This window comes from Sedimenticola hydrogenitrophicus, from assembly GCF_025175675.1.
Classification (GTDB): domain Bacteria; phylum Pseudomonadota; class Gammaproteobacteria; order Chromatiales; family Chromatiaceae; genus Sedimenticola; species Sedimenticola hydrogenitrophicus.
Map to the genome: position 1 here is coordinate 1 of NZ_JANIOA010000032.1, position 48,660 is coordinate 48,660.

39 protein-coding genes are annotated in these 48,660 nt (G+C 60.8%); 26 read left to right on the forward strand and 13 right to left on the reverse strand.

The window, feature by feature from the left end:
* The 3 genes from NPX02_RS21515 to NPX02_RS15695 all read left to right on the forward strand — a co-directional run.
* The coding region (locus NPX02_RS21515) for a DNA methyltransferase (RefSeq protein ID WP_335342591.1) at positions 1-534 on the forward strand (534 nt) is incomplete at its 5' end.
* Between the two features lie 24 nt (positions 535-558).
* A complete protein-coding gene (locus tag NPX02_RS21520; RefSeq protein ID WP_335342592.1) occupies positions 559-1,515 on the forward strand; it encodes a hypothetical protein in 957 nt (318 codons plus the stop codon).
* Positions 1,512-3,587 (forward strand): 3'-5' exonuclease, encoded by a 2,076-nt coding sequence (locus NPX02_RS15695; protein ID WP_260294724.1) that lies wholly within the window; start codon positions 1,512-1,514, stop codon positions 3,585-3,587. Before NPX02_RS21520 ends, NPX02_RS15695 begins: the two co-directional genes overlap by 4 nt.
* A gap of 92 nt (positions 3,588-3,679) precedes the next feature.
* Here NPX02_RS15695 and NPX02_RS15700 read toward each other — a convergent pair whose 3' ends face one another.
* Both NPX02_RS15700 and NPX02_RS15705 read right to left on the reverse strand, forming a co-directional pair.
* Positions 3,680-4,603, reverse strand: coding sequence for a bifunctional helix-turn-helix transcriptional regulator/GNAT family N-acetyltransferase (locus NPX02_RS15700; protein ID WP_260294725.1), 924 nt, complete (start codon positions 4,601-4,603; stop codon positions 3,680-3,682).
* 198 nt (positions 4,604-4,801) lie between these two features.
* On the reverse strand, positions 4,802-5,191 hold the full coding sequence (locus tag NPX02_RS15705) for a hypothetical protein (protein ID WP_260294726.1): 390 nt from the start codon (positions 5,189-5,191) through the stop codon (positions 4,802-4,804).
* A gap of 238 nt (positions 5,192-5,429) precedes the next feature.
* Here NPX02_RS15705 and NPX02_RS15710 point away from each other — a divergent pair, with 238 nt between their 5' ends.
* The 4 genes from NPX02_RS15710 to NPX02_RS15725 all read left to right on the forward strand — a co-directional run bounded on the left by NPX02_RS15710 (position 5,430) and on the right by NPX02_RS15725 (position 9,999).
* Complete coding sequence (locus tag NPX02_RS15710) at positions 5,430-6,902, forward strand: 2Fe-2S iron-sulfur cluster-binding protein (RefSeq protein WP_260294727.1); 1,473 nt, start codon at positions 5,430-5,432, stop codon at positions 6,900-6,902.
* Between the two features lie 167 nt (positions 6,903-7,069).
* Complete coding sequence (locus NPX02_RS15715; RefSeq protein WP_260294728.1) at positions 7,070-8,032, forward strand: GGDEF domain-containing protein; 963 nt, start codon at positions 7,070-7,072, stop codon at positions 8,030-8,032.
* 197 nt (positions 8,033-8,229) lie between these two features.
* A complete protein-coding gene (locus NPX02_RS15720) occupies positions 8,230-8,892 on the forward strand; it encodes a TetR/AcrR family transcriptional regulator (RefSeq protein ID WP_260294729.1) in 663 nt (220 codons plus the stop codon).
* 39 nt (positions 8,893-8,931) lie between these two features.
* Positions 8,932-9,999 carry a metal-dependent hydrolase gene (locus NPX02_RS15725; RefSeq protein ID WP_260294730.1) on the forward strand — a complete coding sequence of 356 codons (1,068 nt, stop codon included), beginning with the start codon at positions 8,932-8,934 and terminating at the stop codon, positions 9,997-9,999.
* 124 nt (positions 10,000-10,123) lie between these two features.
* Here the strand turns inward: NPX02_RS15725 and fabF are convergent, their stop codons facing one another.
* Positions 10,124-11,389 carry a beta-ketoacyl-ACP synthase II gene (fabF, locus tag NPX02_RS15730; protein WP_260294731.1) on the reverse strand — a complete coding sequence of 422 codons (1,266 nt, stop codon included), beginning with the start codon at positions 11,387-11,389 and terminating at the stop codon, positions 10,124-10,126.
* A 258-nt stretch (positions 11,390-11,647) separates the two neighbouring features.
* Here fabF and NPX02_RS15735 point away from each other — a divergent pair, with 258 nt between their 5' ends.
* The 3 genes from NPX02_RS15735 to yddG all read left to right on the forward strand — a co-directional run bounded on the left by NPX02_RS15735 (position 11,648) and on the right by yddG (position 14,116).
* A complete protein-coding gene (locus tag NPX02_RS15735) occupies positions 11,648-12,310 on the forward strand; it encodes a TetR/AcrR family transcriptional regulator (RefSeq protein ID WP_260294732.1) in 663 nt (220 codons plus the stop codon).
* 111 nt (positions 12,311-12,421) lie between these two features.
* The gene (locus NPX02_RS15740; RefSeq protein ID WP_260294733.1) at positions 12,422-13,153 is read left to right on the forward strand and encodes an AraC family transcriptional regulator; all 732 of its coding nucleotides are present in this window, start codon (positions 12,422-12,424) and stop codon (positions 13,151-13,153) included.
* A gap of 81 nt (positions 13,154-13,234) precedes the next feature.
* A complete protein-coding gene (yddG, locus tag NPX02_RS15745; protein WP_260294734.1) occupies positions 13,235-14,116 on the forward strand; it encodes an aromatic amino acid exporter YddG in 882 nt (293 codons plus the stop codon).
* Here the strand turns inward: yddG and NPX02_RS15750 are convergent.
* Complete coding sequence (locus NPX02_RS15750) at positions 14,113-14,799, reverse strand: hypothetical protein (protein ID WP_260294735.1); 687 nt, start codon at positions 14,797-14,799, stop codon at positions 14,113-14,115. The two genes, yddG and NPX02_RS15750, sit on opposite strands and share 4 nt — an antisense overlap.
* A gap of 242 nt (positions 14,800-15,041) precedes the next feature.
* On the opposite strand from NPX02_RS15750, the gene NPX02_RS15755 reads away from it, so the two are divergent.
* Positions 15,042-15,329: a DUF1330 domain-containing protein gene (locus NPX02_RS15755; protein ID WP_260294736.1), complete on the forward strand. Its 288-nt coding sequence runs from the start codon at positions 15,042-15,044 to the stop codon at positions 15,327-15,329.
* A 59-nt stretch (positions 15,330-15,388) separates the two neighbouring features.
* Here the strand turns inward: NPX02_RS15755 and NPX02_RS15760 are convergent, their stop codons facing one another.
* The 8 genes from NPX02_RS15760 to NPX02_RS15795 form a co-directional block, all read right to left on the reverse strand.
* The gene (locus tag NPX02_RS15760; RefSeq protein ID WP_260294737.1) at positions 15,389-15,808 is read right to left on the reverse strand and encodes a gamma-glutamylcyclotransferase family protein; all 420 of its coding nucleotides are present in this window, start codon (positions 15,806-15,808) and stop codon (positions 15,389-15,391) included.
* Entirely contained in the window at positions 15,798-16,712 is a 915-nt protein-coding gene (locus NPX02_RS15765; protein WP_260294738.1) for a phosphoribulokinase, read from the reverse strand. The genes NPX02_RS15760 and NPX02_RS15765 overlap by 11 nt, the downstream gene beginning before the upstream one ends.
* Before the next feature lie 562 nt (positions 16,713-17,274).
* A complete protein-coding gene (gene narI, locus NPX02_RS15770; RefSeq protein ID WP_260294739.1) occupies positions 17,275-17,970 on the reverse strand; it encodes a respiratory nitrate reductase subunit gamma in 696 nt (231 codons plus the stop codon).
* A 12-nt stretch (positions 17,971-17,982) separates the two neighbouring features.
* Positions 17,983-18,498 carry a nitrate reductase molybdenum cofactor assembly chaperone gene (gene narJ, locus NPX02_RS15775; RefSeq protein WP_260294740.1) on the reverse strand — a complete coding sequence of 172 codons (516 nt, stop codon included), beginning with the start codon at positions 18,496-18,498 and terminating at the stop codon, positions 17,983-17,985.
* Positions 18,499-18,513: 15 nt separating this feature from the next.
* A complete protein-coding gene (gene narH, locus NPX02_RS15780; protein WP_260294741.1) occupies positions 18,514-20,076 on the reverse strand; it encodes a nitrate reductase subunit beta in 1,563 nt (520 codons plus the stop codon).
* A 69-nt stretch (positions 20,077-20,145) separates the two neighbouring features.
* Positions 20,146-23,907: a nitrate reductase subunit alpha gene (locus NPX02_RS15785; protein WP_260294742.1), complete on the reverse strand. Its 3,762-nt coding sequence runs from the start codon at positions 23,905-23,907 to the stop codon at positions 20,146-20,148.
* A 162-nt stretch (positions 23,908-24,069) separates the two neighbouring features.
* Positions 24,070-25,674, reverse strand: coding sequence for an MFS transporter (locus NPX02_RS15790; protein ID WP_260294743.1), 1,605 nt, complete (start codon positions 25,672-25,674; stop codon positions 24,070-24,072).
* Between the two features lie 60 nt (positions 25,675-25,734).
* Positions 25,735-27,174 (reverse strand): MFS transporter, encoded by a 1,440-nt coding sequence (locus tag NPX02_RS15795; protein ID WP_260294744.1) that lies wholly within the window; start codon positions 27,172-27,174, stop codon positions 25,735-25,737.
* A 289-nt stretch (positions 27,175-27,463) separates the two neighbouring features.
* On the opposite strand from NPX02_RS15795, the gene NPX02_RS15800 reads away from it, so the two are divergent.
* Positions 27,464-29,446 (forward strand): type IV pili methyl-accepting chemotaxis transducer N-terminal domain-containing protein, encoded by a 1,983-nt coding sequence (locus tag NPX02_RS15800; protein WP_260294745.1) that lies wholly within the window; start codon positions 27,464-27,466, stop codon positions 29,444-29,446.
* Positions 29,447-29,770: 324 nt separating this feature from the next.
* On the forward strand, positions 29,771-30,412 hold the full coding sequence (gene narL / locus NPX02_RS15805) for a two-component system response regulator NarL (protein WP_335342593.1): 642 nt from the start codon (positions 29,771-29,773) through the stop codon (positions 30,410-30,412).
* Positions 30,413-30,695: 283 nt separating this feature from the next.
* Here the strand turns inward: narL and NPX02_RS15810 are convergent, their stop codons facing one another.
* The gene (locus tag NPX02_RS15810) at positions 30,696-31,580 is read right to left on the reverse strand and encodes a LysR family transcriptional regulator (RefSeq protein WP_260294747.1); all 885 of its coding nucleotides are present in this window, start codon (positions 31,578-31,580) and stop codon (positions 30,696-30,698) included.
* 412 nt (positions 31,581-31,992) lie between these two features.
* Between NPX02_RS15810 and leuC the strand changes: the two genes are divergently transcribed.
* From leuC to NPX02_RS15875, 13 genes are all read left to right on the forward strand, one after another.
* The gene (gene leuC / locus NPX02_RS15815; protein ID WP_260294748.1) at positions 31,993-33,396 is read left to right on the forward strand and encodes a 3-isopropylmalate dehydratase large subunit; all 1,404 of its coding nucleotides are present in this window, start codon (positions 31,993-31,995) and stop codon (positions 33,394-33,396) included.
* Positions 33,396-34,040, forward strand: coding sequence for a 3-isopropylmalate dehydratase small subunit (gene leuD / locus NPX02_RS15820; protein WP_260294749.1), 645 nt, complete (start codon positions 33,396-33,398; stop codon positions 34,038-34,040). Before leuC ends, leuD begins: the two co-directional genes overlap by 1 nt.
* A gap of 240 nt (positions 34,041-34,280) precedes the next feature.
* The gene (leuB, locus tag NPX02_RS15825; protein ID WP_260294750.1) at positions 34,281-35,363 is read left to right on the forward strand and encodes a 3-isopropylmalate dehydrogenase; all 1,083 of its coding nucleotides are present in this window, start codon (positions 34,281-34,283) and stop codon (positions 35,361-35,363) included.
* A 156-nt stretch (positions 35,364-35,519) separates the two neighbouring features.
* Complete coding sequence (asd, locus tag NPX02_RS15830; protein WP_260294752.1) at positions 35,520-36,635, forward strand: aspartate-semialdehyde dehydrogenase; 1,116 nt, start codon at positions 35,520-35,522, stop codon at positions 36,633-36,635.
* A 436-nt stretch (positions 36,636-37,071) separates the two neighbouring features.
* Positions 37,072-38,097: an aspartate-semialdehyde dehydrogenase gene (locus NPX02_RS15835; RefSeq protein WP_260294753.1), complete on the forward strand. Its 1,026-nt coding sequence runs from the start codon at positions 37,072-37,074 to the stop codon at positions 38,095-38,097.
* Between the two features lie 101 nt (positions 38,098-38,198).
* On the forward strand, positions 38,199-41,129 hold the full coding sequence (locus tag NPX02_RS15840) for a FimV/HubP family polar landmark protein (protein WP_260294754.1): 2,931 nt from the start codon (positions 38,199-38,201) through the stop codon (positions 41,127-41,129).
* Between the two features lie 261 nt (positions 41,130-41,390).
* A complete protein-coding gene (truA, locus tag NPX02_RS15845) occupies positions 41,391-42,167 on the forward strand; it encodes a tRNA pseudouridine(38-40) synthase TruA (RefSeq protein ID WP_260294755.1) in 777 nt (258 codons plus the stop codon).
* 99 nt (positions 42,168-42,266) lie between these two features.
* Positions 42,267-42,899 carry a phosphoribosylanthranilate isomerase gene (locus tag NPX02_RS15850; RefSeq protein ID WP_260294756.1) on the forward strand — a complete coding sequence of 211 codons (633 nt, stop codon included), beginning with the start codon at positions 42,267-42,269 and terminating at the stop codon, positions 42,897-42,899.
* 10 nt (positions 42,900-42,909) lie between these two features.
* Positions 42,910-44,094, forward strand: coding sequence for a tryptophan synthase subunit beta (gene trpB, locus NPX02_RS15855; RefSeq protein WP_260294761.1), 1,185 nt, complete (start codon positions 42,910-42,912; stop codon positions 44,092-44,094).
* Positions 44,091-44,897: a tryptophan synthase subunit alpha gene (gene trpA, locus NPX02_RS15860; RefSeq protein ID WP_260294757.1), complete on the forward strand. Its 807-nt coding sequence runs from the start codon at positions 44,091-44,093 to the stop codon at positions 44,895-44,897. The genes trpB and trpA overlap by 4 nt, the downstream gene beginning before the upstream one ends.
* 64 nt (positions 44,898-44,961) lie before the next feature.
* Positions 44,962-45,864, forward strand: coding sequence for an acetyl-CoA carboxylase, carboxyltransferase subunit beta (gene accD, locus NPX02_RS15865; RefSeq protein ID WP_260294758.1), 903 nt, complete (start codon positions 44,962-44,964; stop codon positions 45,862-45,864).
* Positions 45,865-46,391: 527 nt separating this feature from the next.
* Positions 46,392-47,666, forward strand: coding sequence for a bifunctional tetrahydrofolate synthase/dihydrofolate synthase (gene folC, locus NPX02_RS15870; protein WP_260294759.1), 1,275 nt, complete (start codon positions 46,392-46,394; stop codon positions 47,664-47,666).
* A gap of 341 nt (positions 47,667-48,007) precedes the next feature.
* A complete protein-coding gene (locus NPX02_RS15875) occupies positions 48,008-48,622 on the forward strand; it encodes an SPOR domain-containing protein (protein ID WP_260294760.1) in 615 nt (204 codons plus the stop codon).
* Positions 48,623-48,660 lie beyond the last annotated feature (38 nt).

Here is a 48,660-nt window from a genome sequence, read left to right on the forward strand (position 1 = left end):
GTTCAAACTAATACAAAAGTAATCGAACGCTGCATTCTCATGACCACCGACCCTGGCGACCTTGTCCTCGATCCCACCTGCGGCTCCGGCACCACCGCCGCCGTTGCCGAACAATGGGGCCGCCGCTGGATTACGGTTGATACCTCCCGCGTTGCCCTGGCATTGGCACGCGCCCGTATTATGGGCGCACGCTATCCCTTCTACCTGCTGGCCGATTCCCGCGATGGCCAGCTCAAGGAAGCCGAGCTGACCCGCGGTGCACCCTCCAGCGCGCCAACCCGGGGCAATATCGCCCACGGTTTTGTCTATGAACGGGTGCCCCATATCACCCTCAAGTCGATTGCCAACAATGCCGAGATTGATGTGATCTGGGAAAAATACCAGGACCTCCTTGAATCTCTGCGTCAAAAACTGAATGACGAAGAGAATAAAAATTGGCAGGAGTGGGAAATTCCCCGCAGCGATGAAAAGCTCTCCATGGGTGGCAAGGTATTTCATGAAAAATGGTGGCAACAGCGTATCGCCCGCCAGTAGGAAATCGACGCCTCCATCGCCGCCATGGCCGATAGCGAATACCTCTACGACAAACCCTACCAGGATAAAAAGAAAGTCCGTGTCGCTGGACCCTTTACCGTGGAAAGCCTGTCACCCCACCGGGTATTGGGCGTGGATGAAAACGATGAGTTGATCGACGGTATTGGCGACGGCAAGGGTGATTACAGCGAGGAACGCGACTTCGTGCAGATGATCCTCGAAAACCTCAAAACCGCCGGGGTCCAGCAGGCCCACAAAACGGACAAGATCAACTTCATCGCGCTCACCCCCTGGCCCGGCGACTTGATCTGCGCCGAGGGCCGCTATTTCGAAGGAGGAGAGGAAACCGGCATCGAGAAACGCGCAGGCATCTTTATCGGCCCCGAATTCGGCACTGTCGCCCGTCCCGACCTGGTTTCCGCCGCCCGCGAAGCCGGTGATGCCGACTTCGACGTACTGGTCACCTGCGCCTTCAACTACGACGCACGCTCCTCCGACTTCGACAAGCTCGGACGCATCCCGGTACTCAAGGCCCGCATGAACGCCGACCTCCACATGGCCGACGACCTCAAAAACACCGGCAAGGGTAACCTGTTCGTCATCTTCGGCGAACCGGATATCGACATTCTGGAAGCCGAAGGCGGCCAGGTGCAGGTCAAGGTCAACGGTGTCGATGTATTTCACCCCAATACCGGTGAAGTCCGCTCCGATGGCGCCGAAGGCATTGCCTGCTGGTTTATCGACACAGACTACAACGAAGAATCCTTCTTCGTGCGCCACGCCTACTTCCTCGGTGCCAACGACCCCTACAAATCACTCAAGACCACGCTAAAAGCCGAAATCAACGCCGAAGCATGGGAAACCCTCAACAGCGACACTTCCCGTCCCTTCGATAAGCCCACATCGGGACGGATCGCAGTGAAGGTGATCAATCATTTGGGGGATGAAGTGATGAAGGTGTTTAGGATGGAGCAAAAATGAATTTCCGCATCGCTGATACCTTCACCGACAGCCTCGACAAACTCACCGGAGATGAACAGAAGGCTGTCAAGACCACGGCCTTCGACTTGCAGATCAATCCCGCTAATCCGGGTATGAGCTTCCACAAGCTGGACCAGGCACGGGACAAGAATTTCTGGTCGGTGCGGGTAAACAGCGATATCCGCCTGATTGTTCACAAGACGGCAGACAGCCTGCTGCTGTGTTATGTTGATCATCACGATAAGGCCTATCACTGGGCTGAAAGACGCAAGCTGGAAACCCATCCGAAAACTGGTGCCGCGCAGTTGGTGGTGATTCGCGAGACGGTTCAGGAAATCACAGTTCCCCTCTATGTGGGGGCCGAACAGGCCGCCATAACCAAACCGCGCCTGTTCGATAAAGTGGCTGAGGAAACCCTGCTCGGTTATGGAGTGCCCCAGGAATGGCTGGCTGATGTTCGGCTGGCTGACGAAGACAGCCTGCTGCAGTTGGCGGACCATCTGCCCAGCGAGGCGGCCGAAGCGCTGCTGGAACTGGCTACTGGTGGCACTCCGCTGATGCAGGAACCGCTGGCAGCGGGTGCCGACCCCTTCGCGCACCCCGATGCACAACGCCGTTTCCGGGTGATGACCAATATAGAGGAACTGGAGCGCGCTCTTGAGTTCCCGTGGGAGAAATGGACGATATTCCTGCACCCGGCGCAGCGCCAGTGGGTGGAACAGGATTATGGCGGTCCCGCTCGGGTGTCCGGTTCCGCTGGTACCGGCAAAACCATCGTTGCCTTGCATCGGGCGGTATTCCTTGCCCGCAACAATCCTGATGCAAGGATATTGCTTGCCACTTTCTCTGATACCTTGGCCAATGCGTTGCGCACTAAACTACGCCGCCTGATCAGTAATGAGCCGAGATTGGGAGAGCGTCTGGAGGTGCACGCCATGAATGCCCTGGGCGAGCGCCTTTATGATTTGCAGTTTGGCTCGCCGAAACTTGCCCCGCCGGCGTTGATCAAGCAGTTGCTTGCCGAGGCGGCGGACACCCATGAAAGTCGCAAGTTCAGTCAGCACTTTCTGTACACGGAATGGGACGAGGTGGTTGATGCCTGGCAGCTGGCAAGCTGGGAGGCCTACCGAGATGTACGCCGCCTGGGTCGAAAGACCCGTCTGCCGGAAGCTCAGCGTACCTCGCTCTGGTCTGTCTTTGAGTCTGTTCGTACCGAACTGAGTGCCCGTGGTCTGGTCACCCGGGCAACGATGTTCAATCAGCTGGCCGCGCAGATTGCGCAGCGCAAACACCCGGTTTTCGAGTTCGCAGTGATTGACGAGGCCCAGGATGTCAGTGTCGCCCAGTTGCGCTTTCTCGCCGCCCTGGGGGGCGACAGGCCCAACAGTCTGTTCTTTGCCGGTGATCTGGGACAGCGCATCTTTCAGCAGCCATTTTCCTGGAAGGCATTGGGGGTGGATATTCGCGGCCGGTCCCGCACATTACATATCAATTACCGTACCTCCCACCAGATCCGGCAGCAGGCTGACCGTCTGCTTGGGCCGGAGGTGTCCGATATTGATGGCAACACGGAGCAGCGGAGGGGGACTGTGTCGGTCTTTAACGGTCCGGCGCCGATGATTCAGGTGCTGGATGGGGAGCAGGCAGAGATCAACGCAGTGGCGGACTGGCTGGCGGAACGCCAGGGCGAAGGCATCATGCCTCACGAAATGGCTATCTTTGTTCGCTCAGGGGCAGAGATGGACCGGGCCCGCGATGCAGCCGATGGCGCCGGTATCTCCTTCAGGATTCTGGATGAGGGGTTGGAGACCGCCAATGGCCAGCTTTCTATCAGCACCATGCACCTGGCGAAGGGTCTGGAGTTCCGCGCCGTGGCGGTAATGGGCTGCGATGATGAAGTGATCCCCCTGCAAAGCCGCATCGAGACCGTTGCCGACGACAACGATTTGGAGGAAGTCTACAATACGGAGCGTCATCTGTTGTACGTTGCCTGTACCCGCGCACGGGATTATTTGCTGGTAACCAGTGCTGGACCGTCTTCGGAATTTCTGGACGATTTGCGGATCCAGTGAGGAACACCGCCTGTTGCAGCAGTGTTTCGCAGTTCGCGGCGGAGCCGCTGCTCTTGCCCAGACAGGCAGCCATGGCGGTCTGTACCAACGAATTACAACTCCATATCCCAGCTCTCGCTGATGATCTCGGTGCCGAACGGTTTCTCCTGCCAGGCGCGGCTGCAGCTGAACCCCGCCTTGGTGTAGAGCTTGCGCGCCTGGGTCAGGTCGGCGCAGGTCCACAGGGTGATCCTCCGGTAACCCGCCTGGCGGCAGAAATCGACGCACTGCTCGATCAGGCGTCGGCCAAGTTGCAGGCCGCGGAAGCGCGGCTCCACCAGTAGGGCGCGCAACCGCGCCGTGGTCTCATCCTCCTTGACGGCGAAGATACTGCCGGCGAACTGCCCGTCCACCTCCGCCACCCAGCCGCGTTCGCGTTGCGGGTCATAGTTGCTGGCGAAGGCCGAGAGTACCTCCAGCACGGTGCGTTCGAAACTCTGGTCCCAACCGTATTCCATGGCGTAGAGCACGGCGTGGCGGTTGATGACGGTGCCCAGATCGCCCAGTTTCAGCGGGCGGATCAGGCTCGCGTGCCGGACATCGGACTCCAGCAAATGACGGATGCGCTCCATGGCGGTGATCAGTTCATCCTGCTGATCTGGTGACAGCGACTTGAGCAAATGCTGCATGCTTTCCCGCGCCAACCCATCCAGCGACTTCAGTTGGGCCTGACCACGTGGTGTCAGGGTGAGCTGTTTGCGCCGCCGGTCGCCGGGGTCGGCGTCGCGCTGCAACAGCCCCCGCTCCAGCAGCTTGGCAAGTATCCGGCTCACATAACCCGGATCCATGCGCAGATACTCCGCCAGGGTGGTGGCGGTGGTGCGGCTGTCCCGGGCCACCTCGAACAGCACGCGGATCTCCGGCAGGCTGTACGGTTCACCGAGAAAACATTCGTCGAGTATGCCGATTTGGCGGGTATAGAACCGGTTGAAGACCCGGATCCGGTCGATTCTGTCTGCTGCCTGGTCGCTGCTCATCGCCTGATCTCTCTGCATGTGTACAGGTAATATGCAACCAATTAGTTGACATAGTCAAATAAAAATTCCCTGAATTCCCGGACACGTGAAAATGGGTCGGAGTCGATCTGTGCACCGGAGTACGGGGCATGGCGTCGTACCCGGATCGACTCAGACCCCGGTTGGCGTTGCCGATTCAGTTGAAACCGAGCCGATCGATCAGCGGGAAGCGAGCCGGCCGATCAGCGGGAAGCGGTATTCGTTTCCGGCCATCGCCTTGGCCAGACCCACGATACCCAGCAGCACCAGGGTCGAATGCACCGTGGTGAAATAGAGGATCAGCACCACCCAGGTGTTGGCGCTGCGGTAGCCCCCCAGCCAAAGGATCGCCAGGTTGGCGATCACCAGCAGAATGCCGCCGATGAGACTGGCGATAAAGGTCTGCTCCAGGTGACAGCGGGCCAGGGGCGGGGCGCTGTGGCGGTGTTTGAAATAGAGATAGGCGAGCCAGAGAAAACAGACGCCGGGCAGCAGCAACAGGTTGGCCAGGAACAGCGCCTGCGCCATGATCGCCAATTGCATCCCGGGTTGTTCGTCTGTTTCGTTCATGGCCTGAAACCCTGTTTCGTTATTCTGCTTGTCTAGAGTGTAGCTATCGACATGATACGGGCAACGGCTTCGGCCGTCCCCTATCCCGCGCCTGTTCAACCAGGGGGCCAACCGGGTGTCGGAGTCAGGTCGCCCATCCGACTCGGTATAAAGCCCCGACCTTGCACGAGCCCTTAGGCTTACTATTTATGTGGGAGCTGCTATATTGCCTTGCACAGTGACTCAGGAGGGAAGCCGTATGCCACAACTGTTATCACTTTCCCGGGCCGCGCGTCTCGCGGATGTCACGCGCGGCGAACTGCAGAAAAGAATCAGAAAAGAGCGGGTCAAGACCTTTGAAGGCGAGATCGCCGTCGAGGACCTGCTGGGCCTCTATCCCCATATCAACCTGGATGACGACCCGGTCCTGGAGCGGGTCCAACGCATCAAGAGCGAGGCGCGCCCCAAGACCCACTACAGCGACGGCTGGATGCCCGATCCGCAGGTCCTGATGCAGCGCCTGCACGAGTTTCAACACACCCTGGTACGGACCAAATCGGCCCTCAACACCTCCGAGGCCTTATTGGAAGAAGCCGTCAGCGATCTGCGAAACGCGCTGGAGAAACCGGAGGCGGTGTTGCGTGCGGCGATCAAGCAATGCATCGGCAAACTGGACGGCGCCAGGAGCCGACTGGACCGGGCAAGTGACGCCAAGGCGCGCCTGTTCGCCAAGGACGCCCTGTTGAAGATCGTTACCGCCAGCGTGCGACTGCAGCCGAGCGGCCATGAGTATTTTATCGAAGGCAACGACTCGATCCTGGAGGCGGGGCTCAAGGCCGGCCTCTATCTCGACTACGGCTGTACCAGCGGCAACTGTGGCGCCTGCAAGTGCAGGGTGGTTTCGGGCGCCGTGCGCCAACTGCGCCAGCACGACTATGTCCTGAGTGCCAAGGAGCAAGCCGAAGGCTATATCCTGGCCTGTTCCAACACCGCGATCTCCGACCTGGTAATCGAGGCCAGCGAGGCCACGGTCAGCGACCGGTTGCCCCATCAGGTGATTCGTGCCGGGGTGCGCAAGGTGGAACGGGAGAGCCCCGAACTGGCGGTGCTGCATGTGCAGACACCGCGTACCCAGTCGCTCCGCTTCAAGGCCGGACAGCGGGTCAGGGTGACCAGCGAAGAGGGCGTCAGTGACAGCCTCTACATCGCCAGTTGTCCCTGCGACGGCCGCAATCTGCTGTTCCTGGTCTTTTCCGGCATCGGTTCACCCCTGGAAGCAACGGTGTTCCAGGGTGGCCTGGCGGAACAGACCCTGCTGCTTGAAGGTCCGGATGGCGATTTCCTGCTGCATGAAGACTCCAGGCGCCCGGTACTGTTTGTCGCCAAAGGCGGCGGCCTGGCGCCGATCAAGAGCCTGGTGGAGCAGGCCATCACCATCGATGATGCCGAAGAAATCTCGCTGATCCTGGTGGGCGGAAACCCGCCCGGCTCCTCCCTGGTACGACTCTGCCGCTCCTGGAATGACGCCCTGGACAACTTCCAGTACCGCAGCACCGAGGCATCCATCCCGGCCGATCAACTGGCGGGCCAGATCATCCAGGCCGTGGAAGAGAATCCGCGCACCGAGATCTACCTTGCCGGCCCCGACGCGTGGCTGAACAGCCTGCTAAGGGCCGCGGCAGACCAGGGTGTGGACCCCGGTGAATGGTCTGTGGAGCGGGTGGGTTATTGATGGTTTTTCGGCCACAAAATTAAACGACAATCTGTAGCTACCATCCCGGCGCCATCCGCTGATGGCCTTGCGCATGCGGCACGACAGGCTATGATGGTGGCGCACGACAATAAACGGCGGTTAATCAAACGGTTATAACCACAAATTCAAAATGGGATTGAGCAGACATGGCGATATTGGATAATGAGAAGGAGGGTTTGTACAAGACGCTGCTGGAGTCGACCAAGGCCATCCCTTGGAAGCTCAACTGGGTCACCAAGGAGTTTGAGTATATCGGCCCACAGATTGAAAAACTGCTTGGATGGACACCCGAGAGCTGGGCGACCGCCCAGGAGTGGATCGACCGGATACATCCGGAGGACCGGGATGCGACGGCGAACCTGTGTATCTCCCAGTCAGAGCATGGTATCGACCACGAAGCGGACTACCGTGCGCTGACCGCGGACGGCGGTTATGTCTGGGTGCGTGATGTGGTGCACGTGCTACGCGAGAATGGCGTTACCACCGCGCTGGTTGGCTTCATTTTCGATATCTCCGAGCGCAAGAAGATGGAAGACGTGCTGCTGCGTCTGAACCGGCAACTGGAGGCGCTCTCTTTCCACGACGCGCTTACCGGCGTGGCCAACCGGCGTATGTACGACAAGACCATGGGGGCTGAGTGGGCTCGCGCGCATCGCAATCAGGAGCCCATGTCGCTGATTGTCATCGATATCGACCACTTCAAGGAATACAACGATCGCTATGGGCACGTGATGGGCGATGAGTGTCTGGTGGAGGTGGCCACGGCACTGAGGGGCGTGAGCTCGCGCTCCACGGACCTTCTGGCCCGTTACGGCGGCGAGGAGTTTGTTCTCATGCTGCCAAACACCGATCGCCATGCCGCGCTGGAGCTGGCGGAAAGGTGCCGTGCCGTGGTTGCGGAGCTGCGGATCCCGCATGCCGCCTCCGGTGCCAGTGACGTGATCACCATTAGTGCCGGTTTAAGCACCATCGTACCCTCTGCTAACACGCACCCCGCATCGGTGTTCGATACGGCGGATAAAATGCTCTACCAGGCCAAGCAGAAAGGGCGCAACTGCGTGGTGTATGCCGGGCCGCGAGAGGCGTCGGTCGATACCGGGCCGCGTTAGTCGGTTGGGGTTCGCCGGCGCACCGCAACGAGTTCACCCTTTCCCCACCCTGGCCTGATGAGGCCACGGTTCTATGTGTCCCCGATACGCCGCCGCCTCCGGAGGCCATGCCGCCCCTGAGCTATAATCTTGTTGTTACCTGTTGTGGGGTACGGAATGAAGGACATTCGTGGTAAGTCTACTTCTGAGGCAGGACGATGACGAATGAGACAACGGTAAGATCGCGAATCCTGGATATTGCCATCATGTTGGCAGAGGCCAAGACATGGGAAGCGGTGCGGCTGCAGGAGGTGGCGAGCCGGGCCTCGCTCTCCCTGGAGGATATCCGGGCCGAATTCAGGGAAAAAGATGAACTGATCGATGCCTGGTTTGAGCGTGCCGACCGCGCCATGTTGACCGACGCCGCGACGCTGGCCCATCGGCGGCTGGCGCGTCACCAGCGCATGCACCGGGCGATCATGACCTGGCTTGGCGCGCTGGCCGGGCATCGCCGGGTGACCCGCCAGATGGTCCTGGGCAAACTTGAACCCGGGCATCTGCATCTGCAGATTCCCGCGCTGATGCGTATCAGCCGTACCGTGCAGTGGATGCGCGAGGCAGCGGGGTACCAGGCCGTCTTTCCCCGGCGGGCGTTGGAGGAGACGGTGCATACCAGTATCTATCTCGCCACCTTCTCCCACTGGATGTTCGATGATTCGCCGCGCTCTCAGCGAACGCATCGGTTTCTCCATCGGCAGTTGAAGCGGACCAACCCGGTCTTTAGTTGTGGTGCGACCCTGAGCGGGGTACACGGGGCTGGCTACCACCCCTCGCACGGCGCGCGCCGAGCGGAAGTGCAAGGTGACCGGCCGATCCATTGAGTCCGGCTGGGGCGGTTTGCGGCCGCTCCCCGAGAGGCGATGGATACCCTGACCCACTCGCTGTTTGGCGCCCTGGTGGTGCGCGCCGCCGATGGCCGGAAATCGGCATGGGGCGGGATCGGTGCCCGACGGGCAACCCTGGGGGCCGCCGCCGCGGCCTTTCCCGATATCGATTACCTCACTTTCTGGATAGATCCGCTCAGCTTTCTCGCGGACTGGCACAGAGGTCCGACCCATTCGCTGCTGCTGGCGCCGCTGTGGGCCATTGCGCTTGGCTGGTCATGCGCCTGGTGGCTGCGTGACCGGGCCAACAGCCGTGGCTATATGGGCATCTGCCTGCTGGGGCTGCTCTCGCACATCGCTTCCGATCTTCTCACCAGCTATGGTACGCAGATCCTGGCGCCGTTGTCGGACTGGCGCACGGGGTTCGGGACCACCTTTGTCATCGACCCCTATTTCAGCGCGATCGTACTGGTGGGAGTGGTGGCTTCAATCGGTTTAGGCCGTTCGCTGGGTGCGCGTGCCGGCCTCGCGGTGCTGGCTCTCTATCTGGGTCTTCAGGTGTTGCTGCAGCAGCAGGCAAAGTCGATCGGAGAAACCTATGCCCGAGTCGAACGATTGGAGCAGGCGACCAGCCGTGCCGTGGCCCAGCCGCTGTCACCGTTCAACTGGTTGATTATCGTCAGCGAAGGGGAGCGCTATCATATCGCCCGGGTGAATCTTGCCGCTACGGGAGGTCAACCGCCAGGTGGCGCCTCGGGGTGGCTGGCGAGACTTTGGTCCGCCTACCAGGCGCCCCAGGCCCTGAATTGGGAGAGGCAAAACCGCTTTGGTGAGCCCGACCGGGTGCGGGAACTGGTTCGGCCCGTATGGCAATCGAGCGGGTTTGCCGCGTTTCGACGCTTCACCCGCTATCCCGCGCTGTACCGGATCGACCAGTTCGAAGGGGAGACCTGCGTCTGGTTCACCGATTTGCGTTATCGCCTGCCGGGGCTGATTCCGCCTTTTCGCTATGGAATGTGTGGCGCGGGCGGGATCGAACACTGGGGACTGTATCGGTTAAGGCGTTTTACCCTCGATGAGCGTCAGGCCCTGGAGAAACGCTGATGCATCCTGCCGCTTGCGCGCTAGTCCGTAGGTTGGGGTGAGGAACGAACCCCAACAGTGTAGCGGAAAGGAATTTAGTTGGGGTTCGCAGGCTCACCCCAACCTACGAACTCCAGGCTAACCGTTATATTTTACTGACGATCAGCGCGGCGTTCACCCCGCCAAAGCCGAAACCGTTACACAGGGCGTGTCGCGTGGTTTGGGGGCGGGCAACGTTGGGTACGAAATCCAGGTCCTGCATCGCCTCGTCGCTGGCTTCCAGATTCAGGGTCGGGGGCAGCAGGTCGTGCATCACCGCCAGGGCCGAGAAGATGCTTTCGATGCCGCCCGCGGCACCCAGCAGATGACCGGTGGCCGATTTGGTGGAGGAGACCGGGGTCGTCGGCAGACTATCGCCGAACACGCTACGCAGGGAGGCCACCTCGGCATTGTCCCCCACCGGGGTGGAGGTGGCGTGGGCATTCACGTAATTGATGTCGCCGGGTGCGAGTCCGGCCATCCTCAGGGCGGCGCGCATGGCGGCGGCCGCGCCGGAGCCGTCCTCCGGTCCGGAGGTGATGTGATAGGCATCGGCGCTGGTACCGTATCCACTGAGTAGGGCCAGCGGCGTGGCGCCGCGTGCCTGGGCGTGTTCCAGGGTTTCGATCACCATCAGGCCCGATCCTTCGCCCATGACAAAACCGTTGCGCGCCCGGTCGAACGGACGCGACGCCCTGGTCGGTGCCTCGCTTTCGGTGGAGAGGGCCTTGAGGGCATGGAAACCGGCCAGCGACAGCGGGTCGACGCACGCCTCGGCGCCCCCCACCAGGGCCACCTCCGCCTCGCCGCTGCGGAGTATGCGCATGCCGTCGCCAATGGCCTGGATACCCGCGGCACAGGCGGTCACGGGGCAGCCCAGGGGGCCTTTGAAGCCGTAGCGGATGGAGAGGTTGCCCGCGGCCATGTTGGCCAGGAAGGCCGGTACGGTAAACGGGGAGAGGCGCTTGTAGCCGCGCGTATCCAGGGTCTGCTGGGCCTGGGTGATGGTGGTGAAACCGCCGATGCCGGTGGCAATGATGGTGGCGGTCGCCTGCCGCTCGGCCTCGGTTTCGGGAAACCAGCCGGCCTGTTCCAGCGCCTGCTGGGCCGCCCCCAGGGCATAAATGGTGAACAGATCGAGCTTTTTGCGTTCTTTCTTCTCGATCAGCGGTTCGATGTCGAAGCCGGCTTCCGGGTCCTGCTCGATACCGGGTACCAGCCCCGCGATCTTGATCGGAAAATCTGTCGTATCAAAACGGTCTATCAGGCCAACGCCCGATTGGCCAGCGGTCAGGCGCTCCCATACCGGCTTGACGCCGCAACCCAGAGGGCTGATCATGCCCATCCCGGTGATGACGATCGGTGAACTCATGGTTTCTCCACAGCTTGAGTTAAGGGCTCGCGCAAAAATAAGTTTCGGTATTCGGTCGCAACTGGACCCCGCTGGCGGCGTTACGCTTTTTGGCAAGGGAACGGCCATTGCCTGCAAAGCGTGCCTTGCCAGCGTGGCCCAGTTACGCCCTCGGTACTGCGAAATTATTCTTGCGCGAACCCTGAGGATGAAACTCTAGCACCAGACAATATATGATCAAGATAATATTTTGCCCACGCGGGGTGGTGAGGGAATCTCATGTCTTATTCTGAAGATCACAAAGCAAAATCCAAGGACCGCATCCTGAAGTCCGCGACCGAACTGTTTTGCCGCTACGGTTTCGATAAGGTCTCCATCAGCCAGATCATGAAACTGGCAAAGCTGACCCATGGTGCTTTTTATGCCCATTTCGAATCGAAAGAGGCCCTCTACAACGCCTCGTTCCTGGAAACCCTCAAGGATAGCCGTGCTGCTCGACTGGTCAAGGGACCGTTGTCGCTCAAGCACTTAACGGCCCTGGTTACCAGTTACTGGAACTTGCAGGAACTGAAGGAAAAAAGCAAGCCCGGCCCGGAAACGATCCTGTTTAACGAGATCGGCAACGAAAATGCCGAAGTCAAGAAACTGTTCGAAACTTCATACCACAACCTGAAAAAGATGCTGGAAACCCGCATCATGGCCTTGAGCCGGCTCAAGAAGCTGCCCTTCGAACCGGATCGCGACACCATTGCCGAAAAATCCCGGGCCATCCTTGCATCGCTGGTGGGCGCAGTCGCCATCGCCAAGAGCATTCCCCACGAAGAGGAGCGGCGCGGCATCCTGGAGGCCACGCAAAAGCAGATCCTGATCATGCTCGGCGTGAATGAGAGCGAGCTGGACAGTGTGCTGGGTTCAGTGGCGCCGGATGTCTGGCAGCGTTGAGGCGCATAGATACCGATGTAGGGCCGGCCGCCACCGGCGGATGATCGGTGGTGATGCCCCACCACAAGGCGCAGGCTCCCAGCCGCTGAATCCATTACTACAATCAGTATCATGGCGCACGCGAACCTGACCCTGGATCTACGCAGCTACAGCAGTGAAACCCATGCCCATCAGCATGATTATCACCAGCTGGTGCTGCCCGTGACCGGCCGTCTTTCGATGCGGGTCGGCGGGCAGGAGGGGGCGGTCTCCGCACAACGGATCGCCGTGATCGCCGCCGGGCGGGAGCATGGTTTTGCCGCTACCGATCTGAACTGTTTTGTGGTGGCTGATGTGCCTGAAGCCCTGGCACCCGAACTGGCACGCTTGCCGGCTTTTATTCCGCTCGATAAAACCCTGTCGCAATATGTCGCCTTTCTGCACCTGAAACTCCAGCAAGGCCCGGGTAACCGGACCAGTGAGCGGCAGATGCTGTTGCTGTTGATCCAGCTGTTGCAGGAGCGTTACGGCGATGCCTTGCGGCTGGATCGCCGTATTGAGGCGGCCCGTGCCTATCTCGACCAGTATTCCGACCGACCCACCTCTCTCACCCGGCTTGCGGCAGTGGCCAATCTCAGTACCCGCCAGCTCAGTGAACTGTTTCGGCGCCAGCTCGGTATGACCCCACAGCAGTATCTGCTGGAGAAGCGCATGCAGCGGGCGTGGCAGCTGCTGGAAGCCGATGAACTGGACATCCAGCAGATCGCCGAGCGGGTGGGGTACGGCAGCCTGTCCGCCTTCAGCGACCGCTTCCGCAAGCACTTCGGCCACTCGCCACGCTATTTTCGCCGGATCGGCAAATAATCCCACCACAGCGGCAAAGACCCGTGTTGCGCGGGCGCATAGACTCCCAATCACCAATATCGGTTGATTCCGGGAGGGGGTATGTCCCCGCAGCATCGCGCCACCCTGATCGGCTCCGGCGCCATATTCCTCTGGGGCGCCCTGGCCCTGCTGACCCGCCTGACGGAGGGGCGCATACCGCCGTTTCAGATGATGGCGATGACCTTCTCATTGGCGTTCCTGCTGATGCTGGGCCGCTGGTGCCGCCAGGGCCATCTGGGGTTGCGCCACCTGCGCCAGCCGCCACTGGCCTGGCTGCTCGGTGTCGCTGGCTATTTCGGTTATCACTTCTGCTATTTTCTCGCCATGCGCCTCGCACCCGCGGTTGAGGTGAGCCTGCTGGCCTATCTCTGGCCCCTGCTGATTGTGCTGCTCGCCGCACTCCTGCCCGGAGAGCGGTTCAAGCCACACTATCTCGCCGGCGCCCTGCTGGCGCTTGCCGGTTGCTGGCTGCTGATTGGCAGCGGCGGGACAGGATTCAATCTGGCCTACCTAACCGGCTATCTCCTGGCGTTGGCCTGCGCCCTGATCTGGTCAGGCTACTCGGTCTTCAGCCGTCTGGTGAGGCAGGTATCCAGCGATGCCGTCGGCTGGTTCTGCGCGGCGACCGCTGTGCTCGCGCTGCTGTTCCATCTGGCGTGGGAAACGACCGTCTGGCCGCAGGGTGGCGGTCAGTGGATCGGGCTGGTGGGATTGGGCCTGGGGCCGGTGGGGATCGCCTTCTTCGCCTGGGATCATGGCATCAAGCACGGCAATCTGCAGCTGCTCGGGGTGCTGGCCTATGCCGCGCCGCTGATCTCCACGCTGCTGTTGGTGATCGCCGGGGAGGCCTCGCCGAGCTGGACGCTGCTGCTGGCCTGCCTGGCCATCGTGGCCGGCTCGCTGATGGCCGGTCTCCGCCGCAGCCGCCCGGTTGCGGGCTAGAAGGAGATTGCGATCGCCAGCATCACGTCATCGAAGCTCGATCCGCCAACAGCCGGCACCGCGTAGGCGAGTTGGCTCTCCCGCTGCTCCAGGTCGAATATCCGCTGGTTGAGCGCCGCAACGCTCACCTCCAGCGAGTTTCCATCGTTCACCGGATCGCCGAACCCCCCGACTGAGCCGGCGTTCTCCCGCCGATACCGGGCCAACTGCTCGTCCACCACGGCTCCCGCCGCCGCCATCGAGAAGTCCTCGCCCTTGCTGGTCGCCTCCTGCGCCATACGAATGAACAGGTCGGTACCGCGTAGCGCCACTTCGGTGTTGAACAGCACCAGCCCATTGTCCAGAGAGCGGTCATCGAAGACGAGATAACCGAACGCCCCCGCTTCCAGGGTCTCCTCAATCACCGGTACGGCTGCACTGGCTATGGCGGCCTCGGCAAAATCGGGAGTCCGCGGCTCGGTCAGATCGTCCAGCTGGCGCTCCTGACTGTATTTGTCCTGGATATGGCGGTTGAGTGCGTGGAGTGACTGTTCGAGTACCTCGCCATTGAAGACCTGGGGCCCCAGCCAGCCATCTCCTGTCGCTTCGGCCAGTACCGGACTGTTCGGGGTGCTCAATGCGGCCGCGGTAAAGACAACACCGAATAGGACTCGATAGGCACTCGAAGTCGGTTGTATGTTCACGGCAGTCTCCTTGTTCGATAGTTTGTTCTGGTGATTGAATACTAGACTAAAACAGTGGGAATTAGGCGATGCTGATCGATTGCAGGGTAATCCGGGGCGAATGGCCCCGCCAGTGTCGCGGTGTGACCGTCGCTTTTGCGCCCGATCATCCGTTCCACATCGGCTTGTCACACTCCCGCAATTATGATGTCATGCCGCCCAGATACCCGTGACACAGGGTCACGCTTTTCGGACGGAGAACCATGGGCAGCGCTTACGTGATCGGCCACATCACCATCAGGGACAAAGCCAAGTGGGCGCAGTACCGCGATCGGGTACCGGCGACGCTGGAACCCTGGGGGGCGGAACTGGTGTTGCGCGGCCACCTGGCGGCGGTGCTGGGCGGCAGTCACGCCCATACCGATACGGTGGTGATCCGGTTTCCCGATCTGGAAGCAGTGAACGGCTGGCACGCTTCAGACGCTTACCAGGCACTTATTCCGCTGCGGCAGCAGGCCGCCGAGGTGGATCTGCTGGCCTGCGAGGGATAACCGGCGGGCGCGGGTGCCGGGCGCTTCGCCGGTCCGTACCTCATAGCGGCGGGTTCTCTTTATTGTGGACCTGCCGGGCGGGGTGGTTCCAGATAATAGCCCGACGGGATCGCTTGCAGCCGCGCGGTGTCGCGTAGGTAAAGGTAGACCCAGGCCGGCCGATAGGCACCGTCCGGCAGCAGTATTGGCCGGATCTCCCGCCGGTATTCGTGTGGTTGCGGCGACGCCACATCGCAAGCCTCGTACAGATCCAACCGCTTCAGCAGGGTCAGCGGATCGCGCATGGCGTAGAGTTCGCCGTGCACCCATTCGTCGGTTCGGTCGGATACGACGGCGCCCGGATAATCCTGCACGGCATAGAGCCGGCCCTGCAACCGGCCGGGCGAGACGAAGCTGCTCTGGCCGAGCAGGACCTGGTGCATCGGATGCCCGGCATCCCTGAGCAGGGTGCCGTAGACAAACAGCAGCTTAGTCGTCATGCCGATCGCTCTTCTTCTTTTTCTTGACCCGGAGGGCGTTCTTGGAGTTTTTCACCAGGTCCTCGATGATCGGCGCCAGCAACACCTCCATGGCGAAGGTCATCTTGGTGCCGGGTATCACCAGGGTGTTGCGGCGCGAGATGAAGGAGTTTTCGATCATGTGCTTCATGTAGACCAGATCGATATTGTACTTCTTGATGATGCGCTTCTTCACCCGGATCACCACCAGACTCTCATCGGCCGTCGGCACCTCCCTGGAGATGAACGGGTTGGAGGTGTCCACCGTGGGGATGCGCTGAAAATTGATGTCGGTGTGAGAGAACTGCGGGGTGATGTGCTCCACGTAGTCATCCATGCGGCGCTTGATCGCCTCGACAATGGATTCGGTGTCGTAGCCGCGGGTCTCGTTGTCGCGCTGGATCTTCTGTATCCACTCCAGATTGATGATCGGCACCACCCCGATCAGCAGGTCCACATACGGGCGCACCTCCGGCATGCCGCCGTGGAGTCCCTCATAGAGCAGCAGGTCGGTCTTATCCTTGGTCTCCACCCAGGGGGTGAAGGTGCCCGGTTTCATATCCCACTGCAGGGCCTCCTCCTCGTTATGCAGGTATTGACGGATCTTGCCCTGGCCAGTCTCCTTGTAGGTCTTGAACAGCAGCGCCAGCTCGTCCAGCAGATTCGCCTCGGGGCTGAAATGACTCAGGTTGCGTCCCTGCTGCTTGGCCAGCTTGGTGGCCTTTTTCATGTCGCTGCGGGTGTAGCGGTGGTAGGAGTCGCCCTCGATCATCAGCGACTGGATACCTTCACGATAGAAGATATGGCCAAAGGCGTCCCGTGCGGTACTGGTGCCGGCACCGGACGAGCCGGTCACGGCGACTATCGGAAATTCTCTCTTACCCATGGATGGTGGACTCTCGGCAATTCTGAACGACGAATGGACCGATTTTTGCACACTTTCGACTGGATTGCCCGGTCATTTGAAGGTTGAAGGTAACTACTCACCCGGTCTGTAAGTGATTGGCCTGCCTTGTTGGCCGATTTTGATGGCGCCTCGAATCCGGTCCCTTTTTCAGATTCAAGCCTGCCCTTGTTTGAGCGAAGCGAGTTTTGTCCACGGATGGACTTATGCCGCGGAGGCCATGAGGAGTGGTACAGGGATGTACCGTTTACGGAGCCGAGGATGCAATGGCCGGGAGCGGCTTGGGCAGGCGCTGAAAATGGGGCCGGATTCGAGGAGATAAGCCATCGTGTGAGGCCGGCAAGGTAGGCCAATTAGCCCGTGAGCAGTTACGGTTGAAGTTTGAAGGGCGAAGTTTGCAATTTTCAAAAAAAAGGGGGGGCAACGCCCCCCTCCACAACCACTGCCGGTCCGGTTGGTCATCGAAGGCGCCTACCCACTGTTGCGTTTCAGCGCACGCTTGTGGGTGGGTAGGCGTACCTCGACACCGGAAACTGCCTGACACTCAGTTCATGCGGACCTTTTTCATCCGTACGATCTGGTAGGGGCGGCTGATGTAGCTCAGCGGTACGCTCCAGACATGGACCAGTCGGGTGAACGGGAACAGCAGGAACACGCTCATGCCGAAGAACATGTGCAGCTTGAAGATGAAGTTCACATCCTGGATCAGGGCAGGGTTCACGCTCAGGGTGGCCACGCTCTTCACCCACTCGGTGAGGGCGATCATGGTGCTGGCATCGCCATGGGCGGCGTGCTCAAAGGAGACTACCGTGGTGCTCAGGCCCAGGGCAACGGTGGCCAGCAGCCAGCCGATGATGAAGGTGTCACGCTTGCGGCTGACCGCACGCACCCGCGGCTCGTTCAGGCGGCGCAACAGCAGCATGATGGCACCGATCAGACAGAGGCTGCCGAAGATCAGCCCCGCATAGATGGCGATGTACTGGTGGGTGGCATCGGAGATGCCCGCCGCCAGGAACCAGCTGTGCGGGGTCAGCATGCCGACCAGGTGGCCGAAGAACACCGCCAGGATGCCCACGTGGAACAGGTTGCTGGCAAGCCGCATGTTCTTGCCGCTCAACAGCTGACTGGAATCGGCCTTCCAGGTGTACTGTTCACGATCGAAACGGAGCCAGCTTCCCAGCAGGAAGATGGTACCGGCGAGGTAGGGGTAGGCCCCAAAAAAGAAGTTATTCAGTGTCATTCAAAACGCTCCTCAGGCTGCTTGGGCCAGATGTCCACGGTTTTCAACAATGCGAAGAATCCGCGCGTAGGGGCTCTCGGCCTTTTCCAGATTGTCGCCAATCACCTTCAATACCTTGGCGGCGTCGCCCAGGAAGACCCGCGCCTGCAGGTCGTCCAGGGTGGAGACATACTCCAGGATCAGCGGCAGGAAGTCGGGGATCTCCTTGCTCTCGACCTCCAGGCCGCTGGCCTTGTAGTACTCGGACAGGTCGATCAGCGCCGGACCGCGACCCCGGTCATCACCGAACAGGTGATGGGTGAGGTGCAGGTCGTGCTCCGGAACCATGTCGAAGGTCTGGACATATTTGCTCTGCAGACCGGTCAGGTCGTGCATGTTTATCCAGGAGATCAGATGGAGCAGATCTTCCTTCTCCTGTGGGCCAATGGCGTCATCCTGGTGGATGGCGTCGATGATCCCGGACAGGTTTTCCATCAGTTCGTCATCCGGATAATCGAGCAGCCGGGCCATGATGTTGTAGATAAGCATCGTGATAATCTCCCGTTAAACGGTATCTTTTTTCCGCGGTTGCTGAATGCCCTGAGGGGTATAGGTGCGCTTGCGTGGCGCGGGGAACAGGGTGAACCCTTCGCCGCTACCACTGCCCTGAGAGCTGACGTTGCCGGCACTGAAACCGTTCTGCCCCTGGAAGGCGTAGGGATCTTCCTGCGCCAGCGCCTCGTTGGCGGTGGGGATCACGAAGCGGTCGTTGTAGTTGGCGATACCGAGCATCTGGTACATCTCGTCGGACTGCGCCTCGGTCAGACCGGCGGCTTCCAGGGCGGCGAGGTTGGTGGTGCCGTCCACGCTCTTGGAACGCTGGTTGCTGCGCATCGCCAGCAGACGGTTCAGGGCGCTGACGATCGGCTTCTCGTCGCCGGCGGTGAGCAGGTTGGCGAGATACTGTACCGGGAAGCGCAGTGCTTCGGCCTTGGGGATCACGCCGTCGGCCTCGGTCGGCAGGGTGCCCTGGTCGATCTGGCTCTGTACCGGCGACAGCGGCGGCACGTACCACATCATCGGCAGGGTGCGATATTCCGGATGCAGCGGGAAGGCGATCTTCCACTCGATGGCCATCTTATAGACCGGCGAACGCTTGGCCGCTTCCAGCCAGGTGTCAGGGATTCCCTGCTCCTGGGCCTGACGGATCACTTCCGGATCGTTCGGATCGAGGAAGATATCCATCTGCGATTTGTACAGATCCTTTTCGCCGGCCACGGCGGCGGCATCGCTGATCTTGTCGGCGTCATACAGCACCACGCCCATGTAACGGATACGCCCGACACAGGATTCCGCGCAGGCGGTCGGCATGCCCGACTCGATACGCGGATAGCAGAGGATACACTTCTCGGACTTGCCGGATTCCCAGTTGAAGTAGATCTTCTTGTACGGGCAGGCGCTGACGCACATGCGCCAGCCGCGGCAGCGGTCCTGATCGATCAGCACGGCACCGTCCTCGTCACGCTTGTAGATCGCGCCGGACGGGCAGCTCGCCACGCAGGCCGGATTCAGACAGTGGTTACACAGTCTCGGCAGATACATGTGGAAGGTCTTTTCGAACTCCTTGTAGATCTGCTTCTGGATACCCTTGAAGTTCTGATCCACCGAGCGCTTATCGAACTCGCCGGCCAGGTCGTCTTCCCAGTTCGGACCCCAGTGGATCTTCTCCATCCGCTCGCCGGTGATCTGGGAGAGCGGACGGGCGGTCGGCGCCGCCTCGGAGAGGGGCTTGTTCTGCAGCTTGGGGTAGTCGTAGTCGAACGGCTCGTAGTAGTCGTCGATCTCCGGCATGTCGGGGTTGGCGAAGATGTTCAGCAGCTTGCTGATGCGGCCGCCGGCCTTCAGCTCCAGCTGGCCGTTCTCTTTCTTCCAGCCGCCTTTCCACTTCTCCTGGTTCTCCCACTCCTTGGGGAAGCCGATGCCGGGCTTGGATTCGACGTTGTTGAACCAGGCGTACTCGACACCCTTACGGTTGGTCCAGATGTTCTTGCAGGTCACAGAACAGGTGTGGCAACCGATGCACTTGTCCAGGTTCAGGACCATTGCGATTTGTGCACGTATATTCATCATTTATTCCTCAATATTCTTTCCACCGGGTGCAGGGTGTCGCCACCCTGCACGTTGCGATTCACAGACTCAGTTGTTGATTCCCTCGGGATTCAGTTGAGCCTCGCGTTCCGGTGTCAGATCACCTTCCATCCAGTTCACGTCGGCATCTTCGATCTTGTGCACGATGACGTTCTCGTCGCGCTGGCTGCCCACGGTCCCGTAGTAGTTGAAGGCGTAGGAGAGTTGTGCGTAACCGCCGATCATGTTGGTCGGCTTCATGATTACCTTGGTCACACTGTTGAGAATGCCGCCGCGTTTACCGGTGGTGTTGGAACCCGGTACGTTGACGTTCTTCTCCTGGGCGTGATACATGATCGCCATGCCCTTGGGTACGCGCTGGCTGACCACGACGCGGGCCACGGTGGCGCCGTTGGCATTGACCGCCTCGACCCAGTCGTTGTCCCGGATGCCGATGCTCCTGGCCTCGTCCTCGTTCAGCCAGAAGTAGGGGCCGCCGCGGAACAGCGTCAGCATGCGCAGGTTGTCCTGGTAGGAGGAGTGGATACCCCACTTGGAGTGCGGGGTGATCCAGTTCAGGGTCAGGGTCTTCTTGCCTTCCAGCTTCTTCGCCAGCTCTTTCGGCAGGTTCTTGTGCGCACCCAGGTCCTGTGGCGGACGGAAGCAGCAGAGACCTTCGCCGAAGTCCAGCATCCACTCGTGATCGAGATAGAACGAGGCACGTCCGGTCAGGGTACGGAACGGGATGTGCTCATGGATGTTGGTGTAACAGGCGTTGTAGCTCACCTCTTCGGACTCGATGCCGGACCAGGTCGGCGCGGTAATGATCTTGCGCGGCTGGGCGACGATGTCGTGATAGCGGATCTTCTCCTCGTGACGGCCTTCATAGAGATGTTTGTGGCTGATGCCGGTCTTCTTGGAGAGGGCGGACCAGGATTTGTGGGCCACCTCGCCGTTGGTCTCCGGCGCCATGTGCAGCACCGTGTCACACACCTGCACATCCTCCAGCAGTGACGGACGGCCCTTGGAGATACCCTCCTCGGTGATCACCCCGTTCAGCTCCTTCAGCTGATCGATTTCCATATCGGTGTTCCAGTCGATACCCTTGATGTTGTTGCCCAGCTTGTTCATCAGCGGGCCGACCGAGGTGTACTTCTTGTAGGTGTTGGGATAATCGCGCTCGACCACCTTGAACAGCGGGGCGGTCTTGCCCGGGATCAGATCACACTCGCCGCGTTTCCAGTCCTTGACCTCGCCATAGGGCTGGGCCAGGGCCTGCGGGGAGTCGTGCTGCATCGGCAGGGCGACCACGTCCTTTACGGTGCCCAGGTGCTTCTCGGCGATCTCGGAGAACTTCTTGGCGATCTTCATGAAGATCTGCCAGTCCGACTTGGACTCGAATGCCGGATCGACCGCCTTGCCCAGCGGATGCACGAACGGGTGCATGTCGGTGGTATTCAGGTCGGCCTTCTCGTACCAGGTGGCGGTCGGCAGGATGATGTCCGAGTAGGCACCGGTGGAGTTGAGGCGGAAGTTGATGTCCACCATCAGATCCAGCTTGCCGACCGGCGCCTTCTCGCGCCACTTGATCTCCTTGCAGCTGGCGCCTTCGGTGCCCTCCTGCATCACGCCGTTCTGCGCGCCCAGCAGGTGCTTGAGGAAGTATTCGTGGCCCTTGGCGGAACAGCCGATCAGGTTGGCGCGCCAGACGAACAGGTTGCGCGGATGGTTCTCCTCGGCATCGATATCCTCGATCGAGAAGGCCATGTCGCCGCTCTTCAACTGCTCTGCCATATATTTGGACACGCCGGCCTCGTCGGTGGCGCCGGCCGCTTCCGCTGCCTTGACGATGTCCAACGGGTTCTTGTTGAAGTGCGGCGATGAGGGCAGCCAGCCGAGACGCTGGGAGACGACGTTGTAATCACCGATCTGGTAACCGCGATACTTGGCGGTGGCGGTGGAGCCGAGAATGTTGTCGGCCTCGACCTTCTCATAGCGCCACTGGTCGGTATGGAAATACCAGTAGGTGGTGCTGTTCATGTGACGCGGCGGACGGTGCCAGTCGAGGGCGAACGCGATCGGAGCCCAGCCGGCCTGCGGACGCAGTTTCTCCTGACCCACATAGTGCGCCCAGCCGCCACCGGACTGACCCACGCAGCCGCAGATGTGCAGTATGTTCATGATACTGCGGTAGCCCAGGTCGTTGTGGTACCAGTGGTTGATGGCGGCACCCATGATGACCATGGATTTACCCCGGGTCTTGGAGGCGTTCTCGGCGAACTCGCGGCCGGTGCGGATCAGGTCGGCGGTCTTGATGCCGGTGACCTTGGAGCCCCAGGCCGGGGTGTAGGGTACGGTCGCGTCCTCGTAGGAGGTGGCCAGGTTGTCGCCCAGGCCGCGGTCGATACCGTACTGGGAGACCATCAGGTCGAACACGGAGGTGACGAACACTTCCTCACCGGAGGCCAGCTTCAGCTTGCGCACCGGGATGTTGCGCAGCAGGGTGTCATCCTCGCCTTCGGTGAAGTGGGGGAAGGCCACGCTGACCACGTCGTCACGGCTGTTGATGCAGGTGAGCTCGGCCTCAATGTCCGCCTGATCGGCGGCGTTCTTCGGCAACAGGTTCCATTTGCCTTCCTCGCCCCAGCGGAATCCGACCGAGCCGTTGGGCACCACATAGGCCTTGCTGACCTCGTCATAGACCACCGTCTTCCACTCGGGATTGTTGGACTCGCCCATGTTGTTGTCGAAATCGGTGGCGCGCAGGAAACGACCGGAGACATAACGGTCGCCGTCCTTGCGCAACATCACCTGCATCGGCATGTCGGTATAGGTGCGCACATACTCGCTGAAGTAGGGGTCCTGCTTCTTGATGTGGAATTCGTTCAGCGCCACATGGCCCATGGCCATGAAGGCGGCGGAGTCGGTGCCCTGTTTTACCGGCATCCAGAGATCGGCGAACTTGACGAACTCGGCGTAGTCCGGGGCCATGGAGACCACCTTGGTACCGTTGTAACGGGACTCGATGGCGAAGTGGGCGTCCGGAGTCCGGGTCATCGGCAGGTTGGCGCCGCAGATGATGATGTACTTGGAGTTGTACCAGTCGGCCGCTTCCGGCACGTCGGTCTGCTCGCCCCACACCTGGGGAGAGGCGGCGGGGAGATCGCAGTACCAGTCATAGAAGGAGCCGCAGGCGCCGCCGATCAGCGACAGATAGCGGGAGCCGGCCGCGTAGCTGATCATGGACATGGCGGGGATGGGCGAGAAACCGTAGATGCGGTCCGGGCCCCACTTCTTGATGGTGTAGACGTTGGCCGCGGCGATGATCTCGGTCAGCTCTTCCCAGTTGGAACGGACGAAGCCACCCAGGCCACGCACGGCGGTGTAGCTCTTGCGTTTGGCGGGGTCCTGCTGGATCGCTTCCCAGGCTTCCACCGGGTCCTTGCCGCTCTTGCGCTCGTTGCGGTAGAGATCGATCAGACGGCCACGCACCAGCGGATACTTGATGCGGTGCGGGCTGTACAGATACCAGGAGAAGGAGGCACCGCGCTGACAGCCACGGGGTTCGTGGTTGGGCAGGTCGGGACGGGTCTCCGGGTAATCGGTCTGCTGCATCTCATAGGCAACCAGACCATTCTTGACAAAGATTTTCCATGAACAACCACCGGTACAGTTCACGCCATGGGTGGAGCGGACCACCTTGTCGTGGCGCCAGCGGTTGCGATAGGTATCTTCCCACTGACGATCCTCGTTAGTCACTATACCGTGGCCCTTGGAGAAGGTCCCCTGGACCTTCTTGAAAAACCGCAGGCGGTCAAGAAAGTGGCTCATTGTGTATCTCCTCTAAGCATGTTTTTCACAACGTGCTATTAAACAAAACAGTGTTAAGTTGGAGCAGGCCCTGGTTGGGGGGTAAGTATCCGCATGAGCAAAGCACGTGTGGATAAGCGGGCCTGCTCCAGACCCTTTTAACTCGGGTGATCAGCCGCCGGATCAGGGGTTGTCGTACTCCCGTTTCGGGCCCAGGTAGTACCACCAGTTGATGACCAGGCAGACCAGGTAGAAGATGGCGAAGCCATACAGGGCGTACTCGGGGGTGGCGGCCTTGATCTGCTCACCAAACAACTGCGGGATCAGGAAGGCGCCGTAGGCGGCGACCGCCGAAGTCCAACCCAGTACGGGTCCGGTCTGTTCCTTGTTGAACACCATGGCGATGGTGCGGAAGGTGGAACCGTTACCGATGCCGGTGGCGGCAAACAGGATCAAAAACAGCACCAGGAAGGGAATGAAGAAATCTTCCGGGGTGGCCGAGGCATAGGCGGCCTGCAGGTAGTAGGCGACGCCAAAGGCGCTGCCAATCATTACAATGGATACCCACTGGGTCACCTTGGCTCCGCCCATCTTATCGGCAATCCAGCCGCCGACGGGACGCAAAAGGGCGCCGATAAAGGGTCCCATCCAGGCGTACATCAGCGCGGAGGGACCGTTGGCATTGACCGTGTCATGGGTCAGCACGCCATTCACCATCAGATGCTGATAACCGAATACCACCTTGATCGCCAGGGCGAAACCGGCGGAGTAGCCGATGAAACTGCCGAAGGTCATGGTGTAGATGACACTCATGATCCAGGTGTGCTTGTTGCTGAAGATCTTGAACTGACGCTGCAGATTCGGCTTGATGTCGCCGGGGATCAGCTTCATCAACATCACGGTACCGAACAGGATACCGGCGATCACCGGCCACTTGACCCAGCCCGGCGCACCCAGTCCGGTCGGTGCCGGCAGGATGATATAGAGACCGATGGCGGCGGTGAGGAAACCGATCAGCAGCATGCCGGTAATCTTGCCCATGGCGCCCAACGGAGAGCCGATGTGCGGAGAGACATGCTCGGTACGGATGTTGTGCATGCCGAACCAGCCGGCAAAGGCAAGCGGGATCAGCAGCAACAGCCAGACATAACCGCCGTTGTGGATATAGCTCTCGGTACCGGCCGGAATCTTGCCGATCAGGGTGCCGGAGGTGTTCTCCAGGATCATCGGTTCACCGCCGAAGATACCGAAGGTCATCACCAGCGGGATCAGGATCTGCATGGTGGTGACGCCGAAGTTACCCAAGCCCGCGTTCAGACCCAGCGCCAGACCCTGCTGGCGTTTGGGAAAGAAGAAGCTGATGTTGGACATGGAGGAGGCGAAGTTGCCGCCGCCGAAGCCGGAGAGGAAGGCCAGGGCCTGGAAGATCCACAGCGGGGTGTCCTTGTCCTGCAAGGCGATGCCGGCACCGATGGCCGGTAGCATCAACAAGGCCGTGGTAAAGAAGATGGTGTTACGGCCACCGGCGATACGGATGAAGAAGCTGCTGGGTATGCGCAGCGTGGCACCGGTCAGGCCGGCGATGGCGGCCAGGGTGAACAGCTCCGATTTGGCGAACGGGAAGCCGAGGTTGAGCATCTGCACGGTGATGATGCCCCAGTACAGCCAGACGGCGAAGCCGCACAGCAGGCTGGGGATCGAGATCCAGAGGTTGCGGTTGGCAACCCGCTTGCCCTCCGACTCCCAGAACTGGGAGTCTTCCACATCCCATTTTTGTAAATCAGCCATAATTGCCTCTCTATATTTGATTGTTACTGCTTCAATCGTGGTGTTTTTTCACTCTTGTCACTACTCAAGCGTATCCACAGCGGCCGCCTTCAGCTGACGCATGCGTATGTCGTCCGCCTCCAGCCTCGCGCGTTGTTTCGATTCGGAATACCTGGCGAACAGCTCTTCCAGCAGGTGCGCCTGTTCAACCGCGGCCTTGGCGGCGGCGTACTCTTCCGGGCATTCGTGGGATTTCACATACTCATCCACCGCATGTCCCTTGGCGATCTCCATGTCCTGTTCCTGATGCTCCCTGGCGAAGGTGTAATGCATCCAAATTAGGGAGACGCAGGTGGCGCCGTAGAGCAGCATGAAGACGGTGGAGTTGACCCCGGTGATATCCTTCATGGCGCCGAACATGATGGGTAGCAGGAAGCCGCCCATACCGCCGGCCAGGCCGACGATGCCGGAGATGACGCCGATGTTCTCGGGATACTCGTCGGAGAGAAACTTGAACACCGACGCCTTGCCGAAGCCCCAGGCGATACCGACGATGAACAGCAGGCTGGTGAACACCCAGACGTTCAGGCCGAGATCGTAGGTGACCGGGCCGTTGAGGGTCTTGATGGTGACCGCGGTCTGCGGATAGGACATGATGAACAGGCAGACCCAGGAGATCCACATCACCCACCAGGTCACCTTGTAGGCGCCGTACTTGTCGGAGAACCAGCCGCCGAGGGCGCGGATCACCCCGGAGGGGAGCACGAAAATGGCGGCCAGCAGGGCGGCGGTGGTCAGATCGAACCCATACTCGTTAATGTAATACTTGGTCATCCACAGGGAGAGGCCGACGAAGCCGCCGAAGACCAGGGAGTAGTACTGGCAGTATTTCCATACTCTGGGGTCTTTCAGCGCGGCCAGCTGCTCTTTTATGGTGATGGTTTTGGAGACCTTGTGGTCGGGGTCCTCGTAAGTGAACATCCAGAACAGGATCACCACCACGCCCATGGCGACGGCGTAGACCTTGGGTACCATGGTCCAGCCGTAGGCGACCACCAGGGAGGGGGCGACGAACTTGGTCAGCGCCGCGCCGGCGTTGCCGGCGCCGAAGATACCCATGGCGAAGCCCTGCTTCTCCTTGGTGAACCAGCGGGCGGTGTAGGCGATACCCACCGAGAAGGAGGCGCCGGCGACACCGACAAACAGGCCCAGCACCAGGAATTGCCAATACTGAGTGGCGTTGCCGATGAACCAGAGCGGGAGGATCGTGGCGCACATCAGGATGAAGTAGACGATGCGGCCGCCGAACCGGTCGGTGAGCATGCCCACCGGCAGACGCACCAGGGAACCGGTCAGAATGGGCGTGGCGATCAGCAGGCCGAATTGGGTGTCGTTCAGGGTGAGCAGCTGTTTGATCGGGATGCCGATGATGGAGAACATTACCCAGACCGCGAAGCAGGCGGTAAAGGCGATGGTATTCATGCTCAGTACGGATATTGCTTTTCTTTGCTGACTTGCCATGTTCTCAATACCTGTAACTACTAAAGTTATCTGGGGAAAACAGTCCACTCCGCGGAGTGTGGGTGCAGTCTATACCCATAAAATAGTTGTGGAAGTGGGGGTAAACGTCGTCCCGTCGCTGGGAATACCACCAAAGTGGTAGAGGGGTATGGACTAGAAGTCCATGTAAATAAAGGGAAAAATAACCCCCCGACGGGTGGTGGTCGGAGGGATACAAACCCTGCGGAGTTTAAGGTGGTACTGCTAAAGACCTTGCCTCTACCACCCCTGCTCAGGATAAGATCCCCGCATGGCACCACGCTTCAAAAATTCCATAGTCCTGCGCATGGGGCTCTCCATGGGATCCATCATCCTGCTCGGTTTTCTGACCATGCTGGGGTCGATCATCATCGAGGAGAAGACCCAGGGTCACGCGGCGGCAGTCAATCAGGCCGGCAGCCTGCGCATGCAGTCCTATCGCATCGCCACCCGGCTGGTCTACCAGTCCGGTATCGATACCGAGACCTACTGGAAGCTGACCAACCAACTGGTCCAGGAGTTCGAGGAGCGGCTGCGCAGCCCCCGCCTGATCGGTATTATGCCATCCGATCCAAATCATCGATTGACCAAGGCCTACAACCGGATCAACCAACAGTGGCACCGCAAGATCAAACCGGTGCTGACGGTGTACGTGGGCCTGATGGCGCCGGACAAGAGCCGGCTAATTCCCGATTACGAGGCGGACGATCCCCTGTTCGTCGCCACCCAGCAGAACATACGCAAGCGCTATGTCTCCATCGTCGACCGTTTTGTCGACGATATCGATAACCTGGTCCGGCTGCTGGAAGAGGGGACCGAGTCCAACATCCAGTGGTTGCGGATCATTCAGCTCAACTCCCTGTTTCTGACCCTGGCGGCGGTGTTCTACACCATGTTTCTGGTGCAGGCGGCGGTGTTGCCGCCGTTGCGTGACCTGCTGCGTTTTGCCCAGCATGCGCGGCGCGGTGATTTCACGGTGCGGGTCAAACACGAGCAGGGTGACGAGCTGGGCCAGCTGGGTAGCGCCTTCAACGGCATGGCGGACGACCTGTCCAAGATGTATGCCGATCTGGAGAAACGGGTGCGGGAAAAGACCGTCGATCTGGAACGCAGCAACCGCTCGCTGGAGCTGCTGTACAAGACCACCCGCCGCCTCAGCGACACCCATATATCACCACAGATGTACGAAGAGCTGCTCAAGGATATCGAAAAGGTGGTCGGTTTCGGGCCGGGTAATATCTGTCTGGCCAAATCGATGGGCGGCGAGGTGTTCACCCTGGCATCCAGCAACCTGTCGGGGGCGACCGTCTGCAACAAGGAGGAGTGCCTGGCCTGCATGAACCAGCAGGGGACCCAGATCAAGGAGTGGCGTGAGTCCGACCTGACGGCGCGGCGGGTGTTGTCGATCCCGATTCGGGATCAGGATGAGCAGCATGGTATCCTGTTCATCGCCATCCCCGAGGGCACCCTGCTCAAGGTGTGGCAGAAGCAGCTGCTGGAGGCGGTGGCGGATCACATCGGCGCGGCCATCGGCGTGGCCTATCGCACCACCTACAACCGGCGGCTGGCGCTCTACGAGGAGCGGGGGGTGATCGCCCGTGAGCTGCATGACTCCCTGGCCCAGTCGCTCTCCTATCTGAAGATCCAGGTGAGTCGCCTGGACATGGCGTTGAAGCAGTCCCGTGACGAACAGACCATCCAGGGCGTGGTGCAGGAGATTCGCGAGGGCCTGAGCAGTGCTTACCGGCAGCTGCGCGAGCTGCTGACCACCTTCCGCCTGAAGGTGGATGGCCGGGGCCTGCGCCAGGCGCTGGAGGATACGGTTGATGAGTTCAATGGCCGCGGCGATATCGATATCCGGCTCGATTGCAATCTGCAGGGGCTGCAGCTGAGTGAGAACCAGGAGATCCATGTGCTGCAGGTGATACGCGAGGCGCTCTCCAACGTGATCAGCCACTCCGGCGCCACGGCGGCACAGGTGACTTTGACGGGCGGGGAGGATGAGCCGATCCGGGTGAGCGTGGTGGATGACGGCCATGGTATCCCGGACTCACCCGAGCGCTCCCGCCATTACGGCCTGGCGATTATGGACGAACGTGTTCGCAGCCTGGACGGAACGCTGACCATCGAGCCGTTGCCGGAGCATGGCACCCGGGTGGTATTCGAATTCATGGCCTCAAAGAAGGGCCATGAGGCACTAGAAAGTCAGCCAGGGTCGGATAGCGTTTATATAGCCGCGAATGAACGCGAATAAACACAAATGGGAGTATTACACAATTGTTCTGAATTCGCGGCGGAGGACAAACGTGTAATGCTCCCAGTAGGATGCTGGTGAGCTTGCGAACCGCATCATTCGCGGTACGGCTTGATGCGGGTCATGCCTCCACCGGAATCCTGCCAGGGGCATTGTGGTATGTAGGCGTAAGCATTGGATTTCAAATGGTTTATTCGCGTTAATTTGCGTTTATTCCATCCTTAGGTCCGTAAGCGGTGCATCCTTGCACCACTCTTCGCGGCTGAATTTTTTCAGATGATGGTTGAGTTAGATGGGTAACCAGGTAGAGTTATGAATAAGGCGATGCCGATTTCAATCATGATTATTGACGATCATCCGCTGTTCCGCAAAGGGCTGGCGGATCTGATCGGTATGGACCCGGAGCTGTGTCTGGTGGCCGAGGCCTCGTCGGGGGAGGAGGGGCTGGCCCGGGCGCTGGAACTTAAACCGGAGCTGATTCTGCTCGACCTCAACATGAAGGGGATGGATGGTCTGCAGACCCTAAAGGCGCTGAAGCAGACCGATCTGGAGAGCTATGTGGTGATGCTGACCGTCTCCAACAGCGAGAGTGATGTCACGGCGGCACTGCGTCTGGGGGCCGATGGCTATCTGTTGAAGGACATGGAGCCGGAGAATGTCCTGGAGCAGATCCAGATCGCCGCCTCCGGCCGGCTGGCGATCACCGACAGCCTGACCGAACTGCTGGCCCGGGCGCTGCGCGAGGATGCCCGGCCCCGCTCCCCCAGCGAGGCGGGCCTGACCCCGCGGGAAGAGGAGATCCTGGACCTGATCGCCACCGGCATGAGCAACAAGCAGATCGCCCGGGAACTGGATATCGCCGAGGGCACCATCAAGGTGCACGTCAAACACCTGTTGAAAAAACTCAATCTGCGCACCCGGCTGGAAGCGGCGGTCTGGTGTACCAAGAACAGCCCGGCGGGGTGAAGAAGTTTGAAGTTTGAAGGGTGAACTGACGCAATTCTGATTTTGGTCTTCAGATCGTAGGATGCGGTGAGTGAAGCGAACCGCATCAGGACACTGGCGCCGTTTTCAGTGGGGGTTGGTGCGGTTCGCAAGCTCACCGGCACTCTACATCTGAAAGGGAGTGACCCGCCCGACGTTTGGCACTGAACCGGTACTGGGAGTAAAACGGCTCGTCAATGCCGAGCGCCCACATTCAGGATTGCTTCGTGAAGGGTAAAATCGTGCATTTCTTTTCTTTCATACTTCAAACTTCACCCTTCAAACTTTCCAGACAGGCCTCCACCATCGCCCGGGCGGCATTCGATATTGAACGGTTGGTGTGGGTCACCGCCCCCAGGGTGCGGCTCAGCCGCGGTTCCGCGATATCCAGCACCTTCAGATCGGGGTCATGGGTCATGCTCTCCGGCAGCAGGCTCCAGCCGAGGCCGATGGAGACCATCATCTTCAGGGTCTCGAAATAGTTGGTGGCCATGCCGACCTTCAGACTGAGCCCGAGCGGCCGCAAGGCCCGTTCCAGGATGCCCCGGGTGTAGGTGCCCTCGGCCACCAGCACCGCCTGATACTCGACCAGGTCAGCCAATGAAACCAGCGGCCGGGCGGCCAGGGGATGCTCTTTCGCTACCACGAAGAGCAGCGGATCGTGCCAGATGGGCTGGGTGGTCAGGTTGGTGATCGGCTCCGTGGGCAGGGTGACGATGGCCAGCTCCAGATCGCCCTGCAGCACCGCACCACAGGCCGTCTCCGAATCCATGAAGCGGATATCCAGCTGGACTTCGGGGTAGCGCCGGCTGTAGCGTTTGAGCGCCGGCGGCAGGCGCCGCAGGCCGATATGATGGCTGGTGCCCATGATCAGCCGGCCGCCCACCTCGCCGGCGAGATTGGCAATGCTGCGACGGATGTCCTCCAGCTCGTAGATCATCCGCCGGGCCCGGGGCAGCAACTGCCGGCCCGCCTCGGTCAGGCTGATCTTGCGGCTGATGCGGTCGAACAGGCGGGTGTTCAGCTCTGATTCCAGGGAGGCCACCCGTTTGCTGACGGCCGGCTGTGTCAGGTGCAATTGTTCAGCAGCGTGGGAAAAGGAGGTGCTCTCCGCCACCGCCAGAAAGGCCTTTAACGCATTAATATCCATCATAGTATCCTGCGGGTTGTGTTCGCAGGGGTCGGAGTCAAGCCGCGCAATCATTGGAGAAATGGCGCCAGTTATTGGCGGCTTGACTCCGACCCCGATCCATAAAAACTTCATTTCAACCGCTAAGGACGCAAAGAGCGCGAAGGAAAACAACGGCTTGTATTCTCCAGAACCTCGACCTGCGGGTTGGACCGAAAATGAAGATAAGCCATTGTATCTCTTTGCGTACTTGGCGTTCTTCGCGGTTGGATCGAGTCCGTTGGGGTTCGCAGGCTCACCCCAACCTACGGGCTCCAGCCCCGGCCTAAAGAATAATATATTCCTTTAAAGAATTATAAACATAAAAAAGATGAATTTGTTTTATATTTAATCGGGGTTTATCCTTTCGGTTCCATTCACAGGTGGCAGAACGATGAGCGCAAAAACACTCTACGACAAGATTTGGCAGGAGCATGTGGTGCGGACCGACGCGGACGGTACCACGCTCCTTTATATAGACCGGCAGCTGGTGCATGAGGTGACCTCGCCCCAGGCCTTCGAGGGCCTGCGGCTGGCCGGGCGCAAGCCCTGGCGCACCAGTGCCACCATCGCAACCCCCGACCACAACGTGCCGACCCTGGGCCGGGCCCAGGGTATTGAAGATCCGATCGCCCGTCTCCAGGTGGAGACCCTGGATCGCAACTGCGAGGAGTTCGGTATCACCGAATTCGGCATGTCCGATGTACGTCAGGGCGTGGTGCATGTGATGGGCGCGGAGCAGGCGCTGATCCTGCCCGGCATGACCGTGGTCTGCGGTGACTCCCACACCGCCACCCACGGCGCCTTCGGCGCCCTGGCGTTCGGTATCGGCACCTCCGAGGTGGAGCATGTGCTGGCGACCCAGACCCTGATCCAGAAGAAATCCAAGTCGATGCTGGTGAGCGTCGACGGCCAGGTCGGTCCCGGCGTCACCGCCAAGGATATCGTACTCAAGATCATCGGTGTCCTGGGCACCGCCGGCGGCACCGGCTACGTGATCGAATTCGGTGGCGAGGCGATCCGCGCCCTGAGCATGGAAGGGCGACTGACGGTCTGCAATATGGCCATCGAGGCGGGCGCCCGCGCCGGCTTCGTGGCGGTGGATGACACCACCCTCGACTACCTCAAGGGCCGCCCCTATGCGCCGAAGGGCGAGCAGTGGGCGCAGGCCGAGGCCGCCTGGCGCGGACTGCAATCCGATGCGGGGGCGGAATTCGACGCCGTGGTGCGTATCGATGCCGCGGCAATACAGCCCCAGGTGACCTGGGGTACCTCGCCGGAGATGGTGCTGCCGGTGGACGGCATCGTGCCCGATCCGGACCAGGAAAAAGATCCCACCAAGGCCGACGGCATGCGCCGCGCCTTGCAGTACATGGGGCTGGAAGCCGGCACCCCGCTGGTGGAGATCCGCCCGGACCATGTGTTTATCGGCTCCTGCACCAACGGCCGCATCGAGGACCTGCGGGCCGCGGCCGAGGTGGCCAGGGGCCGCAAGGTGGCGCCCAATATCGTGCAGGCGCTGGTGGTCCCGGGCACCGGCCTGGTCAAGCAGCAGGCGGAAGCCGAGGGCCTGGACAAGATCTTCATCGAGGCCGGTTTTGAATGGCGCGAGCCCGGCTGTTCCATGTGCCTGGCGATGAATGCCGACCGGCTCAAGCCGGGTGAGCGCTGCGCCTCCACCTCGAACCGCAACTTCGAGGGGCGCCAGGGGCAGGGCGGACGCACCCACCTGGTGAGTCCGGCCATGGCGGCCGCGGCAGCCGTGATGGGCCATTTTGTTGATGTGAGGGGGCTCTGATGGAAGCTTTTAATATTTTTACCGGTGTGGTGGCCCCGCTGGACCGCTCCAATGTGGATACCGACGCCATCATTCCCAAGCAGTTTCTCAAATCGATCAAGCGTACCGGCTTCGGCCCCTATCTGTTCGACGAGTGGCGCTACCTGGATCACGGCGAGCCCGATATGGACTGCACTCATCGGCCGTTGAATGTATCTTTCGTGCTCAATGACGCCCGTTACGCCGGCGCCCAGGTGCTGTTGGCACGGGACAACTTCGGCTGCGGCTCGTCCCGGGAGCACGCCCCCTGGGCGCTGGCCGATTACGGCTTCAGGGTGATCCTGGCACCCAGCTTCGCCGATATCTTTTTCAACAACTGCTTCAAGAACGGTATCCTGCCGATCCGCCTGAGCGCCAGCCAGATCGACGGCCTGTTCGCCAAGGCGACCGGGGACGAAGCGCTGAGGATTACCGTGGACCTGCAGGCCCAGACCCTGACCATGTCCGATGGTGAGGAAATCGGCTTCGAGGTGGACGAGTTCCGCAAGCAGTGCCTGCTGGAGGGACTGGACGATATCGGTCTGACCCTGCGCCACAGCGACGAGATCGCCGCCTTCGAGCAGCAGCGGCGGTCAAAGGCGCCATGGATCTTTGGCGACGGCTGATCAAGGCGACTAACCATGACGGGGTCGGAGTCGGTAATTCGGCTCCGACCCGAATGCTACATTACTTAAGGCGAATTGCAGGATTTTTGCCATCCCGGCGCAGGCCGGGATCCAGGCTGCTGAATGGTGGCGGTATTTCTGGATTCCGGCCTGCGCCGGAATGACGATGGTTCATGGCGTAAGTAAGTGCCATTCGGCGCCCCCTGTTAATAGAAAAACTTTCGACAAGGTTGAACAACAATGAGCAAAAACATTCTGGTACTGCCGGGTGACGGCATCGGTCAGGAGATCGTCGCCGAGGCGGTCAAGGTGCTGGCCTGCCTGCGTGACGATTACGGACTGGATATCGACATGGATGAGGCGCTGATCGGCGGTGCCGCTTACGATGCGGCGGGTCATCCGTTGCCCGAGGCGACCCTGAACCTGGCGAAAGAGGCCGACGCGGTGCTGCTGGGCGCGGTGGGCGGGCCCAAGTGGGAGCCGCTGGACATCTCGGTGCGTCCGGAGAAGGGGTTGCTGGGAATCCGCAAGGAGCTGGGGCTGTTCGCCAACCTGCGTCCCGCCATCCTCTATCCGCAACTGGCGGATGCCTCCACCCTGCGCCCGGAAGTGGTCTTCGGCCTGGATATCATGATCGTGCGCGAGCTGACCGGCGGTATCTACTTCGGCCAGCCGCGCGGGGTACGGGTGCTGGAGAACGGCGAGAAGGAGGGCTTCAACACCCTGGTCTACCGTGAGTCCGAGGTGGACCGTATCGTCCGCGTGGCCATGGACATCGCCATGAAGCGCAACAAGCGGGTCTGCTCGGTGGACAAGGCCAATGTGCTGGAGTGTACCGAGATGTGGCGCGAGGTGGCGATCAGGGTCGGCGCCGACTATCCCGAGGTGGAGCTGTCCCACATGTACGTGGACAATGCGGCCATGCAGCTGGTGCGGGCGCCGAAACAGTTCGATGTAATGGTGACGACCAACATGTTTGGCGATATCCTCTCCGATTGCGCCTCCATGCTGACCGGTTCCATCGGCATGCTCCCCTCCGCCTCGCTGGACGAGCACGGCAAGGGCATGTACGAGCCGATCCACGGCTCGGCGCCGGACATCGCCGGGCAGGGTGTGGCCAATCCGCTGGCGACCATCCTCTCGGTGGCCATGATGCTGCGCTACTCGCTGGACGAGGACGCCATGGCGGAGCGGGTCGAGCGGGCGGTGAACGCGACCCTGGATCAGGGATTGCGCACCCCGGATATCTACTCCGAGGGTACGCAGAAGGTGGGTACCGAGGCGATGGGCGACGCGGTGGTAGCCGCATTGCGTGAAGGCTAGCTGACACGCGGTTTATCATGCCAAGGGGTCGGAGTCAGGCCGCCCCTGCCGGTTGGTCTTGCCTGCCGGATCGCGCGGCCTGACTCCGACCCCTCCCCAGGACGGGTTGGCGTGCGGTTATTGACGATTTTTGTATCTCATATATAGGTGAAAGCAATGAAACGGGTAGGTTTTGTCGGCTGGCGTGGCATGGTGGGCTCGGTCCTGATGGAGCGGATGCTTGCGGAAAAAGACTTCGATCTGATCGACGAGCCGGTCTTCTTCACCACTTCGCAGGTGGGACAGGAGGGGCCCGACATCGGCAAGCCGATACCCGCGCTCAAGGATGCCACCCGCATCGATGAACTGAAGGCGATGGATGCCATCGTCTCCTGTCAAGGCGGTGACTACACCAAGCAGGTGTACAAGGACCTGCGCGGCGCCGGTTGGGACGGTTACTGGATCGATGCCGCCTCCGCCCTGCGCATGGAGCAGAACAGCGTGATTATCCTCGATCCGATCAATATGGACGTGATCCAGGGCGCCCTGGCCTCCGGGGTGAAGGACTTCATCGGCGGCAACTGCACCGTCAGCCTGATGCTGATGGCCCTGGGCGGTCTGTTCAACCGGGATCAGGTGGAGTGGGCGACGGCCATGACCTACCAGGCGGCCTCCGGCGCCGGCGCCAAGAACATGCGCGAGCTGCTGAGCCAGATGGGCGCGGCGCATGCCTCGGTAGCGGGATTGCTGGCCGATCCGGCCTCGGCCATTCTGGACATCGATCGGGACGTGGCGACCGCCATGCGCAGCGAGGCGTTTCCCACCGACAACTTCGGGGTGCCGCTGGCCGGCAGCCTGATCCCCTGGATCGATACCCAGTTGCCCAACGGTCAGAGCCGCGAAGAGTGGAAGGGCGGGGCCGAGACCAACAAGATCCTCGGGCGTGAGGCCAACCCGGTGCCGATCGACGGACTCTGTGTGCGCATCGGCGCCATGCGTTGCCATAGCCAGGCTCTGACCATCAAGTTAAGGCAGAAGCTGCCGATGGATGAGATCGAGGGTATGCTGGCGGAGGCCAATGACTGGGTCAAGGTGATCCCGAACGACCGGGAGCGCACCGTCCGCGAGCTGACTCCGGCCGTGGTGACCGGGACCCTGGACGTACCGGTGGGTCGTCTGCGGAAACTGGCCATGGGTGAGGACTACCTCTCGGCATTCACAGTGGGGGATCAGTTACTCTGGGGGGCGGCGGAACCGCTGCGCCGCATGTTGCGCATCCTGCTCCAGGACTGAACGGTAAACGGTAACAGACCGGGAGTTGGCCCAGCGGCATCGACAGGCCGCTGGGTCAGCTCCCTTTTTGTTGTGGCGGGTCTAGTACTGCTTCAATTTGATAAGGTACATTTGTAGGGTGGATAAGCCAGTAGGCGCATCCACCAATGTTCACGGGATGATTGGCCTGCCTTGCCGGCCTCACACGATGGCTTGCCTCCTCGAATCCGGCCCCTTTTTCACTGCCAGCCCCAACTCGCTTCGCTCAAACAAGGGCAGGTTTGAATTTGGAAAAGGGGCCGAATTCGAGGCGCCACCAAGATCGGCCAACAAGGCAGGCCAATCACTTGCAGGCCGGGTGAATAGTTACCTAACATGTTGAATTTTAATTTATATATTTGATACAGTTTGGCCCGGTTCCCGGTTCCCGGTTAACTTTATTTGTGGGTGAGTGTTGATGACGGATGAAAAAATGGATATCGCGGTCGTGGGCGCGACCGGGATCGTGGGCGAGACGATGCTCACGATTCTGGAGGAGCGCCGGTTTCCCGTGGGCAAGGTCCACGCACTGGCCAGTCAGCGCTCAGTCGGTAAGCGGGTTCCGTTCGGGAAGAAGCATCTGGTGGTGCGGGATCTGACCGGGTTCGATTTCACCCAGGTCAGGATCGCCCTGTTTACTGCCGGCGCGGCGGTCTCCGCCGAATTTGTCCCGAAAGCGGTGGAAGCGGGTTGTATCTGCATCGATAATACTTCACAGTTCCGTTATGAATCCGATATTCCCCTAGTGGTGCCGGAGGTCAATCCGGAACGGATCGCCGATTACCGGCAGCGCGGTATCATCGCCAATCCAAACTGTTCTACAATCCAGCTGATGGTGGCCCTGAAGCCGATACATGCCGCGGTAGGTATCGAGCGCATCAATGTCTGTACCTACCAGTCCGTTTCCGGTGCCGGGCGCCGGGCGATCGAAGAGCTGGCGGGACAGACGGCGCGACTGCTCAATGGTCAGTCGATAAAGCCGCAAGTCTTTGCCAAGCAGATCGCCTTCAATGTGCTGCCCCAGATCGACGAATCCATGGAAAACGGCTATACCCGTGAAGAGATGAAGATGGTGTGGGAGACGCGCAAGATTCTGGGTGACGAATCGCTACGGGTCAATCCAACGGCGGTGCGGGTGCCGGTGTTTTTCGGTCACGCCGCCGCGGTACATATCGAAACCGGGGAGAAGATCAGTGCGCAGGCGGCGCGGGACCTGCTGCTGAATTCACCCGGTATTGAGCTGCTGGATGAGTCGAGCGATGGCGGATACCCCACTCCGGTGACGGATTCCGTCGGGCACGACGGCGTCTTTGTCGGACGTGTTCGTGAAGATATTTCGCATCCGCGTGGGCTCAATTTGTGGATTGTGTCTGATAATGTGAGAAAGGGTGCGGCACTTAACACTATTCAGATTGCTGAAATTTTGGAAAAAGACTATTTGTAAGCTATAGTTAGGCCACAATTATTAAGTGTATTCTATGATTTGGGTATTTGCCGGGTTAAGCTGCCCGATATTTCGCGGCAGCGGGGATGGAAGGGGGAGACATGGTTCGTAAATTATCCTTGGCTATTGCCTTGGTGATGGGGATATCACCGCTCAGCGGCTACGCGGTCGGACTGGGGGATATCCACCTCAACTCCGCATTGAATCAGTATTTTGATGCGGAGATCGACCTGTTGTCGGTCGATCAGGATGAGATCGTCGATATCAAGGTGAATCTGGCCAGTCCAGAGGCGTTTCGCCGCTCCGGAGTAGATCGTCCGTTCATCCTCAGCAAGCTGCGCTTCACGGCAGAGGAGACGGCGGACGGCAAGAGCGTCATCCGCGTCTCCAGTCGCGATCCGATCCGCGAACCTTTTCTCAATTTTCTCATTGAGGTGAACTGGCCGAAAGGCAGACTGTTGCGGGAGTATACCGTTCTGCTGGATCCGCCGGTCACCCTGGAACGCCGCCCTGCAGCGGTGCAGCCGCCGCCGATGCAGCGGGCTCCGGAAAGTCGGATGGCCCCGGCCCCGCGGGCACCCGCCGGCCGCTCGGCCGTTGCCCCCTCCGATGTCACCTGGGCCGGTAGTCCCGCAGTCGACGAATATGGCCCGACTCAACGCAACGATACCCTGTGGGGTATTGCCAGCCAGGTGCGGACCGAAGGCGCCAGCATGGTGCAGATGATGATCGCCCTGCAGCGCGCCAACCCACAGGCGTTCATCAATCAGAATATCAACAACCTCAAGGTGGGGCAGGTCCTGCGTATTCCCAAGGCCGATGAGGTACGGGAGCTGAGTCGACGTGAGGCGTCGATCGCCTATCGTGAGCAATTGCAGGATTGGCAGGCCGACAGCCAGCCCAGCGAAATGGTCGTGGAAGGCGGTGCTGCCGATCAGCCGATGGGCATGGAACAGCCGGCCGAGGCCGCACCCGCAGCCGAGCTGAAGATCGCCTCCGCACGACCCAGTGGGGAGGGGGAGGCCGGCGCCAATGGAGACGCTGGTGAAGGCGCTGCCGAGGGAGCCGGGCTGGACCAGCTGAAACAGGACCTGATCGCCTCCGAGGAGGCCAAGGAGGCGGCGCTGCAGGAGGCTGAGGCGGTGCGTTCCCGGGTGGAGGACCTGGAGTCCCAGCTTGAAGACCTGCAGCGTCTGCTGAGTCTGAAAAACGAACAATTGTCACGGCTGCAGGCCGGGGTCGCGGGGAGTACCGACACCCCTGAAGAGCCCCCCGTGGTCAGTGAAAGCGCGGACGGCGCAGCCGATGGCGCACCGGTGATGGCCGAGCCGGAGCCGGAGAGCGCGGCACCTGCCGAGGGTGAGGTGGCGGAAGCCGATCAGCCGCCGGTCATGGAAGAGGAGCCAGCCGACACGGTCGTACCCGGAGGCGCTCCGCTTGCCGGCGGGGATGAGCCCTCTCCGGTGATGGAAGAGGAGACCCCGGAACCAGAGGTGACCAGTCAGGCGCCTGTGACCGAGCCGCAACCGCAACCGGAACCGGCGACACAGCCGGCCCCCTCGCCGACACCCGCCGAGCCCGCCGAGGAAGACGGACTGCTGGCGATGATCGGCCAGGATACCACCCTGCTGGGTGTGGCGGTGGCCGGTATCGTGGTCCTGCTGGCACTGCTCTGGGTGGCTATCAGCCGCCGCCGTTCCCATAGTGCGGACTTCCAGGAGAGTATCCTGATCAGTACCATCGATGAGAGCGACTCCGAGCAGGTGATGGATGAGATCGGCCAGGAATCGACATCGCATTCGACCGAGGAGACCTCATTCCTGAGCGACTTCTCGCCCAGCGATATCGATGCCTTGCAGGATGAGACCGGTGAGGTGGACCCGCTGGCGGAGGCGGACGTCTATATCGCCTACGGACGCTACCAGCAGGCGGAGGAGCTGATTCGTCAGGCGATGGACAAGTTCCCGGAGCGGACGGAACTGAAGTACAAGCTGTTCGAGATCCTCTATGCGACCAAGGATAAGGACGCCTTTGTCGCCCTGGCCGAAAGCGCATCGGCGGAAGGTCTGGATCAAAGGGATCCGGCAGCCTGGGGCAAAGTGATCGTCATGGGAGCCCAATTGGCCGCCGGTCACGCCCTGTTTGAGGGGGCTGCACACTCATCTCCGGACGATGACGAATTGAGTTCGCTGGAGGATGAGCTCGGCCTGGATAACGAACTCGATTTGGACCTGGACTCCACCTCGGTCGATCTGGCGGACCGGGAGGACGAGCTGGAGTCTGTTGCTGCCCTGAATCTGGATGAAAGTTCCGAATTCTCAACCCTGGATGACCTGGCCGATCTGAGTATGGACAGCGAACTGCTCAAGGCCAATCTGGATGAAATCAGCACGGATCTGGGCTTCGAGCCGGAAGGCGAGGAGCTGACACCGGCCGTGGAGGAGGATGCGGAGATACTCTCCCTCGACGAAGGCGAAGAGGACCTCTCCCTGGATGCCGATACCGATCTCAATCTGGTGGCGGACAGTGACACGGTGGATGAGCATACCGCGGATGGCGATCTGACCCTGAGCGACCTGGATATGGAAGGCTTGCTGGACGAGGAGAGTGCCTTCGCCATCGAGGATCCGCTGGAGAGCGCGGAAATGGATGACCTGCGGCTGGATGCCGAGTCGGAGGCCGAGCAACTGGGTGACGCGGTACTCGATTTCAGCGACTCGCTGTCGCTGGAAGGGACCGATTCGCAGATGTACGATTCGCTCGAGCTGGGCCCGGAGGATGACGAGAAGCCCCTGGAGCTGGATGAGTCCTTTTCCCTGGATGATCTGGACCAGGAGGACGAAGGCGATGTTCAGCTTGAGGGAGAAGCGGGCGACCTCACCGATGAGATCAATACCAAGCTGGACCTGGCCCGCGCCTATGTCGATATGGAGGACGCCGATGGCGCCCGAAGTATCCTCGACGAGGTGGTCAAAGAGGGCAACGAAGGGCAGCAGGCAGAGGCGCGGAAGCTGCTGGATCAGCTCTCCTGACAGCTTTCAGTAGTAACAGACGGAAGGCGCACCCCGGTGCGCCTTCCGCTGTTTTGGCTTCCGGATCAACCTGAATTCCTGGATTCAACCGCGAAGAACGTAAAGTGCGCATAGAGATACAATGGCTTGTCTTCATGTTCGGTCCAGCCCGGTAGATGGAGGGTCGAGAGAATTCAAGTCGTTGTTTTACTTTGTGTTCTTAGCGGATAGGATGAAGTTTTTAGGATCAATCCTTCCATGACCATCAGGAGCAGAGGCTGAATGCGTTTGGCGATGGGTATCGAGTACGACGGCTCCGCATTTCACGGGTGGCAGTTACAAAAATCCGGTGTGCGCACGGTGCAGCTGCTGCTGGAGGCGGCGCTGGGGAAGGTGGCGGCCCATCCGGTGCGTACCCATTGTGCCGGCAGGACCGATACCGGGGTACATGGCGAGGGGCAGGTGATCCATTTTGATACGCCTGCGCTGCGCCCGCTACGGGGTTGGCTGCTGGGGACCAACGTCAACCTGCCCGATGATGTGAATGTCAACTGGGTGCGCGAAGTGCCGGAGTCGTTCCATGCGCGGTTTTCCGCCATCAGCCGCAGTTACCGCTACGTCATACTGAATCGCCCCACCCGGTCGGCCATCTGGCGCCATCGCGCGGTGTGGATCCACCAGACGCTGGATGAGCAACGCATGCAGGCGGCGGCCACGTACCTGATGGGCACCCACGACTTCTCCTCCTATCGGGCGGTCGGCTGTCAGGCCAAGAGTCCGGTCAGAACCATCAGCCGGCTGGCGGTGCGTCGGGAGGATGACCGGGTGGTGATCGAGGTGACGGCCAATGCCTTTCTGCATCACATGGTGCGCAATATCGCCGGCGTGCTGATCAGCATCGGCAAGGGCGAACAGCCGGTGACCTGGTGTCGGGATGTGCTGGAGTTCAGGGATCGCACCCTGGGCGGTGTCACCGCCCCGCCGGAGGGGCTCTATCTGGTTCATGTGGGTTATCCCGATGAATTCGTTGCGCCTGCTGCTGTGGCTATTCAGGAGTGACGGTGGGACTGGAAAGGGCAACTTTTTTCACTGCTTTCCGCCCGGATGCGGGGTAAAATCTTCCGCAATCAGGCACTATCCTGTATCGTTATCTGTTCTATGAGAACCCGGGTCAAAATTTGTGGTATTACGCGTCCTGAAGATGCCATGGCCGCAGTCAGGGCCGGTGCGGATGCCATCGGTCTGGTCTTCTATCCGCCCAGCCCACGCGCGGTAACGGTGTCCCGGGCGGCGCAGATCATCCGCGAGCTGCCTCCCTTTGTCACCACCGTCGGACTGTTTGTGAATGCCACTGCCGAAGCGGTGGCGGGGGTGCTGGAGAGCGTACCGCTGGATCTGTTGCAGTTTCATGGAGATGAGACCGCGGCGGCCTGCGAAGGCCATGGCCGCCCTTATATCAAGGCCCTGCGGATGCGTCCGGAAGTGGATCTGCCCGCCCTGGACAGGCAGTATCGGAGCGCGGCGGGCCTGTTGCTCGACAGCTATCAGCCGGGCAAGCCCGGTGGTACGGGTGCCACCTTCGATTGGGCGCGGATACCCGAGCCGATGCGGGCCCGGATCATTCTGGCGGGCGGTCTGACCCCGGACAATGTCGCGGCCGCCATTGAACGGATCGGCCCCTATGCCGTCGACGTGAGTGGTGGCGTGGAGCAGGAGAAAGGTATCAAGGATGAAGAGAAAATCAGGGCATTCATGCGAGGAGTAGAGCGTGCCAACCGAACAACCGATTGATTTCACCCACATGCCGGACGCCCGCGGGCATTTTGGCCCCTATGGCGGCCTGTTCGTCTCCGAGACGCTGATGGAGCCGCTGCAGGAGCTGCGTGATGCCTATGAAAAATACCTGCAGGACGCCGACTTCCTGGCCGAGCTGGACGCCGATCTGGCCAACTACGTGGGACGGCCCTCGCCGGTCTATTTTGCCGAGCGGCTGAGCCGCGAGAACGGCGGGGCGCGGATCTACCTGAAACGCGAGGATCTCAACCATACCGGCGCGCACAAGGTGAACAACACCATCGGTCAGGCGCTGCTGGCCAAGCGCATGGGCAAGCGCCGCATCATCGCCGAGACCGGCGCCGGTCAGCATGGCGTGGCCACCGCCACGGTCGCCGCCCGGCTGGGACTGGAGTGCGTGGTCTACATGGGGGAGGTGGATATCGCCCGCCAGGAGGCCAACGTCTACCGCATGAAGCTGCTGGGTGCCCGGGTCGAGTCGGTGTCATCCGGCTCCAAGACCCTCAAGGACGCACTGAACGAGGCGATGCGTGACTGGGTGACCCATATCGACAACACCTTCTACATCATCGGCACGGTCGCCGGTCCCCACCCCTATCCCGCCATGGTGCGGGATTTCCAGGCCGTGATCGGCCGGGAGGCCCGGGTGCAGATGCAGCAGCAGACCGGCGCGCTCCCCGATGCCTTGGTCGCCTGCGTCGGCGGCGGCTCCAATGCCATCGGCCTGTTCCACCCCTTCCTGAATGATGCGTCGGTCGCCATGTATGGCGTCGAGGCCGCCGGTGACGGGCTCGATTCGGGGCGCCACGCCGCACCGCTGTGTGCCGGTAGCCCCGGTGTGCTGCACGGCAACCGCACCTATCTGATGGAGGATCCGAACGGCCAGATCATCGAGACCCACTCCATTTCGGCCGGACTGGACTACCCGGGGGTCGGCCCCGAACACGCCTGGCTGAAGGACGTGGGACGCGTCAGCTACGTGGCCATCACCGACGATGAGGCGCTGACCGCATTCCATACCTTGACCCGGGTCGAGGGGATTATTCCGGCGCTGGAGTCGAGCCATGCCATCGCCTATGCCCTGAAGCTGGCCCGGGAGATGGGTGAGCAACAGACCATTCTGGTCAATCTCTCCGGCCGGGGTGACAAGGACATGCACACCGTGGCGGCACGGGATGGATTAAAGATATGAGCAGGATCAGCGATCGTTTCAAACAGCTTGAAGAGCGGGGGCGGGTGGCGCTGATTCCATTCGTGACCGCGGGCGATCCCGGACCTGCTGTGACGGTGCCGCTGATGCACGCCATGGTGGAGGCCGGTGCCGATATTATCGAACTGGGGGTGCCGTTTTCCGATCCGATGGCGGACGGGCCGGTGATCCAGCGTGCCAGTGAGCGCGCCCTGGAACAGGGTGTCTGCCTGCGGGATGTGCTGGGCATGGTGCGGAAATTCCGCGAACGCGATGAGGCCACGCCGGTGGTGCTGATGGGCTATCTCAATCCCATCGAAGTGATGGGCTACGAGGCGTTTGCCCTGGCCGCCGCCGAGGCCGGTGTCGACGGCGTGCTGACGGTGGACTTGCCGCCGGAAGAGGCGGACGATCTGCTCTCTTCCCTGCGGCCGCGGGATATCGATCCGATCTTCCTGATGGCGCCGACCACCACGGATGAGCGCATGCAGCACATCTGCGATACCGCCAGTGGATTTGTCTATTATGTGTCGGTGAAAGGGATCACCGGTGCCGGCCATCTGGCGGTGGGCGATGTCGCCGCCAAGACCGCGCAGATCCGCAAACACACCCGCCTGCCGGTAGGCGTCGGTTTTGGCATCAAGGACGCCAACACCGCCCAGGCCGTGGCCCAGGTGGCGGATGCGGTGATCGTCGGCAGCGTCCTGGTGCAACGGATCGAGGAGCTGCGCGAAACACCGGATGAGATCGCCCCGGCCATCGCCATGATCCTCTCCTCCATGCGCCAGGCGATTGATTTGATATGATGCCGACGGCTGCCGACACGGGCAGCCGTCCGCCAGGATTAAAGAGAAAAAACGGGATTTAACCATGAGTTGGTTTGAAAAATTGATGCCGAGCCGTATCCGCACGGAAGGCGGCAACAAGCGGGGCGTTCCGGAGGGGCTCTGGACCAAGTGCCCCGGTTGTGGGGCAGTCCTCTATCGCGCCGAGATGGAGCGCAACCTGGATGTCTGCCCCAAGTGCAGCCACCATAACCGGATCGGTGCGCGCAAGCGCCTGGCGGCATTCCTCGATGCGGATTCCGGGCGGGAACTGGCCGCCGATCTGTCGCCCACCGATCCGCTCAAGTTCAAGGACAGTAAAAAGTACAAGGATCGCATCACCCAGGCGCAGAAGTCGTCGGGGGAGAAGGATGCGCTGATCGTCATGCAGGGCACCCTGAAGGGGCTGAACGTGGTTTCGGCGGCCTTTGAGTTCAGCTTCATGGGCGGTTCCATGGGCTCCGTGGTGGGTGAAAAATTCGTCCGGGGGGTGAACGTGTGCCTGGAGCAGCGCATCCCCTTCATCTGTTTCTCGGCCAGTGGCGGCGCGCGTATGCAGGAGTCGCTGTTCTCCCTGATGCAGATGGCCAAAACCAGTGCCGCACTGCAGAAGATGCGCCAACAGGGCGTCCCCTATGTCTCGGTGATGACCGACCCCACTACCGGCGGCGTCTCCGCCAGCTTCGCCATGCTGGGCGATCTGAATGTGGCCGAGCCCAACGCCCTCATCGGCTTCGCCGGTCCCCGGGTGATTGAACAGACCGTACGCGAAACCCTGCCCGAGGGGTTCCAGCGCAGCGAGTTCCTGCTGGAGCACGGCACCCTGGATATGATCATCGATCGGCGCGAGATGCGCGACAAGCTGGCCGACCTGCTGAGTATCCTGACCCATCAGCCCAAACCGGCCGCCGCGGGCGGAGTCGAAATCCCTGTTATTACGGAGGAGTAGACGGCGCGGATTTAGCAGCACCGTAGGCTGTGGTTGGCAAGTACATCGGGTTACATCGGGGTCGGAGTCAAATTTGATCAAGGAAATGTGGCAGATCATACTACAATGTCCATCAAATTTGACTCCGACCCCTGCCATGCCTGTACCACTCCTCACCAGTCCACGGTGGATACGCTGTCGCTTATCCACCCAACCTATACTCCGATCCCAATCGGTCTAGAGACAGACACCCCTATGCGTTTCCTGATTACCCATCAAACTCAGCTGTGTTGAGGAAAATATTAGCCGCAAATGAACACGAATAATGTCATTTCGTAAACATCTTATCCGCTGGTTTGGGGAGTACCGATCATTTTCGGGCATGAGTCGGTCCCGATTAAATCCTAAGCGGTTGGTTATCTTTATCACTATTTGCGTGTATTCTCGTTCATTCCATCCTTAGGTCCGTAAACGGTGCATCCTTGCACCACTCCTCGCGGCTTAAATAAACGGTATTCGACCATGGCTGAGTATTGTGGGTAATCAGGATGCGTTTTGACAACCTCGATGACTGGCTGAACTGGCAGAGCACGCTGTACCCGAGAGAGATCGAGCTTGGTCTGGCGCGGGTCAACGCGGTCTGGCGGCGACTCCACCCGGCGCCGCTCGGCTGCAAGGTGATCACGGTGGCCGGGACCAACGGCAAGGGCTCCTGTGTCGCCTTTCTGGAGACGATGCTGCGCGCCGCCGGCTATCGCGTCGGGTGCTACACCTCGCCCCATCTGGTGCGTTATAACGAGCGCATCGTGATCGATGGCGAGCCGCAAGCCGACCGGGTTATCTGTGAGGCGTTTGAGCGCGTCGACCGGGCGCGTGGCGACACCCTGCTGACCTATTTTGAATTCGGCACCCTGGCGGCGCTGGATCTGTTTGCCGCCGCCGCACTGGATGTGGTGGTGCTTGAGGTGGGCCTGGGGGGACGGCTGGACGCGGTCAATATCATCGATCCCGATGTCGCCCTGATCACCACCGTGGATATCGATCACACCGACTGGCTGGGCCAGACCCGGGAGCAGATCGGGCGGGAGAAGGCCGGTATCATGCGCCCGGGCCGGCCGGTGGTCTATGCCGGCAGCGACATGCCGGCCTCGATCGGGGCGGCGGCGGAGCGGCTGGGCGCCCGGCTGCTGCGGGCCGGCGAGGATTACCAGTGGCGCCGCCAGGAGCAGGGGTGGGAGTGGCTGCAGGCGGAACACCCGCGACATTCGCTGCCGCTGCCCAATATGCGCGGCGCCTTCCAGTTGCAGAACGCCGCGGCCGCGCTGATGGCGCTGGAACTGTTGCGCGACGAACTGCCGCTGGATCAGCGCGCGGTACGCTTCGGACTGCAGGAGGCGCAACTGCCGGGACGTTTCCAGGTGCTCGGCCGCGATCCCCAGGTGATCCTGGACGTGGCCCATAATGCCCAGGCGGCGCGGGCGCTGTCGGATAATCTCGGCGACATGTTCTGTCACGGCCGGACCCTCGCCGTATTCTCCATGCTGGCGGACAAGGCGATCGATCAGGTGGTGAAGATCATGGCCCCGCGGATCGATGCGTGGTATCTGTTTCAGATCGACGCCGGCCGCGCAGCACCCATCGCGCAGCTGGAACAGGTACTCGGGGAGCAGGGGATCGAGGCGTCCCGGCGGCACCGCTTCGACGATGTCGCCGCCGCCTTTGCGGCCGCCCGCGCCGCTGCCGGGGAGGGGGATCGGATCGTGGTATTCGGCTCATTCTATGCGGTCTGCGACGTGGCGAAGCTGGCTGAGCACTGGGGGTGACCAGGAAATCTTATTTCAATCGCCAAATACGCAAAGAAAACGAGTAAAAACAACTACTAGAATTATCTTTGGCCTTCGCCTGCCGGGTTGGTCCGGACATGCAGGCAAGCCATTGTATCTGTTTGCGTACCTTGCTGTTGAATCGAGGTATTTAGCAGTGGTGGATGCGCCTACCGGCTTATCCACCCTACGAAACTTGGCGAGAGCAAAGACCTGTACATCGGCGCAGGCCGCACTGGAGGCGACATTTCGCCAGACGGGTCTGGAATGGCGGCGGCAACCATCCCTATAATGGGGGCAACCTCGAAATCGGCAAAAAGGTGTACGACGTGGATGAAGGATTGAAAAAAAGGTTGGTCGGGGCGACGGTGCTGGTGTCGCTGGTGGTGATCTTCGTGCCGATGCTGCTGGAGGACGAGCCGGTGATCGAGACCGGCATCTACAAGACCAATATCCCACCCAAGCCCGAGCGCGACTTCTCCTCCCGGGTGATCCCTTCCGAGGGTGAGCAGCTTGCCATCCCGCCGGCCTCGCACCGACCGCAGATCGTGCCGCTGAAGCCGCCGCCGACCCCGACGGTAGCGGAGAAAACCGCGCCTTCCGCCCCGGCCGATAGCCCCGAACAGGCGGAAACCCAGTCGCCGGCCGTTGCGCCGCCGGCTGTTGAGCCACCGGTCGCCGAGCCGCCCGTCGTTGAGCCGCGGGTCGGCCTGACCGCCTGGGTGATTCAGGTCGGCAGCTTCTCCAGCCGGGAGAATGCCGAGAAGCTGGTGCAGCAGATCCGCGAGATGAAATACGCCGCGTTCATGGAACAGGCGGATGTGGACGGCAAGACCGTCTATCGGGTCAAGGTCGGGCCGGAGGTCGATCGTAAACTGGCCGACAAGATGCTGGTCAGTCTGAACAAGGACCTCAAGCCGTTGAATCTAAAGGGCACGGTGAGATCCTATCCCTGAGTTGAATGGCACTTATTTAAGGCGAATTACAGGATTTT

Coding starts and splice junctions, on each gene's coding strand:
- NPX02_RS21520 (WP_335342592.1), top strand. CDS start 559: ATGGCCGATAGCGAATACCTCTACGACAAACCCTACCAGGATAAAAAG.
- NPX02_RS15695 (WP_260294724.1), top strand. CDS start 1,512: ATGAATTTCCGCATCGCTGATACCTTCACCGACAGCCTCGACAAACTC.
- NPX02_RS15700 (WP_260294725.1), bottom strand. CDS start 4,603: ATGAGCAGCGACCAGGCAGCAGACAGAATCGACCGGATCCGGGTCTTC.
- NPX02_RS15705 (WP_260294726.1), bottom strand. CDS start 5,191: ATGAACGAAACAGACGAACAACCCGGGATGCAATTGGCGATCATGGCG.
- NPX02_RS15710 (WP_260294727.1), top strand. CDS start 5,430: ATGCCACAACTGTTATCACTTTCCCGGGCCGCGCGTCTCGCGGATGTC.
- NPX02_RS15715 (WP_260294728.1), top strand. CDS start 7,070: ATGGCGATATTGGATAATGAGAAGGAGGGTTTGTACAAGACGCTGCTG.
- NPX02_RS15720 (WP_260294729.1), top strand. CDS start 8,230: ATGACGAATGAGACAACGGTAAGATCGCGAATCCTGGATATTGCCATC.
- NPX02_RS15725 (WP_260294730.1), top strand. CDS start 8,932: ATGGATACCCTGACCCACTCGCTGTTTGGCGCCCTGGTGGTGCGCGCC.
- fabF (WP_260294731.1), bottom strand. CDS start 11,389: ATGAGTTCACCGATCGTCATCACCGGGATGGGCATGATCAGCCCTCTG.
- NPX02_RS15735 (WP_260294732.1), top strand. CDS start 11,648: ATGTCTTATTCTGAAGATCACAAAGCAAAATCCAAGGACCGCATCCTG.
- NPX02_RS15740 (WP_260294733.1), top strand. CDS start 12,422: ATGGCGCACGCGAACCTGACCCTGGATCTACGCAGCTACAGCAGTGAA.
- yddG (WP_260294734.1), top strand. CDS start 13,235: ATGTCCCCGCAGCATCGCGCCACCCTGATCGGCTCCGGCGCCATATTC.
- NPX02_RS15755 (WP_260294736.1), top strand. CDS start 15,042: ATGGGCAGCGCTTACGTGATCGGCCACATCACCATCAGGGACAAAGCC.
- NPX02_RS15760 (WP_260294737.1), bottom strand. CDS start 15,808: ATGACGACTAAGCTGCTGTTTGTCTACGGCACCCTGCTCAGGGATGCC.
- NPX02_RS15765 (WP_260294738.1), bottom strand. CDS start 16,712: ATGGGTAAGAGAGAATTTCCGATAGTCGCCGTGACCGGCTCGTCCGGT.
- narI (WP_260294739.1), bottom strand. CDS start 17,970: ATGACACTGAATAACTTCTTTTTTGGGGCCTACCCCTACCTCGCCGGT.
- narJ (WP_260294740.1), bottom strand. CDS start 18,498: ATGCTTATCTACAACATCATGGCCCGGCTGCTCGATTATCCGGATGAC.
- narH (WP_260294741.1), bottom strand. CDS start 20,076: ATGAATATACGTGCACAAATCGCAATGGTCCTGAACCTGGACAAGTGC.
- NPX02_RS15785 (WP_260294742.1), bottom strand. CDS start 23,907: ATGAGCCACTTTCTTGACCGCCTGCGGTTTTTCAAGAAGGTCCAGGGG.
- NPX02_RS15790 (WP_260294743.1), bottom strand. CDS start 25,674: ATGGCTGATTTACAAAAATGGGATGTGGAAGACTCCCAGTTCTGGGAG.
- NPX02_RS15795 (WP_260294744.1), bottom strand. CDS start 27,174: ATGGCAAGTCAGCAAAGAAAAGCAATATCCGTACTGAGCATGAATACC.
- NPX02_RS15800 (WP_260294745.1), top strand. CDS start 27,464: ATGGCACCACGCTTCAAAAATTCCATAGTCCTGCGCATGGGGCTCTCC.
- narL (WP_335342593.1), top strand. CDS start 29,771: ATGCCGATTTCAATCATGATTATTGACGATCATCCGCTGTTCCGCAAA.
- NPX02_RS15810 (WP_260294747.1), bottom strand. CDS start 31,580: ATGGATATTAATGCGTTAAAGGCCTTTCTGGCGGTGGCGGAGAGCACC.
- leuC (WP_260294748.1), top strand. CDS start 31,993: ATGAGCGCAAAAACACTCTACGACAAGATTTGGCAGGAGCATGTGGTG.
- leuD (WP_260294749.1), top strand. CDS start 33,396: ATGGAAGCTTTTAATATTTTTACCGGTGTGGTGGCCCCGCTGGACCGC.
- leuB (WP_260294750.1), top strand. CDS start 34,281: ATGAGCAAAAACATTCTGGTACTGCCGGGTGACGGCATCGGTCAGGAG.
- asd (WP_260294752.1), top strand. CDS start 35,520: ATGAAACGGGTAGGTTTTGTCGGCTGGCGTGGCATGGTGGGCTCGGTC.
- NPX02_RS15835 (WP_260294753.1), top strand. CDS start 37,072: ATGACGGATGAAAAAATGGATATCGCGGTCGTGGGCGCGACCGGGATC.
- NPX02_RS15840 (WP_260294754.1), top strand. CDS start 38,199: ATGGTTCGTAAATTATCCTTGGCTATTGCCTTGGTGATGGGGATATCA.
- truA (WP_260294755.1), top strand. CDS start 41,391: ATGCGTTTGGCGATGGGTATCGAGTACGACGGCTCCGCATTTCACGGG.
- NPX02_RS15850 (WP_260294756.1), top strand. CDS start 42,267: ATGAGAACCCGGGTCAAAATTTGTGGTATTACGCGTCCTGAAGATGCC.
- trpB (WP_260294761.1), top strand. CDS start 42,910: ATGCCGGACGCCCGCGGGCATTTTGGCCCCTATGGCGGCCTGTTCGTC.
- trpA (WP_260294757.1), top strand. CDS start 44,091: ATGAGCAGGATCAGCGATCGTTTCAAACAGCTTGAAGAGCGGGGGCGG.
- accD (WP_260294758.1), top strand. CDS start 44,962: ATGAGTTGGTTTGAAAAATTGATGCCGAGCCGTATCCGCACGGAAGGC.
- folC (WP_260294759.1), top strand. CDS start 46,392: ATGCGTTTTGACAACCTCGATGACTGGCTGAACTGGCAGAGCACGCTG.